This window comes from Rothia sp. HMSC065G12 (assembly GCF_001811455.1).
In the GTDB taxonomy this organism is placed as follows: domain Bacteria; phylum Actinomycetota; class Actinomycetes; order Actinomycetales; family Micrococcaceae; genus Rothia; species Rothia dentocariosa.
In genome coordinates, this window is record NZ_KV804815.1 from 844,121 (window position 1) to 901,791 (window position 57,671).

The 57,671-nt window shown below is 56.6% G+C and carries 42 protein-coding genes and 1 tRNA gene; 19 read left to right on the forward strand and 24 right to left on the reverse strand.

The window, feature by feature from the left end; translation table 11 throughout:
• Nucleotides 1–418 precede the first annotated feature (418 nt).
• The 3 genes from HMPREF2804_RS08790 to HMPREF2804_RS08800 form a co-directional block, all read right to left on the reverse strand.
• Nucleotides 419–492, reverse strand: a tRNA-Met gene (locus HMPREF2804_RS08790).
• 215 nt (nt 493–707) lie between these two features.
• The gene (locus tag HMPREF2804_RS08795) at nt 708–3,890 is read right to left on the reverse strand and encodes a UPF0182 family membrane protein (RefSeq protein ID WP_070627966.1); all 3,183 of its coding nucleotides are present in this window, start codon (nt 3,888–3,890) and stop codon (nt 708–710) included.
• A gap of 153 nt (nt 3,891–4,043) precedes the next feature.
• Entirely contained in the window at nt 4,044–5,237 is a 1,194-nt protein-coding gene (locus tag HMPREF2804_RS08800; protein ID WP_070627968.1) for a YlbL family protein, read from the reverse strand.
• A gap of 214 nt (nt 5,238–5,451) precedes the next feature.
• Between HMPREF2804_RS08800 and HMPREF2804_RS08805 the strand changes: the two genes are divergently transcribed.
• Nucleotides 5,452–6,894, forward strand: coding sequence for a zinc-dependent metalloprotease (locus HMPREF2804_RS08805; protein ID WP_048752951.1), 1,443 nt, complete (start codon nt 5,452–5,454; stop codon nt 6,892–6,894).
• Between the two features lie 154 nt (nt 6,895–7,048).
• Here HMPREF2804_RS08805 and HMPREF2804_RS08810 read toward each other — a convergent pair whose 3' ends face one another.
• A complete protein-coding gene (locus HMPREF2804_RS08810; RefSeq protein WP_070450416.1) occupies nt 7,049–7,639 on the reverse strand; it encodes a M48 metallopeptidase family protein in 591 nt (196 codons plus the stop codon).
• 67 nt (nt 7,640–7,706) lie between these two features.
• Nucleotides 7,707–9,653 carry an ATP-dependent helicase gene (locus HMPREF2804_RS08815; RefSeq protein WP_070627970.1) on the reverse strand — a complete coding sequence of 649 codons (1,947 nt, stop codon included), beginning with the start codon at nt 9,651–9,653 and terminating at the stop codon, nt 7,707–7,709.
• A 229-nt stretch (nt 9,654–9,882) separates the two neighbouring features.
• Here HMPREF2804_RS08815 and HMPREF2804_RS08820 point away from each other — a divergent pair, with 229 nt between their 5' ends.
• Entirely contained in the window at nt 9,883–10,878 is a 996-nt protein-coding gene (locus HMPREF2804_RS08820; RefSeq protein ID WP_070450422.1) for a macrolide 2'-phosphotransferase, read from the forward strand.
• A gap of 128 nt (nt 10,879–11,006) precedes the next feature.
• Here HMPREF2804_RS08820 and HMPREF2804_RS08825 read toward each other — a convergent pair whose 3' ends face one another.
• Both HMPREF2804_RS08825 and HMPREF2804_RS08830 read right to left on the reverse strand, forming a co-directional pair.
• On the reverse strand, nt 11,007–15,341 hold the full coding sequence (locus HMPREF2804_RS08825; RefSeq protein ID WP_246822655.1) for an ATP-dependent DNA helicase: 4,335 nt from the start codon (nt 15,339–15,341) through the stop codon (nt 11,007–11,009).
• Nucleotides 15,342–15,548: 207 nt separating this feature from the next.
• A complete protein-coding gene (locus tag HMPREF2804_RS08830) occupies nt 15,549–19,067 on the reverse strand; it encodes an ATP-dependent helicase (RefSeq protein ID WP_070450427.1) in 3,519 nt (1,172 codons plus the stop codon).
• Nucleotides 19,068–19,173: 106 nt separating this feature from the next.
• Between HMPREF2804_RS08830 and HMPREF2804_RS08835 the strand changes: the two genes are divergently transcribed.
• The 3 genes from HMPREF2804_RS08835 to HMPREF2804_RS08845 all read left to right on the forward strand — a co-directional run bounded on the left by HMPREF2804_RS08835 (nt 19,174) and on the right by HMPREF2804_RS08845 (nt 22,319).
• Nucleotides 19,174–19,866, forward strand: a complete 693-nt coding sequence (locus HMPREF2804_RS08835; protein ID WP_070450431.1) for an exonuclease domain-containing protein — start codon at nt 19,174–19,176, stop codon at nt 19,864–19,866.
• Nucleotides 19,867–20,087: 221 nt separating this feature from the next.
• Entirely contained in the window at nt 20,088–21,431 is a 1,344-nt protein-coding gene (locus tag HMPREF2804_RS08840) for a threonine/serine exporter family protein (protein WP_013397450.1), read from the forward strand.
• 225 nt (nt 21,432–21,656) lie between these two features.
• Complete coding sequence (locus HMPREF2804_RS08845; RefSeq protein ID WP_070627972.1) at nt 21,657–22,319, forward strand: hypothetical protein; 663 nt, start codon at nt 21,657–21,659, stop codon at nt 22,317–22,319.
• Nucleotides 22,320–22,423: 104 nt separating this feature from the next.
• Here the strand turns inward: HMPREF2804_RS08845 and HMPREF2804_RS08850 are convergent, their stop codons facing one another.
• The 3 genes from HMPREF2804_RS08850 to HMPREF2804_RS08860 form a co-directional block, all read right to left on the reverse strand.
• Nucleotides 22,424–22,999, reverse strand: a complete 576-nt coding sequence (locus HMPREF2804_RS08850) for a hypothetical protein (protein WP_246822656.1) — start codon at nt 22,997–22,999, stop codon at nt 22,424–22,426.
• 360 nt (nt 23,000–23,359) lie between these two features.
• A complete protein-coding gene (locus tag HMPREF2804_RS08855; RefSeq protein WP_004005085.1) occupies nt 23,360–24,076 on the reverse strand; it encodes a hypothetical protein in 717 nt (238 codons plus the stop codon).
• 199 nt (nt 24,077–24,275) lie between these two features.
• Complete coding sequence (locus HMPREF2804_RS08860; RefSeq protein ID WP_013397454.1) at nt 24,276–24,722, reverse strand: MarR family winged helix-turn-helix transcriptional regulator; 447 nt, start codon at nt 24,720–24,722, stop codon at nt 24,276–24,278.
• Nucleotides 24,723–24,844: 122 nt separating this feature from the next.
• On the opposite strand from HMPREF2804_RS08860, the gene HMPREF2804_RS08865 reads away from it, so the two are divergent.
• The 5 genes from HMPREF2804_RS08865 (at nt 24,845) to HMPREF2804_RS08885 (ending at nt 30,068) form a co-directional block, all read left to right on the forward strand.
• Nucleotides 24,845–25,264, forward strand: coding sequence for an EVE domain-containing protein (locus tag HMPREF2804_RS08865; protein ID WP_070450440.1), 420 nt, complete (start codon nt 24,845–24,847; stop codon nt 25,262–25,264).
• Nucleotides 25,265–25,477: 213 nt separating this feature from the next.
• Nucleotides 25,478–26,827, forward strand: a complete 1,350-nt coding sequence (gene hemL, locus HMPREF2804_RS08870; RefSeq protein WP_070450442.1) for a glutamate-1-semialdehyde 2,1-aminomutase — start codon at nt 25,478–25,480, stop codon at nt 26,825–26,827.
• Nucleotides 26,828–26,986: 159 nt separating this feature from the next.
• The gene (locus HMPREF2804_RS08875; RefSeq protein WP_070450446.1) at nt 26,987–27,988 is read left to right on the forward strand and encodes a hypothetical protein; all 1,002 of its coding nucleotides are present in this window, start codon (nt 26,987–26,989) and stop codon (nt 27,986–27,988) included.
• Nucleotides 27,989–28,587: 599 nt separating this feature from the next.
• A complete protein-coding gene (locus HMPREF2804_RS08880; RefSeq protein ID WP_070450449.1) occupies nt 28,588–29,316 on the forward strand; it encodes a DUF6318 family protein in 729 nt (242 codons plus the stop codon).
• Between the two features lie 116 nt (nt 29,317–29,432).
• A complete protein-coding gene (locus HMPREF2804_RS08885; RefSeq protein WP_004005092.1) occupies nt 29,433–30,068 on the forward strand; it encodes a DUF1643 domain-containing protein in 636 nt (211 codons plus the stop codon).
• A gap of 13 nt (nt 30,069–30,081) precedes the next feature.
• Here HMPREF2804_RS08885 and hemB read toward each other — a convergent pair whose 3' ends face one another.
• From hemB to hemE, 7 genes are all read right to left on the reverse strand, one after another.
• The gene (hemB, locus tag HMPREF2804_RS08890; RefSeq protein WP_070450531.1) at nt 30,082–31,077 is read right to left on the reverse strand and encodes a porphobilinogen synthase; all 996 of its coding nucleotides are present in this window, start codon (nt 31,075–31,077) and stop codon (nt 30,082–30,084) included.
• Between the two features lie 44 nt (nt 31,078–31,121).
• Nucleotides 31,122–32,024, reverse strand: a complete 903-nt coding sequence (locus tag HMPREF2804_RS08895; RefSeq protein ID WP_070450452.1) for a uroporphyrinogen-III synthase — start codon at nt 32,022–32,024, stop codon at nt 31,122–31,124.
• Between the two features lie 4 nt (nt 32,025–32,028).
• Nucleotides 32,029–33,144, reverse strand: coding sequence for a hydroxymethylbilane synthase (hemC, locus tag HMPREF2804_RS08900; protein ID WP_070450455.1), 1,116 nt, complete (start codon nt 33,142–33,144; stop codon nt 32,029–32,031).
• A gap of 79 nt (nt 33,145–33,223) precedes the next feature.
• On the reverse strand, nt 33,224–34,588 hold the full coding sequence (locus HMPREF2804_RS08905; RefSeq protein WP_070450458.1) for a ferrochelatase: 1,365 nt from the start codon (nt 34,586–34,588) through the stop codon (nt 33,224–33,226).
• Complete coding sequence (gene hemQ / locus HMPREF2804_RS08910) at nt 34,585–35,376, reverse strand: hydrogen peroxide-dependent heme synthase (RefSeq protein WP_083297372.1); 792 nt, start codon at nt 35,374–35,376, stop codon at nt 34,585–34,587. The genes HMPREF2804_RS08905 and hemQ overlap by 4 nt, the downstream gene beginning before the upstream one ends.
• Nucleotides 35,377–35,556: 180 nt before the next feature.
• The gene (hemG, locus tag HMPREF2804_RS08915; protein ID WP_048754187.1) at nt 35,557–37,020 is read right to left on the reverse strand and encodes a protoporphyrinogen oxidase; all 1,464 of its coding nucleotides are present in this window, start codon (nt 37,018–37,020) and stop codon (nt 35,557–35,559) included.
• A gap of 47 nt (nt 37,021–37,067) precedes the next feature.
• On the reverse strand, nt 37,068–38,255 hold the full coding sequence (gene hemE, locus HMPREF2804_RS08920) for a uroporphyrinogen decarboxylase (protein ID WP_048754186.1): 1,188 nt from the start codon (nt 38,253–38,255) through the stop codon (nt 37,068–37,070).
• Between the two features lie 276 nt (nt 38,256–38,531).
• Between hemE and HMPREF2804_RS08925 the strand changes: the two genes are divergently transcribed.
• From HMPREF2804_RS08925 to HMPREF2804_RS08940, 4 genes are all read left to right on the forward strand, one after another.
• Nucleotides 38,532–39,779 carry a glutamyl-tRNA reductase gene (locus HMPREF2804_RS08925; protein ID WP_048754185.1) on the forward strand — a complete coding sequence of 416 codons (1,248 nt, stop codon included), beginning with the start codon at nt 38,532–38,534 and terminating at the stop codon, nt 39,777–39,779.
• Nucleotides 39,780–39,927: 148 nt separating this feature from the next.
• Nucleotides 39,928–40,155, forward strand: a complete 228-nt coding sequence (locus HMPREF2804_RS08930; RefSeq protein ID WP_004005102.1) for a DUF3107 domain-containing protein — start codon at nt 39,928–39,930, stop codon at nt 40,153–40,155.
• Nucleotides 40,156–40,575: 420 nt separating this feature from the next.
• A complete protein-coding gene (locus tag HMPREF2804_RS08935; RefSeq protein ID WP_048754184.1) occupies nt 40,576–42,321 on the forward strand; it encodes a DEAD/DEAH box helicase in 1,746 nt (581 codons plus the stop codon).
• A 40-nt stretch (nt 42,322–42,361) separates the two neighbouring features.
• Nucleotides 42,362–43,570: a DNA-methyltransferase gene (locus HMPREF2804_RS08940; RefSeq protein WP_048754214.1), complete on the forward strand. Its 1,209-nt coding sequence runs from the start codon at nt 42,362–42,364 to the stop codon at nt 43,568–43,570.
• 114 nt (nt 43,571–43,684) lie between these two features.
• On the opposite strand, the gene HMPREF2804_RS08945 is transcribed toward HMPREF2804_RS08940, so the two are convergent.
• Nucleotides 43,685–44,548 (reverse strand): PHP domain-containing protein, encoded by an 864-nt coding sequence (locus tag HMPREF2804_RS08945; protein WP_070627974.1) that lies wholly within the window; start codon nt 44,546–44,548, stop codon nt 43,685–43,687.
• Between the two features lie 126 nt (nt 44,549–44,674).
• Here HMPREF2804_RS08945 and HMPREF2804_RS08950 point away from each other — a divergent pair, with 126 nt between their 5' ends.
• Entirely contained in the window at nt 44,675–46,204 is a 1,530-nt protein-coding gene (locus tag HMPREF2804_RS08950; protein ID WP_070627977.1) for an aminopeptidase P family protein, read from the forward strand.
• A 94-nt stretch (nt 46,205–46,298) separates the two neighbouring features.
• Here HMPREF2804_RS08950 and HMPREF2804_RS08955 read toward each other — a convergent pair whose 3' ends face one another.
• A complete protein-coding gene (locus HMPREF2804_RS08955; protein WP_070627979.1) occupies nt 46,299–47,306 on the reverse strand; it encodes a hypothetical protein in 1,008 nt (335 codons plus the stop codon).
• A 184-nt stretch (nt 47,307–47,490) separates the two neighbouring features.
• On the opposite strand from HMPREF2804_RS08955, the gene HMPREF2804_RS08960 reads away from it, so the two are divergent.
• From HMPREF2804_RS08960 to HMPREF2804_RS08970, 3 genes are all read left to right on the forward strand, one after another.
• Nucleotides 47,491–48,819 (forward strand): magnesium transporter MgtE N-terminal domain-containing protein, encoded by a 1,329-nt coding sequence (locus tag HMPREF2804_RS08960; protein WP_004005110.1) that lies wholly within the window; start codon nt 47,491–47,493, stop codon nt 48,817–48,819.
• Nucleotides 48,812–49,615: a DUF1003 domain-containing protein gene (locus HMPREF2804_RS08965; protein WP_070627981.1), complete on the forward strand. Its 804-nt coding sequence runs from the start codon at nt 48,812–48,814 to the stop codon at nt 49,613–49,615. Before HMPREF2804_RS08960 ends, HMPREF2804_RS08965 begins: the two co-directional genes overlap by 8 nt.
• A 183-nt stretch (nt 49,616–49,798) precedes the next feature.
• Nucleotides 49,799–51,055, forward strand: a complete 1,257-nt coding sequence (locus tag HMPREF2804_RS08970) for a P-loop NTPase (protein WP_070627983.1) — start codon at nt 49,799–49,801, stop codon at nt 51,053–51,055.
• A gap of 165 nt (nt 51,056–51,220) precedes the next feature.
• Here the strand turns inward: HMPREF2804_RS08970 and HMPREF2804_RS08975 are convergent, their stop codons facing one another.
• The 5 genes from HMPREF2804_RS08975 to dapE form a co-directional block, all read right to left on the reverse strand.
• Nucleotides 51,221–52,699 carry a hypothetical protein gene (locus HMPREF2804_RS08975; protein ID WP_070627985.1) on the reverse strand — a complete coding sequence of 493 codons (1,479 nt, stop codon included), beginning with the start codon at nt 52,697–52,699 and terminating at the stop codon, nt 51,221–51,223.
• A gap of 164 nt (nt 52,700–52,863) precedes the next feature.
• The gene (locus HMPREF2804_RS08980) at nt 52,864–53,235 is read right to left on the reverse strand and encodes a twin-arginine translocase TatA/TatE family subunit (RefSeq protein WP_004005117.1); all 372 of its coding nucleotides are present in this window, start codon (nt 53,233–53,235) and stop codon (nt 52,864–52,866) included.
• 154 nt (nt 53,236–53,389) lie between these two features.
• A complete protein-coding gene (locus HMPREF2804_RS08985) occupies nt 53,390–54,892 on the reverse strand; it encodes a hypothetical protein (RefSeq protein ID WP_070627987.1) in 1,503 nt (500 codons plus the stop codon).
• Complete coding sequence (locus tag HMPREF2804_RS08990) at nt 54,889–55,110, reverse strand: hypothetical protein (RefSeq protein WP_070450482.1); 222 nt, start codon at nt 55,108–55,110, stop codon at nt 54,889–54,891. The genes HMPREF2804_RS08985 and HMPREF2804_RS08990 overlap by 4 nt, the downstream gene beginning before the upstream one ends.
• 254 nt (nt 55,111–55,364) lie before the next feature.
• The gene (dapE, locus tag HMPREF2804_RS08995; protein ID WP_070627989.1) at nt 55,365–56,498 is read right to left on the reverse strand and encodes a succinyl-diaminopimelate desuccinylase; all 1,134 of its coding nucleotides are present in this window, start codon (nt 56,496–56,498) and stop codon (nt 55,365–55,367) included.
• A gap of 107 nt (nt 56,499–56,605) precedes the next feature.
• Between dapE and dapD the strand changes: the two genes are divergently transcribed.
• The gene (dapD, locus tag HMPREF2804_RS09000; protein WP_013397486.1) at nt 56,606–57,580 is read left to right on the forward strand and encodes a 2,3,4,5-tetrahydropyridine-2,6-dicarboxylate N-succinyltransferase; all 975 of its coding nucleotides are present in this window, start codon (nt 56,606–56,608) and stop codon (nt 57,578–57,580) included.
• The last annotated feature ends 91 nt before the right edge of the window (nt 57,581–57,671 follow it).

Sequence of the window (57,671 nt, forward strand, 5' to 3'; positions counted from 1 at the left end):
GGATAAAATACGGAAACACGATTCGCCCGTACACACTCCTACTGGCTTATGTATTTCAGGTTTCCAACGGCGGAACCTCAGAGTAAGCCCTGAGTGAGAGTGGCGGGAATTTATCGCTTAGTAGCTACTCTACGATGATTCAAAATATTTAGCGATTCACCCGCGACATATATAACCATTTATTAATAAATAACCTCGGCATGTTTACCTTATGCGATTAAAGAAAGCAGAGTATCAGCTTTACCTTTAAACAGCATCCGCCTACGTTTTAGACAAACCCAGATATAGGATTATCCTATTCTGTTTAGTTTGCACGTTTCTTCTGGCAGCTACAGATATAACTAGGCACAGCACATTAAATCAGCAATACAAAAATAAAAACTCCCGAAGTCATAGTTATGACTTCGGGAGTATTCCGTTGCGGGGGCAGGATTTGAACCTGCGACCTCCGGGTTATGAGCCCGGCGAGCTACCGAACTGCTCCACCCCGCGGCGACTCATACAACTATACATACCGCTCTGCAACATCTCAACTTGAAGCTGTCTGCTGAGATAAACACCACAGAAAAACCCAAAACTGGATGTCTGAACGCCCCTTATTGCTCTCATAGACAGCCCGAATCAATAATTTAAGATGACGAAGCGGGGCGCCACCCGAATGTGATGGCACCCCGCTATGACCGTCAGACCGCAAGCACTACTACATCTTATTTAGAGGTAGCTTCCCCAGAAGGACTCTGCGATGCTGAGGATGAACCGCTCGGCTGCTGCTCACTTCCCTGCTGATCGCCGCCCTGTTTCTGATCCTGCTGTTGTTTATTTTCGGCTTCAATAGCCTTCTGCAAAGAATCGTTCAGACGCTTCTGAGCCTCACCATATGCTGCCCAATCGCCCTTCTTGAGAGCGGCATCCGAATCCTGCATGGCCTTGGAAGCATCCGCCAGATGCTGTTTCAGGCTAGCGGACTGGTCTGAGCCAGAGGCTCCAGAAGAGCTGGACGAAGATCCAGAGGTCTTCTCCCCATTGCCTTCAGTGCCGGCTCCTGACGGTCCCGACTGAGCATCTATCTTGGCACCGGAAGAACCGTTGAAGACCTGGTTGAGGGCTTCCTCCAGTGTGGGGGCAAACCCGACCTTGTCACCGAAGCTGACTAGCACTCGCTGCAAACGCGGGTACCGTGCATCGCCGCTAGACTGCACATAGACTGGCTGAACATACAGAATGCCGCCAGCCACCGGCAGAGTAAGCATATTGCCGTTAATGACCTCGGAGGACCCGCGCCGCAGGAGGTTCAGCTGGTTCGAGACCTCAGCATCAGAGTTGAAGATATTCTGTGCCTGGCCAGGTCCCGGAACCACCGATGAACGCGGCAGTTCGAGCAGTCGCAGCTTACCGTAATCCGCGCTGCGTTCGCCGTCCTTGCCGGTACCGGCGTCACCATTTGCAGCGAGGAATCCGTACATCACGTTACGCGAGTTTGAATCACTCTGCTGAGGAATAAAGGTCGACGTCAGCGAGAAATGAGCCTTCCTATCCCCAGGCATCTGGAGCGAGAGGTAATAAGGCGGAATCTGGCGACCGCTATCATTCGTAGGGTCGTTTGGAATCGACCAGACGTCATCGCCCGCGTAGAGGCTGTTCGAGTTCGTCACATGATACTTATTCAGCATCGAGCGCTGAATAGTAAACATATCCGAGGGGTAGCGCACATGGTTAAGAAGCTCGGCGCTCATCTCTTTATAGCTCTTCACGGTTCCGGGGAATACGCCCTGCCATGCCTTCAAAATAGGATCATTTTCATCCCATGCATAAAGGGTGACCGAACCGTCGTAGGCATCCACGGTGGCTTTCACCGAGTTGCGAATGTAGTTCATCGAATTCGTGCGCGGATTCTGATTATTCTCCTGGCTTACACCCTGCGCATATGGGAACTGGTTTGTGGTCGTATAAGCATCCACAATCCACTGCACCCGATTATTGATAATAGCGGGGTACGCTTTGGAATCCACCTTCAAATACGGCGCAGCCTTCTGAACGCGATCTACCGGGTTACGTTCGTACAGGATCTGCGAACCATCACGAACCGCATCCGAAAGCAAAATATCGGATGACTGGAACTTAATCGCATAAGAGAGACGGTTCAGCGTGGAATCCAACCGGGGACCGCCGTTGCCGTTAAATGTGTATTTTGCATCCGAAGAATTCGTTTCATCGGCGGACTGCGGACGGTCGAGCTCCAGCTGATCACCGTTGCCGCCCACAATGGAATACTGCGGAGAGCTCATACCGAAGTAAATACGAGGCTCATAGTTTTCAGAAATAACGCCATTCGCCTTGATACCGGACTGCATGAACTTGGGGTTACCCGCACCGTCAACCTGGTTACCGTAAGCTGCAATCACGCCGTACCCGTGGGTGTACACCACGTGGCGGTTATACCAGGAATCATCCGAAGTCTGGGAAGGATTCAGCTCACGGGCGGCAATCACCGTGTCCTGAGTCTTATTGTCTACGGAATAGCGGTCCACCGAGAGATTCGAGTCGAACCGATAGTATGGACGGAACTGCTGCATCTGCGCGAATGCTGAGCTTACCACGTTCGGGTCCAAAAGACGGATGTTCGCAATAGTCTCACTAGAGTTCCCCAAAGCGCCTTGACGAGTATCGATCGTGGCATCATAAGGAGTAGTCTCTACCTTATCGAGGCCGTAGGCGTACCGTGTTGCGTCGATATTGCGTTGGATAAACTGCGACTGTGCAGCCTGTTCATTCGGCACAACCTGGAAACGCTGTACGATCCAGGGGTACAGCCCGCCAGCGACGAGAGCTACAACCACCAGCATCGCGGTTCCCACTAGAGGCAAACGCCAACGATGCGCGGAAGCCGTAGCCAAGAACAACACAGCCACCAGAACTGCGGAAATCGCCAAAATAGAACGTACGGGAATAATAGCGTTCGTATCGGTGTACATAGCACCGGCCCAGCGCCCCGACTGCTGCTGAACTGCGGTGTACCGTTCCAGCCAGAACGCAGCACCGCGCACCAGAAGGAAGGCGCATGCCAAAACCGCAGCATGACGGCGGAACGCGGCGGAAGTTCCTACACCGCCTGGGCGAACCTTAATACCACCGTAGAAGTAGTGCATAATAGCACCGCCAATAGCGCAGAGCACGATAACAGCGGTCAAAAGATTAACCACCAGATTGAGGAACGGAAGAGTGAAAACGAAGAATCCAACATCCAACCCAAATTCGGGGTCTTGAACGCCGAAGTCCTGGCGGTTCAAGAAAAGCGCCACGGTTTGCCACTGGCTAATTCCGGCACTCCCAATAAAGAACCCTAAAGCAATTGGAAGAATCACCAAGAGAATCTTGCGGATGCGCTCCATACCCCGACGGTACCGCGCCATACTATCGGTGAAATCACGCCCGCCAAACATGTCACGCAGAAGGTCTTCGGCTTCCGTATGCTCATGCTCGGTCGTATGGCGCTCATGTGGACCGGATTTAGAGGTCTCGTGATGCGCCTGCTCCTCGGATTTATCCGCGTTTTTGGCGTCTTTCTTCGCCTGAGAATCATCGTGGTCAGCATGTTTGATGGCATAAGACATCGAAGCCCAGAACGGCACCGCTACAACGAGTGCGGTTACCACAAAGATAGAGCTCTGAAGCAAGATTTCGGTGGTGAAGACACTGCCAAAACCAAGCTGATTGAACCATAGCCAATCCGTATACACCTGTGTGGCATATACAAACGCCATAATCAAGACTATGACAACCGCGATGGTAATACCCAAAGGACCCGGATAGCGCCGCTTTTTCTTTTTCTGGTCTGCTCCCGCGCGACGGGGAGGCTGAGGAGGTTGATGTTCGTTATCAGATGCCGTCACGGATTCCTCACTTCGTTGGTGGCTGGAACATAGTTAATAAACATTATCTCAAATGTGGCGCTCTGACACAGACAGGAGCGTAGGCAAACACGCGGAGAAATACCGTATGTTTGCCTATAACCTGATGTGCACGCCTAGATTGCCGAAAACCTTTTACCCGCAGGTGGGGAACTGATCGGGGGCGGCTCCGTTCTTAATCTTGGTGAGGGCATCCACGGCCTCATCAACGTTATCGACCGGGATTACCTGCATATCACCTGCCGGTGTTTCCCCACGATAGTATTTGAAAACATTGGGGTCGGTTCTGCGGATTTCTTGAAGATCGTCACAGTTTTCGCGCGGTGCCAAAAAGTAGTGGGCACCGTGGCGTCCGGAAGCGATAATCTTATATTTAATGCCGCCGATGGCACCGACTTTACCGCTGGCATCTATGGTTCCGGTACCGGCTACATAGCTTCGGGCTGAATCTTCGTTTCCTGCGCCTTCGGGGGCAAGCAGGCTTTGCTCGGTGAGCTTATCGATGGTACCGAGAGTGAGCATGAGACCCGCGCTGGGGCCGCCAACACCGTCAAGGTTGTAGGTTGCCTCAAAGGGAAGATCAAAGTCCTGTTTAAGCACAATTCCAACAAGCCAGCGCCCCGATTTATCGTCACGCCGCGGCGTGAGAGTAACGTTCTTGTTATCGCCATTCCGGCTGATTTCGAAGGTGACGGGACGTCCTTCTGAAGCTTGCACAGTTTCGGTGACATCTTTGAGAGTATTGATCTGTTTATCCCCCACTTTGAGGATGCGGTCCCCACCCTGCACCTGCCCCTCAGCGGGTGAGCCGGAGGCGGTTTGGAGAACGCTGATCCTCTCGGTCACCGGCAGTTTAAGGTAACGCGCCGCAGCAACTTTCGCCTGGGTTTGAGAATCCGCCATTTGTGCGCTGCTGACCTGGTTAGCTTGCTGGTGGGTAACGTGCGGATAAGTAATTTCGGAGGGAACCACAAGGTAACGGTTGCCGTCCGCAGCCAGCCAACTGTAGAACGCATCCGCTCCGGGGAGAATGGTGTAGGGTCCGCCGGAGACAGATACCGTGGTCATATTCAACTTCCCAGTGGTGGGATAGGTTTGCGTGCCGTTGATCTGGATAATATCTTGATCCTGGTACTGCCCGAGAATATCGAAGAGAGGTCCGGGCCCTTCTTTGCTATATGAGCTGGGCAGCACAAAAGCACCGAGCATCAGCAAACAGGTTGCGGAAGCAGTTAGAAAGCGCAGATTCAGGGGACGTCGTTCTGATAGTGGAGGAGATTCATCGCTCTGCTGATGGGACTTTCTCAAGAAAAATGCACGCTTAGCCATGCTTCTTAGAGTACCCGATATTTTTGTTGGGAACACCACATGATGAGCCGGGGTACACCGCGGCGTCAGCATTGTACGCCGCCAAGGTCATAAGATGGGCTGTGCCTAGAGCGAATACCGCGAAATCACGGCAAACTCACAGGTTTACCAGGTACCCTTTACTAGACGGGTAGGGGCAGACTGTGCCCGCCCTCAATACTGAAAGGTATGTGACATGGCTGAGAACCCCACCAACGATAATTCAAATGACCGAGATCCCCTTGAGGAGTTCCTGAAAAAAATGCAGGAACAGGGCTTTGATCCTAACGCCGAGCAGAACGGCAACGGCACAGCGGATAACCCGTTTGCTTTTCTGAACGGAAATATAAACCCTGAAGATATGAACGCTATGGGTATGTCTTTTGATCCCTCTATGCTCCAGGGTATTTTTGCGCAGGTGCAATCAATGTTTACTGCTGGGGCTAGTGAAAACGGGATTAACTGGCAGGGTGTGAAAGACCAGGCTCGTCAGCTCTTAGCGACCACTGGGGAGGATCCTGCCATCACCGAGTCCTTGAGGGCGGCCACGCGCGATGCCTCTAACCTCGCCGATCTGTGGTTAGACAGCGTCACCATTTTTGAGCGTCACAATATTCCTGTTGAGGCCTGGTCCAAGGCTGAATGGCTCGATTCTTCCTTCGAATCTTGGCGTGATATGGTACAACCCGTAGCGGCTGAGGTAACTCAGGCGATGGTGCTCCCCTCCACCGAAGATGTTCCCGAAGAGCTGGCTCAACTTTTGGGCGGCACCGGATTCTTGAACAATATTGGTTCCATGATTTTTGGGGCTCAGATGGCGCAGGCGCTGACCGAGCTTGCCGGTGAGGTATATTCTTCTACCGATATTGGATTCCCCCTCGCGCCAGGGCGCAGTGCACTTTTGCCCGCCGGTTACACTCAGCTTGCTGAAGATATTGAAGTGCCCGCGCAGGAAATTCTGCTGTACCTGGCGGTGCGTGAGGCAGCGCTGATTCGTCTGCACCGCACAAACCCGTGGCTGCGTGAAGATATTTTGGAGCTGGTAAGCCGTTATGCTCGTGGTATCCGTGTGGATATGAATCGTATTCAGGATGCCGCATCCCAGGTAGATTTGAGCAACCCCGAGGCCGTACAGGATGCCTTCGACGGCGGCTTGTTCAACCCGCAGCGCACCGAAGACCAAGAACTTGCAGTTGAGCGTCTGGAAGCTATTCTTGCCCTAGTAGAGGGCTGGGTATCGTTGGTAGCTGAGCAGGCAACCCAAAACCTGCCTACAGCCCCGCAGCTGGCGGAAACTCTGGTACGTCGCCGTATCGAAGGCGGCCCGACCGAGCGCGTGTTCGAGACTCTGGTCGGCTTGGAGATTCGCCCTCGCTTGGTGCGTGAGGCACAGAATTTTTGGCGCACCTATGAGGAGAAGCACGGATATGAGGCCCGCGATGAACTGTGGGCAGCGCCGGAGACTCTGCCGACCGCCGCTGAGCTTGAAGACCCCGATGCCTATGAAGCACGCCAAAATGAGTTCAAGGTTGAGGATATTGACTTTGACACCGAGCTGCAGAAACTTCTGGACGGTGGTTTTGATGAAGGCGAGTCCGACGGCGGTGAATCTTCCACCGGCGACGAACCTAATACATAACACGCACCACGCTTCGTAATCATGCATTAGACGCTGTGGGCGATTGGGGGATACGCACCGCATCTCATGCGTGATACCAGCCGATGAAATGCTCTGTGGGTTCCGAAGGTTTTCTGCCTTCGGGACCCACATTTGTTGTGGATCATCGCGGTTCTTAGTTGGTGGCTTGCGCGCGTATAAATTCCATACCCGCCAAGAATGCCCGTGCCTTATCAAGGTCAGGGAACCGGGCTTCTAGAGTGCGAAAACGGGCGTTATGGTGAAGTTCCACGAAGTGACAAAGTTCGTGGTAGACCACGGAGTCAACCACGTATTCGGGGGCTCCCTGAAGATCATCGGAAATACGGATGGTGCCCTGAGTCGGTGTGGCGGATCCCCACCGTTTACGCTGGTTCGAGACCCAACGGATAGAATTGGGAAATTTCTCGGGCACGAGCTCGGACAGATACCTTGCAGCCAGAGCACGAGCACGCTCCGTCAAGTAATCATCAGACGCAAAAATGCGGCGCCGCCGAGAAGTCTCCCGCTGTTTCCTTTGCACGCGGGGAATCAGGTTTTCCAGATATTCGCGAATTTGCGCATCCGTACTCGCCCCGGGTACCAACAGGCGAATACTTCCATCTTCCTGCGGTTGGGCGCTGACGGTTCTGCGGCGGCGAGACGAACGCACCACCAGGATTTCCGGGGTGGATGCGGTCGCCGGAATAACTTCGTGGTGCTGTCGGACTTTCTGTCGTGCCATCATATGTTGCCCTATCTGAGCGTTAGGTACGGTGTCTTATGAATGTAACTCTCCGCGAGTGCGCAGGTATTTAGCTGTGTCGGGCGGATTGACGGGACGGGTCAATATCATCCAGGAAGCGGGAACGACGGCGTTTTCCCCGCCCACCGGCGGTCCGTGAATCCGACCATGTGAACCACAGGTATTTGCGGGCACGTGTAATCCCCACATAAAGCAGGCGGCGTTCTTCATCAATTTCGTCGGAGGTTTGAGCGAAGGTAATGGGCATAAGTCCCTCGTTTAAACCGCAGAGAAAGACCGCATCCCATTCCAAGCCCTTCGCAGAGTGCAAAGAGGCTAACGTGACGCCTTCCATGACGGGAGCGTCCTGGGTAGCAAGTCGGTGCGCAAGCGTTGCAACGACATCGTGTACGGTAAGCCGATGCGGAACCGGAGCCCCTGCGGCCTCCGCTTGAGCGATGTCTTCGATGCGGATAGCTTCCAGATGATCAACCATTGAGACGATCGCGGCAAGAGACTCCCATTTTTGGCGTACAGCTCCAGCGGACTGGGGCGCTTTTTCGGTGTATCCCAAAGGTTCCAGCACTTCACGCACATAACGGGGCACGTTCTCGGAACCGTCCGTTGATTTTGCCGACGCTCGCAGGGCAAGCATCGCTTGCTTGATCTCGGGACGATCGAAGAATTGCTCAGCTCCGCGTAACTGATACGGAATACCGCGATCGGCGAGCGCCGCCTCCAGAAGCCCGGACTGCCCGTTAGTGCGGAAAAGCACCGCAATTTCTGATGGCAGAACTCCGTCTTTTTCAAGGAGATCCTGGATTTTTTCGGCAATGCCTTCGGCTTCACGTTCGTCATCCGTATATCCGAACCATTGGCTTTCGGCTCCCGGTCCGCGCTGGGAAATGAGTTTGAGCGGGGGTGCCCAGGAGAATTCGGTGGAGTCTGGGCGTGGACGCCGTGCCGCTAGGAGTCGGTTTGCCAGTTCGACCACTTGGCTGTGCGAGCGGTAGTCTCGGGTGAGCCGTACTGTGTGTGCGCCCCGGTACCGTCGCGGAAATTCCAGGAGGTGCCGACTGGTGGCGCCGGTAAACGAGTATATGGTCTGCGAGGCATCGCCCACGACGCATAAATCATCGCGCTCCCCCAGCCAGGCGTCGAGAAGGCGCTGTTGGAGGGGTGAGACATCCTGATATTCGTCTACCACGAAATGTCGGTATTGTTCGCGGATGGTGGCAGCGAGCGCATCGTCATCTTCGATAATGCCGACGGTCAGAAGCAGAACGTCCTCAAAGTCGATGAGGTTCCTTTCGTCTTTGAGATCTTCGTAGGCGCGGAAGAGCCGCACCATGTTCTGCGGGGTTATTCCGGAGGGCAGGTTGCGCTGGTGCAGGTGCGGCGTGAGGGTGTCGGGGGTGAACAGGCTGACTTTTGCCCACTCGATTTCTGCCGCAATGTCGCGTACAAGTGCCCGGTCGACGCTCATGCGTAGACGCTGGGCGGCTTCGGTGATTAAACCGGCTTTATGTTTGACGATATCGGGGAATGAACCGCCGATAGCGCTGGGCCAAAAATACCTGAGTTGGCGCAGCGCTGCGGAGTGAAAGGTTCGGGTTTGGACTCCTACGGCGCCGAGGGATCGCAGTCGAAGGCGCATTTCTTCTGCCGCGCGGGTGGTGAAGGTGAGAGCCATAACGCGTTGGGGAACGTATTTTCCGCAGGCGATTCCGTAGGCGATGCGGTGGGTGATAGCGCGGGTTTTGCCGGTTCCGGCGCCTGCGAGTACGCGCATCGCGCCGTTGAGTTCGGAGGCGACCCGGCGTTGGTCTTCGTCGAGACCCGCGAGGATGTCTTCGGGGGAAAGCTGGGGCGCAGCGTGATTTTGTTGCGGAGCGGCTGGTGAAGGGACCGGTCGTGCCGGTGCCTGTGGGGTCCGGGTGTGAGCCGGGGACGATTTTTGGGCGGGTATGCCGAAGAGAGCTTGCTGTTTGGATGCTCCGGCGCCCTGTGCTGGCATAACGCCCCTCTCCTGGTGCTCTGCGGGTGTTCAGACGCTGGTTACTATTGTACCTTTACCTTAGATGGGGTCTGTCTGCGGCGGTTAGTATAATCAAGCCCAAGGTAGGAGTATCTTTATTCCGTGTTTATTGCTGCGTGACCCGAGTTTTCAAGGGATCGCACGCGAGAATGTGTGCGAGGGGCGAACGTGCCGAACCTCATGAGGACTCATTTGATACCCTAAGAGGGTGACTTTAACGCCTCTTCAGCTTGCCGCCATTGTGTCAGCGGGTGTGCCGGGAATTTACCCTGTGGGCGCATCCGCCGTTCTTGACGACACCGCCGATTTTGACTCAGCTATTATTGTGGATTCGACCAATCGTCGCTGGCGTGTACGTGCTCCTCGTCGCCCCGATGCCAGCATGCGGCTTGAGGCGGAGCACCTTATTCTTCAGTCTTTTACCCCCGGTCTGCGTGCTCGCCTGCCTTTCCAGGTGCCGACTGTGGTGGGTACTGTGCCTTATCAGGACGGCAGCGTTTTCATTTACACGCATATTCCCGGTACCTCTTATGAGGTTGATGATCTTGCGGCGCAGAACGGGCATATGGCAGATGGTCAAGAGGACCTGGCCGTTTCTCTCGGTAAAATTTTGGCGACTCTGCACACGATGCCGCACGATCTGGTGTTTGAGGCGGGTCTGCCCTCGTATAATTCTGAGGAGATTCGCCGCCGCCGCAGTGTTGAGCTTGAGCGTGTGGCGCAAACCGGCAAGATTCCTGCGGATCTGTTAGCACATTGGCGTTCGGTGCTCTCCCCCGGTTCCACATGGCAGTTCCAGACTCACGTGATCCATGGTGACATGAACTCCGATAACTTGGTGCTTGATGGCGCGAAGATTGTTGAGGTGACCGGTTGGTCTGATGTTCAGGTGGGAGATCCTGCCCAAGATTTTGCGTGGCTGTTCTCTTGTTCCGATCAGGGTTTTACTGACAGTGTATTGGATGCTTACCAGCGGCAGATGCGCCCCGAACCGGATGAGCATTTGATTCAGCGGGCGCACTTCTATGCGGAATTTGCGATTGCTCAGTGGTTGGCGCACGGTGCTGAGATCGGCGATGACGATATTGTGCAGCATGCCGTTGCCATGCTTTTGGATGTGCAGGATGGTCTGCGCGCGACCGGTGGGTTACTCGGGCAAGAAGAGGAAGAAGATATTCCGCAGGTTATTGACGACGAAGACTAGAGTAGAAAACGATAGGTTTAAAGGCTGAGACGCCACCCATCAAGGTGGCGTCTCAGCCTTTATTCCGTTGCGACTAAAGGATATGTTCCGGTTGCGCTATCTACCTCTACCATGATGCATGGGCCAGGCTACCGCGGCCGCCCCGGAAGTTCTTCGCCCCATCCGGCACGGGAGATAATGCGTTCAAGCTGCTGTTCGTTCTGCAGACCACCGGCAATATCGGTGTCCCACACGGTCTGGTCAGAGCCAACATAGTAGAACGCCGCGTGCACACGTTCAGGGTCTATCCCCTGTATCTTAGCGAAGGCAAGCCGATACAATGCCAGCTGGATGCGTTTATGCCGCATCGCGTGTGCGGAGGGTTTACGCCCGGTTTTCCAGTCCACGAGATCCCAGTGTTCCTGCTCCTGGAGGGTGCCGTCGGCGTTAGTGATCTGTTCGGTGCGGCGGAAGACCGCATCAATACGCCCGCGGATGTTCACGCCCGCCACGTGAGTTTCTACCGGATATTCGGCGCGCCATATGGTACGGGAAGCCCATTCACTCTCAAGAAATGTCGCGCGCAGTTTATCAAGGTCGAAACTGCCGTCAAGATCATCATCGCTATAAAGTTCGTCCTGTATATCGAGCATAGGTTCGTCCCCGAAGTACTCCTCAACCCAGGCGTGGAAAAGTGTACCCTGCCGCGCCGCCGCAGATGGCTGCATCGGTACCGGACGCACCAGGCGACTCAGAACCGTCTCTTTATCCTCCGACAAAGCAATGAGGGTGGATGCCGACATATGCTCGGGTTTCGCAGGAACCGCTGGGGTAACGGCGCGCTGTGCCAAGGCAAGAAGCAGATCGACCTCATGCTCCCAATCTTGAATCTGCTGAGATTCCGCTTCGGTAGGGTTGGCAAGTTTATCGAGATCGTCAAGGCTTAACGACCCGCGTGCCACGTTAAGAGCGGCACGCTCCACCCGTGCACGCCGCTGACCGGGTACCGCAATAATGTCACGATTCTCGGTGCGTTCGGCGAGGTCTTTCTCGGATGCCCAGCGGATCACCTGAGCGCCGTCAAAGGGGTCAAAAGGCCAGTCGGCGGTCAGCACGGAGCCCTGCTGCGGGTTATCTTTCACCCACGCCGCCGGTTCCAAGAAACGGTGCACAATCTGCGGTCGAACCCCCGGCTGCTCAGGGCCACGTTTCCCTTCCGCAAGCTGCGCTAAAGGTTCGCGGGCGTAGTGGAAATTCTCGACCGCATCCAGCCCGTAACGCTTTTTGAGCTGTTCCAGATTTTCATCGTATGCCCCTTTGGACTCCTGCGGATCGGGCAGGCCGGGCTCCTGCACGCCGCCCATCAGCGCCTGCTTCACCCGGTGCACCTCAGGCAGATTCAGTACCTCGGCATTTGTGATCGGGTTTCCACCGTCATGCACAAGCGCACGCGCGATCTGCTCATAGACCTCGCTTGTATAGCACTGAGAAGCCGCCGTATCTTCGGGGTCATTAGGAGCGGGAATAACCGGTACAGACGTACCATTTTCTAGGCGTATGCCCTGGGGAATACTGTAATTCTCAAGCCACAAGCAGCGCCCAAAAAGTACCTCAATGCTGGCGTCACGATGCTCAATCGCCCACCCAGAGGTGTAAAAACCGGTGCCCAGATAGCTCGGGTAAAGCCAGGGTGCCACCTGAATACCTTCGTAAGGTTCCTCAGCATCGCCCTGCGCGAATTGCACCAGCTCGTTCCAATAGGGCTCGGGCTGATAGGGGTTTACGTTCGGGCCCACCCATCGGCAATTACTGATGTGCAGCAGCGAGCGGGCGCGGGTCATGGCCACATAAACCAGCCTCCGTCCCTCAAAGCCCACATAGTCATTCGCCATATCTTCGCCGTCTTCAAGACGCGCATTGAGCTCTTTATAGTTCTCTAGGGCGCTCACCTCTTCAGCCCGTTCCAAAGCGGACGGCAGATAGTCGCGGTCACCTCGTAGAGGCCAGGGCAGGCTTCCAGGTTCCAGGCGGTGCCAGGTGTGTGGGCGAGTGGGATATTTATCGCACATGCGTGGCAGATACACGTGATCCCATTCCAGACCTTTCGACGCGTGCATCGTAAGGATTTGCACCGCATCGCGCCGGGGTTCCTCTTCGGCGGGGGTTAGCCCCCGCTCGTGGTTTTGGGCCTGTTCCAGCCAGGAGAGAAAACCCAGCAGATAGCTAATACCGTTGGCAGAGAGCACAAACCGCCGGGCGGTGGGGGCGTCCTCATCGACCTCGGTTCCGTCTGCGCCAGCATAGAGCATCGCGTTGATGCGCGGTGAACTCGCAGCGTAACTTGCGGCGACCTCATGAAAAGCATCCAGATGCGCGCGCGATCCGTAGGCGTCCCCGCCGGGGCGGGCGGCAAGCTCGATATCCAGGAGCATCACACGCTCAATCTCATAGAGCAGGGTGCCAATATCCTCGGTGGTGAACTGACGCAGATACTCAACCTCGGCGGTGAAAGCGTGCAGACGGCGCAAACCTTCAACGCTCAGACGGCGCCGGGATTCGGGGTAATCCGCAGGGTAGATAGGGTTACCGGCCTCATCTGCTGCGGGAAGATGCTCGATCGCTTCAATAAGCGAACCGTATTCGGCGAGGTCTTCCACAGCGTTTTTACGAGCCCGCTCAAATTCTTCGTGGGCGGAACGCAGATTGGCATCGGTATCAGTTTGAGGGCTCGAAGGTACATCTCCGCTCGTCTCCTCAGAGGGCTGCTCGCCAAAGGTTCGTCCCATATTTTTCTCGCGCGTGGTCGTTAGGTAATTCGACCAATCCCCTAGCGCAAGCAGATCCGCTGTGCCCAGCCGCCAACGTGCGCCAGCGAGCAGACGCATCAGGGCGTCTGAACGGTTCGGGTCTGCTAAGACCCGCAGCATCGAGACCATATCAATAATTTCGGGGCGTTCCAGAAGCCCACCCAAACCAACCACCTGCACGGGAACACCCAGGCTCTCACAAGCCTGGCGAATGGGTTCCATCTGCGCCCGGGTACGGGTAAGCACCGCCATCGTGGGCATCTGCGCCGGAGTATCGGCGTAGCGGGCGCGTTCCTGCACGATACGTTCGGCAATGCCCTGTGCTTCCTCGGTCTCGGACCCGTAGCGTGCCAACTGCACTGAACCGAGCATAGCGCGGTAACCTGATTCATCGGGATTGAGGATCACCGAGCGAGGCCGCAGATCGGGCACGTGAGGCGGAGCAGGGGCACGCACCCAATCGGGAATATTCTTGAGTTTAGCGGCGATCAGGTTTGCGGCATCCAAAATAGCGACGTCATTACGCCACGCAACTGTCAAATAAAGAGGCGTTTCATCGCGTGTTGGGAAGTATTGATAAAAACTAAACAGCTGACCGTCGGAGGCACCGCGGAACCCGTAAATAGACTGTTTCGGGTCCCCCACCGCCATTACCGGATGCTCAGGCTGACCGGGACGCCCATCATGCCCGTCGCTAGCGCCATATAAATCGGCGAAGAGTCGCAGTTGGGCGTGCGATGTATCCTGAAATTCGTCAAGAAGCACAACTTTATAGCGTTCCCGCTCCAACTGTGCGGCGGCTGGCACCTCACGGGCGATCCGCGCCGCCAACGCGATCAAGTCGCCGTAATCGAGCACCTGCATACGCGCTTTCACTCGCGCATACCGCTGCACAAGCTTCGCCAAAATAATTTTGGCTTTCAGCCTCTCTATGACCTTTTTCGCGTTGGCACTGGGACCGGGCGAACTGAGTGATTCGTACGCCGCCAGGTGTGCGGAACAAAATTCGATAACCTGCTGCGGGCTTACCAGATGTTCGGCGCACTCCCCCGACAGCTGCAAAAGGCTCTGCACGATCGTACTTTTTGAGGCGACTCCCGAGGCTGAGCTGGCGGCGGGTAGGTCGCCGTCCCAGTACTGCACGATCTGCGCGGCGAGCTGCCAGGCTTGAGCATCGCCAAGCATTTGTGCATCCTGCTCAACGCCCAGGCGCAGACCGTATTCTTTGACAAGATTATTCGCGTATGAGTGGTAGGTAGAGACGGTGGGCTCGGAAGAGCCTGCAAGAAGTTCTTCTTCGCTCAGCTCAATCAGGTTACGTTCGCGCAGAATATTTAGGCGGGTGCGCATGCGATCGCGCAGCTCTCCTGCGGCCTTGCGGGTAAAGGTAACGCCCAGAACTTCATCGGCGCGCACGATTTTATTGGCCACAAGCCACACCACACGATCGACCATCGTCGCGGTCTTTCCCGAGCCCGCGCCAGCGATCACAAGCCGCGGTTCAAGCGGCGACTCAATGATGCGAACCTGTTCATCGGTGGGCGGATTCAACCCCAGCGCGCGCGCGATCTCGTGGGCGCTAAGTCGAGCAGGTTGGTGTGTTGTTCCCCCGGATACTCCGGATGCGCCACGGTCGCCGTCATGCTTGTGCGGCTGAGCCGGTTCAGAGGTAGTCATACGGTACGTATCCATTCCTGACGGGGTGATAGTGTCAGCTGTATCAGATGTGATACAGCCACAGGATGCAGTTTACCACCGACGCAATTCAGAATAGAGGCCGCACGTCACCCTCTAGGCACCACTAACTAGTGTCCTGTGGGAGCCTGTCGTTTCTGCCGGGGTTGTCTGCTCGGCACACCGGCAAGCAAAGGTGCAGTTGCCGAGCTAATCCTGAGTGACCTGGCGTCCCTGCGGGCATAGAGGGCAAATTTCGGGCAGGCGGCAGGTTTCCCCGGGCCGATGCCGCGTCTGCATAACGGCACCGGCGATCAGCTCCGCCGCACGCTGAACCAGCTGAACCGCCCAGATACCGGTTTCCGGGTCGAGCGCATCCTGCTCTTGGGGACGATTCCGGGAAGACGCTGCGGTGCCGTCGCCCAGCTGCACAAGCGCGGCTCCCCCGGATTTGCGCGTGAAAACCTCGAAACGCTGGGGTGCCACTTCGCGGTGCTCAAGCCCGGCAGGAATATTAAGACCGTCAGGCTCAACGCCGAAATCACGGCTCATGGCATCCCCGGCGCCCGCCTCTACCGCTACCTGATAGGCAGCAAGCTGGGCGTGTTCGGCGATCTGGTTTTTATTGGGTTTGGTTTTACCCGTTTTTAAATCGACGATGACGTATCGTCCGTCCTCGGTTTTCTCCAGCCTATCGACTCGCCCAGAAATCTGGGCGTTCACAGTATCGCCAGGAACCAAAACCCGGAAGGCCCCCTCAACACCCACGAGTTCGCGGTGATCACCCGGCATAATCTCGTTGATATACACCGCGAGTTTATCCACCATTTTCTCTGCACGTTCACGTATCTGCTGTCCCTCCCAAGTATCAGGCAGCGCGAGCGTGCTCAGGCGTTCCTCAAGCTGACCGCGCAGGGTCATATAGTCGGCATCCGGGTATTCTTCTGCGATCGCGTGAATGAGCGTTCCCAGCGAGCGTGATGTATCGGTCTGCGCCTCGGCACGAGCCGCCGATACGAACCAGTCCAGGGGCGATTTATGAATCGTCTCGATACGCGAGGGCGATACCGGAACTGTGAGTTTTTCGGGGTCACCAGAGTCAGTCGACAAGCCGTCGCGATACGGATGCGATATAAACGCATTCTGCTCGGTGGAGAGAGGCAGAAGTCCCCACCACTGTTCCGGGGCTGCCCCGGGTGTCCCCGCCTGCGCCAGCCTGTTGAGCTGTGCTGCCGCAGCATTTGCCAGGGCGGGGTCTGTGTCTTGGGCCTGCGCATACCGCCTTAGTTCCGCGACGAGGGCGCGCAGGGTCATGGGGCGGCGCACGTGGGTGATGTCGGCGGTGCGCGCATCCGGCACGAGAATATCGAAAAATTCGCTGGGTGCGTCTTCCGTTGAGCTCACGGCGGTGACAACGAGCCTTTCGTTCGCCCGCGATATTGCCGTGGAGAACATGCGTAATTCGTCGTGCCGCACCGCCCGCACACGGTCGCTCATGCGCACCTGCTGAGCTGCGGCAATACCCATATCGCAGATGTCGGTCAGCTCACCAGCTTTGAGGAGCGAGCCGCGCACCGTCGTATTCGGCCAGGTTCCATCCTGTAGCCCGCAAACGTAGACGGTCTGCCAGTGCCTGCCCGCCGCGAGTGCCGGGGTGAGGATTTCAACCGCATCGTAGCGTTTGCCGCGCGCCGCGAGAGTATCCATGGGAAGGTCTTGGGCATCGATATAGTCGAGGAACAGCTCAGCGGAGGAACCGGGCATCTGGTCGACGAAACGAGTAGCCGCTTCAAAAAGCCCTATCATGGCGTCAAGATTTCGATGCGCCCGCTCGGCTTCCGGCCCGGTCTGCGCGCTTTCGGTCACCCAAATTTTTTCGAGTCCGCTTGCCTGCCACAGCGCCCAAAGTACGGTTTCGGCGTTGGCGCCGCGTTCGGTGAGAGCCTTATGCCCGGCGGCAAGTACACGTGCCACGCGGCGTACCGCCGCACCGATACCTTGCGCCGGAAGTGCCTGCGGGTTCAAGAGGGCGCCCAGCAGAAGATCGTCGCTACAACGGTGCCCGCCCGCTCGCAGTTCTGCGGCGCGAAGCTGCTGACGTAGACGGCGCACTTCCATGCTGGATGCGCCCCCAAGCCGCGAAGTCAGCAAGGTAATCGCGTTGTGAGCGCCGCTGCCGGGGTTTGTGCGATTTTCTTCGGCGAGAACATCGGCTAGGCTTTGCCGTGCGAGTTTTTCGGCCTCGTCATCGGCAGAACGTGTGCCCGCCTCCGTGACAGCTTCGGGGGTTATATTCTCCGTGAGGCTCCCGTCGAAATCGTTATGATCCGGCAGTTTCAGGTAGTCGGCGCTTTGCTGACGGGCATAAACCAGCAGAGAAAGCGCATCCAGGAAAGGGCGTACAGCGGGTTCATCACGCACCGGAACCAGCGCTGCACCCGTCACGGTGGGGATGCCGGATGCCGCCAAGACACGCCGGAACCGCGAAACTTCGGTGCCGCTTCGCACGATAATCGCCGAACGCGCATACGCCGCTCCCCGGTACAGATAGTCCTCAAGAAGGAGTTGTGCTACCTGGTTCGCCTCGTCCTGAGGAGAACCCAGAAGGTACCCGAAAACTCCCTCGGGAAGTTCATCAGAGTGCCGCGGGTCAAGCAGGTCACCATCATCGCTGAGGCGCAGGAGCGCAGATTCCTCATATTTACTCGGTGCGGTCTGCGGTTCGCGCGGCGTAGGTACATTCGCAATCACGGGGAGCCGACGCGCGATATTCTGCCAAGCCAGGGTGATGGGCGCATTCATGCAGTACGAAGTCTTCAGTTCTTCTCGCTGCAATTCCGGGAAAATCTGGGGTAAAGTCGCCGCTAGGTCGGGGCGCGCACCGCGGAACCCCTGCACCACGGTTTCAGTGCAGCAGGTCATCAGTACCCGTGCGGACGGCGCAAATGCAGCCTCCACTGCCTCGCGCTGATCGCCCGTGTATGTGGCAAGAACCTGCCCCGGCTCACGCCCTACTAGGATGCGCATCAGCCGGTACACGGAGGGGCTAAGTTCCTGTGCATCGTCAATCAGGATCAGGTCGAAGCGCGCGCGTTCTTCCCGCAAATATTCGGGGTTTGCCAGCAGGAAGGCGCACGCTTCATGGATTAACGCGGCGGGATCGTAAGCGTTTGGGGCACGCAGACGACGAATCTGCTGGTACTCGGTATAGAGCTGCGCCACCGAATGCCAGGCCGGGCGGTCCAGGGTTTGCGCCAGGTTTTCAAGTTCTTCGGCGGTCAGCGCATATTCGGCAATACGGTCAAAAAAGTCACGAATCTCCTGGCGGAAACCGCGAGTACCTAGAGCCTCATGCAAATCGGCGGGCCAACGCACCGCCGCGCCCTTGCCTTCGCGGTGCCCCGCCAGGATTTCGCCGATCATCACATCCTGCTCGGGCCCGGAAAGCAGCTTCGGAGAGAACTCCACTCCGGGCAAAAGTCCCGACACATGCGCGCGACGCAACAGATCGAAGGCATACGCAGCCCACGCGCGAGTGGGCGCGGTAGACATGCTGCGGTCGATACGCCGTGCCAGCTCATCGCGCACACGAGTAGCACCCGCGCGGGTAGGGGTCAGCACCAAAAGCCGCGCGGGATCGCCCCCGGCGTTCAGAAAATCTACCGCCGCCGTAATCACGCGCTCAGTCTTGCCCGTACCGGGCGCCCCCAGGATGAGTGTAGCCGTCATGGCTTTAAGTTTATCGGGGTTTCTCAGCGCTACGCAGATGTGTCCTCTGCCTGAGAACGTCACGAAGCATCGGGCATTTACACGCGAACTCCGCTAGGCTTGAGCTATGAGCTGGATAGATGCCCCTCGCGCAACCTTCGATTTAGAGACCACCGGTGTCGATGTGACAACCGCCCGCATCGTGACCGCTTCGCTGCTTCTGCTGAACCCGGATGGGAGCGTGCAGCGAGCTGGCGAGTGGCTGGCTAACCCCGGCATTGAGATTCCCGAAGGTGCCGCATCCGTGCACGGTATCACAACCGAATATGCGCGCTCCCACGGGCAACCTGCCCAACAGGTGATCTGGGAGGTCGCGGGTGCGATCGGTTCGCTCTTCCTAGATGGCATACCCGTCATCGCGTTTAACGCCGCCTACGATTTTTCGGTGCTTCACCATGAGATGCTCCGCTATAACATCGCCCACGGCGAGCTGCCCGCCGGGAACATTCTTGACCCGTACGTGATTCATAAGCACGTTATTCCCCGCAAACGTGGCAACCGCAAGCTCGAAACCCTCACCGCCGAACACGGTGTGGTTCTAGAGAACGCCCACACATCTAAGGCGGATGCGCTCGCCGCCGAGCGGCTACTCGTTAAGCTCGCCGAGCGTTTCCCCGAGGTCGCCACGGATGCCGCTGCCCTCCACACGCATCAGGTTCAGTGGTCGCTTGATCAGGCGCGCGATTTCCAGGACTGGCTGCGCACCAAGCCGGGTAAAGAGAACGAGGTTATCGACGGTCGGTGGCCAATACGCCGTTAATTCTCTATCAGCCTCGTTGATTTCGTCACGTTGAACAGACTCTGTTGAGGCTGCTTAACTCCCCTATTCACTATGTATCGCGAAGGTTATCTCGCCGGTTTGCAAAGCGTTCGGCACTATACCTGCGCGCCGCTAACCCCTATGCTAAAGAGGTAGGGCTTCTCGCCCCAAGGTGCAGTGCAGCGCGCCGGTTATGTATCACATCAGCATTCAGAATTGTCATGGAATATCAAGACACCAACACGTACAGTATCTACCTCGGTTCCTCCCGCGAACAGCACAAATATATCGTGTCGCAATCGCAGGTGGTCCTCAAGCTTGGCAGAATCCTCATGAAATCGGGGGCAAGCGCCTACCGTATCAAGGCATCAATGGCGCGTTTAGCGAAGGCCGTGGGGCTACAGGAACATCATGCGCAAGTGACCTTCACAGAGATCGCCACCTCATCATATGCAGACGGTAATTTCCGTACTGAAGTTGCCGAGCAGCGCACGATGGGCATTAACTCCTACAAGATTGACCTGCTGGGTAAGTTCATTTCTGAACTTCCCGATCGCATATCTCCATCTGAGGCTGATGCCGAGATTACCCGCATCGATTCCATGCCGCATCTCTACAAACGCTGGATGCTCTCCCTCGCCTCCGCCATAGCCTGCACCGGGTTCGCCTTCCTCAACAGGGGCGGTCTGGTGGAGTGCCTTGTCGTATTTATTGCCGCTGGCGCCGGTCAATTTTTGCGTTCTACCCTGATGAAGCGCGGTACAAGCCATATGGCGATTTGGATGGCGTGCGGATTTCTTGGGGCAGGAACCTATATTGGAATTATTAGGCTTCTGGTGGCTCTAAACCTCGTGGGAAGCGACCATATGGTGGGGTTCATCTCCTCAATTCTGTTCTTGGTGCCAGGATTCCCTATGGTGACCGGCATGCTCGATATTTCCCGTATGGATTTCCTGGCCGGTGTTTCACGCCTGACCTATGTGGCGGTGCTTTTGGTGAGCGGGTCTTTCGCGGTGTGGGTTCTTGCCTCGCTCTTCGAGATTCCGCTTCTGCAAAATATTCGCCCGGATATTCCGGTGGGGTTATATATCCTACTGCAGGTTATCTCATCGGGAGTTGCTGCCGCCGGGTTTGCCATGCTCTTTGCCGCATCTCCCGTGGCGTGCGTATGGGGCGGCGTTATTGCCGCTATCGCTAACCCGGCGCGTATTTGGCTTGTGGAGGCGGGCTGGGCTCCCCATATGGCGGCGACGGTCGCGGTGTTCGGGGTCGGCATTATGGCGGAGATCGTGGCGCCGCTGCACGGGCGTAAATATTCGCGTATCTCCCTGTCGGTGCCTGCCGTAGTGACGATGGTTCCGGGTGTGCCGTTTTATCTGTCAATGTCGTATTTTTCGGGCGGGAATATGTACGCGGCTACCAATGGTTTCGTGCAGTCGCTCCTCACCTTCTTGGCCCTGGGGCTGGGGCTGGCGTTTGTGCGCCTTCTTTTCGATAAGAACTGGCTCTTCGATCAGGATACTCAGGTGATGAAAAAACTCGATAGCGCCTCACATATGCGGTAGATCTTCTGCAATGAATGCGTGACGGCTCGTCGTTTAGGTGGCCGGTTCTGTAAGCTTTCGTGACGAGTCAGCAACCCTGTGCCCTATCTCGTGTGCTACGTTTGTATTGTTTCAGGGGTTTTGTGCCGCTCACACTCACCAACCAAGCGACTGCTCTTCCGGTGTCGCTCGTTTGCACGGCATATTTTCCTCTCAACCAATTACCGAACGAGAAAGATCACCGTCATGCTACACCGTATTATCCAGCGCCCTCTGAATACTGCCTTTGATAAACTTTATGCACGCCGTGCCGCCAAGTTCCCTATAAATCCAGATGGTGTTTTGCGCGTCAGACATCCGGCCTTGATCCTTATTTCGGTCTTCATCTCGGCTCTGGTGGGCACTCTGCTCACAGCTCTTATCGTGTATATGGTGCTGCATCCAAACACAACGCAAACGCCCCAACAATCACTCTCAATCCTGGGATCTTTTATCCTGTGTGTTGTTATCTTTTATGCCTTAGCCGTTTGGGCGTACCTCAACTATAGAAATATCTACGTTGAGACAGCGCACGACTATGTAGAGCAACGAAATGCTTTCGGCCGGATCACCCGCATCTATTACAGCGAGGTAAGCGCTTACAGCTATTGGTATGAGTACAACAACAAAATGCTGACGCTGTTCTCCTCTGACGGCCGTCAAGTTTCTTTCCGCCCCAAAATATACCGTGGGGAACGTGTGCTCGCGGTTTTGGCGTTTAGGATGTATAACTCCCGCTGGCCTGACCCGCGAAACAGCAGCGATCAGCACATTGTCGAAACTCAAGCAGCAAACGGTATCGCCGAAAAAGCCCTCTGGAATGAGCATCCGGTCGGTAAGAACCTGTTGATGCCGCAGGACATTCAGTAATTCCGCAATAAACGGTGGGAGCAGAAATTATTTGGCTGTTTCTGCTCCCACCGTTTATTGTCAGGGGCTATATTCCGGGTGAAATTATCTGAGGCTTGCAGATTTTACGATGCGCTCCCCTGCGGTGGGTTTTGATTCTGCTGATAGTTGTGGGGCTGCTGCAGGTATCCATAGGGGTTCATCTGCTGGTTCGAGGGCTGCTGACCTGAATTCAGATAGCCCTCTTGAGGATACGCGTTCTGCGGGTATTGTGGCGGCATTGGTTGTTGTGGGACAGCAGTCTGTTCGGGCGTTATAAATCCATTTACTTGAGGGTATTCCATCAAGAAATCGGTTACTTCATATTTGGAGTCTGCTAGTTTCATGATCACAAGTTCATCTTCAGGGTTCTCAAGGTCAGGCCAACGACCAGAACGTGCCCGCGCATAGAGCAAGGCGCCAAAGATTCTTTCTTGAGGTTTGGCCGGAATACACGAGAAAACTGTGTTTCCCCAGGGATCTATCAGATAAAGATCATCGCTAAGGTCTTGAGTAATTTTCCAGTGCTGCCCATTTAAGGTTTGACGTTTCCTTTTGGGACTGTATATATACCCGTCAATAGCTGCAAAGGGAGTAAATTTTTCTTTCCCGAAGACGGTCTGAGTCAGGAACCCTTCAGAGGTTATATCGATATAACTCATATCATGCTGAGCAACGAGGAAAAATAAACCTAATATCAGGATGGGTCCACCATATGCAAAGATTGTTATCTTAATGGTATGCGACCCATCATATTCTCCTGAAAATATGAGTGGAGCAAAATACAGATATCCAATAACTAAAATATAGAGAATATAGTTAGCTCCATGAAAGCGCCGTACGCGGTACGGATGTTTTTTAGACTCCACCCAAGATTGTACCAGCGAGAAAATAAGGTGAATAGAACATAGCGCTGCCACGGCAATCCAGGCAAAAACCATTATAGAAACTCCATATCATCGGTGATATTTCCCTACCAGGATACCCTGAGAGGTACCCAGGTCTCATGCACAGTTCCTCCCTTAAAAATCCTGTCGCCATCGATTAACGGTTAGATACCTGACAACCACATCTTTCGTGTACTCCGCCAGAATTTTTTCATCCTCTGAGTACCCCAGCTGAGGCCATCGTTCCTGCATACCGCGAAACATCAAGCACTGTCCCACATAATCCGGCATGGCCGAATGACGTACCTGTGTCTGAAGAATTTTTTTACCTTCGTGATTGATCACGCGGAGCCTATCGCCGCGGGAAGTATTCACAGCGTGTCGATCTCCCATGGACACGCGAAGGGTTCCTTCGAAATCAAATCGAGCTGGGCGATAATCGTACCCTTTGATATCAGAAAAAGGAATATTATGCACTCGCCCAAAACCACTACGAAAGACAAACCCCGAAGGAACAAGCTCGATATACCGAATCGTGAGACCACGTATAAGGAGAATAATAAAAATAAAGAATGCGAATATTAGGCACATCGGTACAGCAAAAAGTACGATGACTATAGGAGTCCCTGCGCTTGGCGTCAGAATGACAGAAAGAACAAATGCAAAGAAACTGCCAAAGCCCACCAGAAAAATATCAACAATCACTAGAATCCACCACGGGTATCGTGCCCGCCGAAGCATTGCTTCGCTCTCACGTTTAGCTCTCATCCCCAAATAGGTAATATGTAACGCTGCACAGGTAAGCAACACACCACCAGCAATACCTGCACTCACAAAAACTGATGTATTCACAGGTGTACATCCTCCCACGGTCCTTGACGTTCTATAGATTATTTAAATAATTCTTTGGTGAGTGTCTAAATATTCTGATTCTTGCAACTGGTGCTAGAGTCCCCCATTCTGTTCTTTATTGGCATTTCAAGGCTAGCATTACATCTCCTCCAATACGGGATATTTAAGTCTTAGAGGGAAGATTTTGCTCCTCCTTGCATCAGGTCTTTGATCCTCCAGCGTGCAGCCCTTCAATACAGATCGTCAGCAAATCCCATAATTCTTGCCGTTTCGCATCGCTGAGTCCACCCACCATGTGCTGCTCAACATCGCGGATGCGCCCGGTCGCCTGATCGAGCACACGCTCCCCTTCCGCTGTGAGTATGGTCGGTAGCGCGCGACCTCGGGGGGCTTGCTCTGCTCGCTCGATCAAACTGCGTTCTTGAAGCCCTCGCAAAAGCGTATTCATCGTTTGGCGGGTTACGAAAGCCTGCCGCGCCAGCTCAGCATTAGAAGCACCCGGGGTAGATTTTAGAATTTCCAGGCACACGTATTGCGCAACGGTAATCCCAAGCGGGCGCAGAACCTCTTCCATGCGTGAGCGCAGCAGCGATTGCACTTCTTTGAGTCGATATCCAATAAGTTGGTTAAATTCCTCTTGCCTCATGTCAATATTCTGACATATGCTGTTAATGTCAGTGTACTGACATAGAATGACCTTGTAGTTCGGGGCTGTTAGTACTGTTAACCCCGGACTCTTGGCACTCTTCACAGCTTTAGGAGGTTCTTATGCGCTACTGGGTTGGAGTAGCCTCACGCGAGCATGTTTTACTCGGCGTTGCGGGCGGATTCTGCCAGGTTTGCCACGGCAAACAGGCACCGCTGGCACGTATGAAACAGGGCGATTGGATTCTGTATTACAGCCCTAAAACCGGCATGAACTCTGGTGAGAAAGTTCAGGCTTTTACCGCCGTAGGGCAGATAGTGGACGACCGAGTCTACCAGTTCCGCATGGCAGAAAATTTTGAGCCATTCAGGCGTGACGTTGTGTTTCAGGATGCGCCGCATCCGTGTCCGATTGAGGTAGCACGCGAGCACTCCGAATGGCGGAGTTATGCGAAACAGCTGCGGTACGGGCATTTCGAAGTCTCGCACGATTTCTTCGAGCACATTTACCGTTACATGATGGCGAGCAAGCACGAGATATAACCCACGATAGGTGTTAGGCAGCATGCAGAGTTTTACTGTATTGAAGCAAGGTGTGGCGGTCGAACACCTAAAAACTACGCTACTCGGACCTTTATAGTCGAGCGGCAGCTCGCCCAAACTCGTAGGTATTAAGGCAGCGTCTCTGTCCGATAACCGATAACCGCCTATCATGGGATAAGAGACTTTCAGGCGCCCACACACGAAAGGTTACCCATGACCGTATCAACCGAACACCACCTCACACACCAGCACAGCGAAGAGCTTTTTGAACGCTCCCGTTCCGTAATCCCCGGCGGGGTAAACTCCCCCGTGCGCGCTTTCAACTCCGTGGGCGGCACGCCCGCCTTTGTGACCCGTGCATCCGGCCCCTACATCTATGATGCTGACGGCAACGAATACGTAGACCTCGTCTGTTCGTGGGGTCCGGCGATTCTTGGGCACGCGCATCCGCAGGTTGTTGCGGCGGTTCAAGAGGCTGCCTCACGCGGACTGTCGTTCGGCGCTGCGTCCGCACCCGAAGCAGAACTCGCAGAGCTTGTGGTCGATCGCATCAACACCGCGATCCCCGGCGCAATCGAGCAGGTACGTATGGTATCTACCGGCACCGAAGCCACCATGACTGCTATTCGCCTGGCACGCGGCATCACCGGGCGCGATAAAATTATCAAATTCTCGGGCTGCTATCACGGGCATGTGGATGCGCTGCTCTCTGAAGCAGGCTCCGGCGTGGCGACTCTTGCCCTACCCGGCTCGGCGGGAGTGACCGCGGCGACCGCATCCGAAACTATCGTGCTCCCCTACAACGATCTTGACGCCGTGCGCGAGGCTTTCGCCGCGCATCCGGGAGAAATTGCCGCCGTCATTACCGAAGCTGCCCCCTGCAATATGGGCGTGGTGACTCCCGAACCGGGCTTTAACCGCGGTCTGCGCGAAATTACGCAGAGCAATAATGCCCTGTTGATTTTTGATGAGGTGCTGACTGGTTTCCGCGTCTCGTCCGCCGGGTACTGGGGTAAATTTGCTCCCGAAGATAACGATTGGGTTCCCGATATTTTCACTTTCGGTAAAGTGATCGGCGGCGGTATGCCGATCGCCGCACTCGCCGGTAAACGTGAGGTGATGGAGCATCTGGCACCGACCGGTCCCGTCTACCAGGCGGGCACGCTCTCGGGTAATCCGCTCTCGGTGGCATCCGGCATTATGACCCTCAAACTTGCCGATAATACCCTCTACCGCACGCTCGATACACGTTCGGAACAGCTGCAGGCTGCGCTGACGCAGGCACTTACCGATGCCGGGGTGGATCATTCGATTCAGACGGCGGGCAACCTATTCTCGGTTGCCTTTGGTACCGGCGAGCACGGCGTGCACAACTACGCCGATATTAAGGGTTCTGCTACCGCCAAATACACGGCGTTTTTCCACGCCATGCTTGATGCCAGCGTATATCTTCCCCCGAGTGCTTTTGAGGCGTGGTTCCTCTCCGGAGCGCACGACGATACCGCGATGGAACGCATCATTGAAGCGCTCCCGGGCGCGGCACGTGCGGCGGCTAAGGCGTAGCACATCCTCTGCCCCAGCGCTTTCCCACAAAATCTCGTTATAAATTCTGAACTCTGCCCGCCGCCAGCAGCAGCTTCTCAGCTTTGCTGGCGGCGGTATTTTCTGAGATGTTCATCCATACTGTGAGCATCGCAAAAGCGAACAACGTAGAATGCTGTTATGGACTTTCGGGATATTTGGCTTATAGCATTCATCGTGTATTTGGGGCTATGCCTGCTCATTGAGGCGGTCTATCCGGTGCGGGTACGTAAAAAGTATGCGCTCAAAACCGAGCACGCTAAGTGGTTTTGGTCGTATAAACACTTTTTCCTGTACCTTTGGGCATGGATTGTTAACGCGTCCCTTTTCATGCTGTTCTGGGAGTTTAATGAAATACTCCGCCCCATAGCCCTATCTCTCCCGTTCCTGATGGTATATGCAGCGGCACGTATTGGGCGGCGCAACTACCGCATCTTCCACGGCGCTTCTCCAGACGACCGTGCTGTGGGTATGCCCAAAATCTACAGCGCTACCCTGGGTAAGCTCAGCAAGCCCCTACGTACGACGGGTCATCAATCTGGACTAACGCTAGATCATGACCTGAGCACTACCGCGCTGATAAGCAGCCTTATCTTTTTCGCGTCCACTGCCCTGTTTTTGCTTCGGCTGACCGATATCGATTTTGAATACGCGCCGCCGGTTCCCTATAACGCTATTATTCTGGGAATCGGATATATTGCCGGTATCGTCGCGCTCGTCTCGTATACGAACTCGTACCTTGTCTCCACCCCAACTCTTCTGCAGGTTGGCCGGGGACCTTTCCGCAACCCGCGCGATATTCCATACCGCCAGCTGAGGAGTTACCGCGTGGTGCCTCAAGACCCAGATGCCACTGACCCTGATACCAAAGATTTATCGCAGTGGAATCTGGAATTTAAGGTACCTCGGGCCAACAAATATACGAAAGAGCTACGCGACCCCAATCTTGAGTATTTGGTTCGGCAGATTGCCTTCCGCGTGGAGCAAGAACGCTGGGCTGACGATAACTCCCCTGCCGACCGAGAACGGCTCGAAGAATATGGCCGGGATGCGCGCCTCGTGTGCATCACTAAGGGCTATATTCCGGCCGGTAAACACGCGCAGGAGGCGGCAGATCGCGCATCCTTCAAGCAGACACATTAGAGTTTTCCTCACTCTGCTGCACAGGCACAAAGATGGGTTCTCTAATGTCGTGACGCTATCGCAGAAATGCTGGTTTCACGTTTTATGGAGAGCCTATCTTTGAATATTCTTCGCTTTTTGACGATATCTTCTCAACCCAACACTAAAAGTTATGACAGTAAAGTAAATCTTCTACATTTCTTCAACGGTTTTCTGAGAATATTCTATTAAATTAAATATTTTTTACGTAAACTTTGTGATTGGTTCGCACAAAACGTTTATTCGTCGTACAGTTGCACTAGAGGCACTCTTTTGAGGATCTTCTGCCCTGTATTGTGCGTACCGTTTTGCGCATCCGCACCATGAAATGCGGATATAAGACGCGGCTCTCGCAAGGTACTCGGCGAATCCTCAAAGATTGCCTTGACCTTCCCTAAAGAAGATCACAACGTTCTGCGGCTGGGCGCGAACCTTCCGGATCGGCTAATTCAGGCCGGGAGTATGCGTCACACCATCGTCGGTTAGCTCGCCTGCTGTGCAGCGCTGAGGTTCTTCTGTGGGGGGTACATATCACTTCCGATTATTCACCAACCACTACAACTCAGAAAGCCAATTCACCGATGAGCATCAGCAATAACTTCACCACCTGTACACGCCGAGCCGCGTTCGGTTTTCTAGGAGCTTCGTCTCTGGTAGCGCTCTTGACCGCCTGCGACGACGAGGACAAGCCCGGGGCACGGCCCAGCACGACAACCAGCAGCGCTGCCGCGCCTGATACCGAGCCTCCAGAACCTGCCGATTCACCCAGTGCCGCGCCCAGCTCATCCGGCCCCAAGTATTCCGGCAAGTCTAAAGCTCCTGCGGGAGAGTTCCGGGCGGCCGATATTTACGGTCCGGCACAGAATGTTCCTAAACCCACAAATCCACCTGGCTACACCGAACCCACCCTTGACGGCATGATGAAAAGCATGAAGGCATGGACGCAATGGCGCAATTACGGCATGCAGACAGGTGATTACACCGAGGCATATAAGTTTGTGTCTAAAAACCTCGTCGAAGAGATTAATGCTTACAACGCAGATGCAAAACTGTACCACGACGGTGGCTGGATTATCGGCGGTGAGCAGCGCTCTTATGATTTCAGAAATGACCCCGTTCATCAGGGTAACGGCGTGTATTCCTGGGATTTCTTCGTGGGATGGTCCTATATCATCACCGTAGGCGCAGACGGGCGGCACAAGCGCAGCAGGAATACCAACTATGCCGATAATCTTTACACGCTTACCGTTCATTATGAAGAAACAGGTTGGATTATCGACAGCATTACCCGCAAGCAAGCCCAGAAATAACTCTTAGATTTTGCTTTCCTAGCCGTGTTAATCCCCGCCAGTACATTCATGATGAATGCGCTTGCGGGGATTTACCGAAACTGTAGGCTAATACATATACCTAAAAAAGGAACTCGATGGAAATCTCCAAATTGTTGCGCCAGGGCATTTTAGAAGACGGTATTACCTGGAGTTCCGAGCTACTTATAGAAAGATTCCATAGATACCGCTATAGAATTGACAACACTCACGGAACCGGTGAACCCGCTATTTTCATTGGGTTAAACCCAAGTTTAGCCGGAAGCTTTAGAGCCTCCGATCCTACGGTAAAAGCTCTAACTCAGGCTATGCTGGGAACCTGTCGTTTTCTCGATCCCGCGCATTCTGCACCATTGCTGCACGCCCGTACAGTGCTACTTATTAATCTATTTACCTTCGTAGAACCAAATGCACACAATATAGATTATTCCCTAGACCAGCATGCGGTTGCCGAATTAGAGACAGTACTTACCGAATTCCCGCACGCGCCAATTGTCTGTGGCTGGGGCAAAGAGAATAATTCACCTGAGAGCCGGGAAGTGTGGCATCAGCAGATAAGCGAGTTTATCCGGCGGCTCGCAGATCGTGCCTGCTACCGTCTGGAGCTACCATATTCCCATGTTCCTGATGGTTCATTGGATGCGCGTTCCTGGTCACCGCGAGGTATCAACAGTGCCCTCAGGAACTTGCCGTCTGGTACCCGCATGGTCCTTGCCCGGTTTACTCCCCAATAAAGTATCCCTAGGGTTAGCCTTCACGCAGCCAGCGGGCGGCTTCGGCTGCGTAGTAGGTAAGAATCATGTCTGCACCCGCGCGGTGAATCGACCGCAGAGCCTCCAACGCCACGGCACGGCGGTCAATCCAGCCGTTTGCTGCAGCGGCCTCAATCATGGCGTACTCCCCCGACACCTGGTACGCCGCCACCGGGACAGGTGAAAACTCGGCGACCTCACGCACAATATCGAGATAGCTTCCGGCAGGCTTGACCATCACCATATCGGCGCCCTCGTCAATATCGGTCTGCACCTCTAGGAGAGATTCGCGGCGGTTCGCCGGATCCTGCTGATACGTTTTGCGGTTCCCAGTAAAGCTAGACTCCACCGCATCGCGGAACGGACCAAAGAACGCGGAGGCATACTTCGCCGAATACGCCATGATAGAGACGTTCTGGAACCCGGCCTCGTCCAGCGCGGCGCGCATTGCGGCAATCTGTCCGTCCATCATGCCTGAAGGGGACACCGTGTGTGCCCCGGCGCGTGCCTGAGACACTGCCATCTTGCAGTACAGTTCCACGGTTGCATCGTTATCGACAATCATGGTGCCGTAACCGTCATCGACAAGCACGCCGCAGTGCCCGTGAGAGGTGAACTCATCCAGGCAGGTATCAGCCATAATAACAACCTCGTCGCCAAACTCTGCCCGGCAGGCAGCAATAGCGCGGTTCAAAATACCGTTGTCGTCCCAGGCCGCCGAACCTACCTCGTCCTTATCATCGTCAAGCGGAACCCCGAAGAGGTCGATGCATTTAATGCCCGCCTCCACAGCCTGGCGCACGACGGGAATCAGAGATTCCAGAGTGTGCTGGTACTGGCCGGGCATTGAGGAAATTGGCTGTGGTTCGCTAATGCCGCCGCGCACGAAAAACACCTGAATAAGCTGCTCGGGACGCAGCGCGGTCTCGGCGGTGAGGGCGCGCATCGCGGCGGTGGTGCGCAGTCGGCGGGGTCGTCGGGTAAGATTCATCGACATAGCCTTTCTAAAATACTTCTATGTTTAGCGAGATACATCTAGGCTGAATGCAGCAGTTCAATGGCTGCTAGAGCCAGGGCCTCCGGAGTGGGAGAATCGGCAGTCCTATGGCGCAGCCCTAGCTCCTCGCACGTGCGGGCGGTCGTACGGCCAATAGCTGCCACCGGCGGGGTTCGTTCAGGGTTTGGGTTCTCCCCCACCAGTTCTTTGAGCCTTGACGGAGCGGTGGCAATAATAACGTCTACCGCGGCGGAATTTGAGCCAATACCACCGGCAATAAGCTCACGCGCGTTCATACAGGAGATCTCTCCCGCCTCAAGTACGGAGGCGGTCGCCGGCACCATCTCGTAAACCACCGCACGCACAGCACGGAAGCCTAACCTCACTAGCCCTTCACGCAGAGTTGGGCGGGCGTTTGCCCCTTCAAAGACGAGTACATTCGCCTGAGCAGAAAGCATATCGTCCCAGCCCAATGCGGCAGATTCCGGGGTATTCTGCGGCTTACGCAGGCTCTCAGGAATGCCCAGCTCGGGGTTGGCGCCCTCGGTAGGGAATTCTGCGAGCATGCCCAGAGCATCCTGTTTTTCAGGCGTGAAGTGGGGTTCCAAACCGATCTCACGTAGTGCACGTGCCGTTGCAGACCCCACACAAGCGATCCGGGTTCCGCCATCACGCAGCGCCCACGCAAAGGATGTGCCAAAAAGCTCGGCGCAGGAACGCACTGCATTCGCGCTCGTGAAAGTAGCCCAAAGAAAGGCTCCCTCCGCCGCTAAGCTTACCAAGGAAAACAGCGAATACTCAGGCGCAACTGTACGGGGCAGCTGCATGGGCGCAAAATCCACCTGAATCTTCGGAATGCCTCGCTCCGCAGCCAGATCGTTCAAAGCACGCTCAAAAGGCGCGCCTTGAGCCGCCGTGCGGGTCAGCAGAACACGAGCCACGACCCTATTTCACCTCAAGACCGGCAAGGGCTGCGGCACCCATCTGAAGCAGGTCTTCGGCAACGCGAATACCCAGTCGTTCAGCACCGGGAACATCAAGCTCACCGGTGGCGGACGTGTGGCGCAAGCTTTCGGTACCGTCAGGCGATGCGACAACTGCTGTGAGCACAAGATCGCCGTCTTTGACGGTGGCATAGGCACCGATAGGAGCGGCGCATCCGGCCTCAAGACGGCGCAGAAGACGACGTTCGGCAGTGACCTCAAGGTGGGTTTCAAAGTGGTCGGCAGCAATAAGCGCTTCCCCCAGGGTGCGCACAGGCTGGGAAATTTCAGAGTCGAATAAAGTCGCGGTATCGGGGTTAACAAATTCTGTTTCGCGCACTTCAATAGCGAGCGCACCCTGCCCGGGGGCCGGGAGCATGCGGGAGGGGTCAAGGTATTCGGTAATAACGGATTCTTTGCCGAGACGTTTGAGCCCCGAAACGGCGAGGATGACGGCATCGCAATCACCGGTGTTTTCGGTACCGATTCCACGGTGTGCAGCTTCGTCGGTTTCGGCGCTGTCACGCACGACGACTTGGCGGTTTCCGTGTTCTTCGAGCCCTTTCACACGGGCTATGCGAGTGCCCACGTTGCCGCGAATATCGACGATTTCAAGGTCGGGGCGCAGGGTATGTACCTGTGCGGCGCGGCGCGGTGATCCGGTACCGACGCGAGCGCCCGTAGGCAGGGTATCGAGGGTGAGGTTATCGCGCGCTACCAGGGCATCGCGCGGGTCTTCACGTTCAAGAATTGCCGCGATGACGAGCCCGGGGCACGGTTCGGCAGGTAAGTCTTTGAGCGAGTGCACCGCAACATCGACTCCACCGGGGGTATCACCGTCGAGAAGGCGTTGGCGCAGTGCGGCGGCGAAGACTCCGGTGCCGCCGAGGGTTGCGAGCGGTCCGGTGAGCACATCCCCGTCGGTTTTGACGGTGGTGATGTCAAAGGATAGGGTGCGTTCGGCGCCGTGTTCGCGGGAGTGAGTGTTGAACACCTGAACGATGTGTTCGGCGGCAAGGGTGCTCTGGGTGAGCGCTAAGGCTGAGCCTCGGGTGCCGAGAATATAGGGGTCGCTCATGGTTCTCCTCAGGTTTTATGGGTGCCGTATGTGCGGACTCATCAATACGGTTGGGATGAACCCGCACATACGGCAGCGCTTATACGCGCTCATTGCAGCAGGCGCAGTCTTCCTTAGGGGTGTACTCCGCAATTACAGGTTTTTCCTGACCGCGCAGGGGTTTACAGCAGTCAGGGTCGCATTCGTCGAACCAACCGAGTTCGCCGGATATGGACTCCCCGAAAACGCTTTCGCGCCTGTCGTGATCGGATTCTGCGGGCTCGGCCATACGCTCGACAATCAGGCGGCGCAGCGATTCCACATAGGCGGGGTGCACGCCGGGAGTGGGGGTGCGCACCGCCACGATACCGTGGTTACGGCAGGTTTCCATCGCCTCGGTATCGAGGTCCCAGAGGACTTCCATATGGTCAGAGACGAATCCCAGCGGAACCATAATGATGCCGTCTACGTCACCGGCAATTTTATCGATGGCATCGTTAACATCGGGCTCTAGCCAGGGTGTGGAGGGTGAGCCGGAACGCGATTGATAGACGAGCTCCCAGTCGATGTTATCCAGAAGGCTCTCGTCCTGTTCGCGGATCTTTGCAAGAATAGCGCGCGCCACCTGCAGGTGTTTCTCCACATAGGCGGAACCACCCTCGTAGTCGATTCCGCGCGGGCCCGCCTCATTAGCGGCAGAGGTCGGCACCGAGTGGGTGCAGAACATAATGCGAATGCGCCCATTCCCGGCAGCCGCCGTTCCGTCAGCAATGCGCTCCGCTACGGTATTGCGAACCTGTTTCAGCCCGTTCTCTAAGCCCTCAGTAAAGGCCTCAACGAACCCGGGCGCATCGAAAAATTGGCGGATCTTATCAATGCGCATGCGGTCTTGAAGACCGAGTTTCTCCAGCGCCACGCCGTAGTCTTCGCGGTATTGGCGGCAGCTGGAGTACCCGGGGTAGGCACTGGTGGCGAGCACCAGAATATTGCGGTGCCCTTCCTCATAAGCCTGCTGTACTACGTCGGTCACATAGGGTTTCCAGTTGCGGTTTGCCCACACGATCGGAATATGCGGCCCGCGTTCCTGCATGGCTTCTCGAAGTGCTACCAAAAGCGCACGGTTCTGCTCGTTAATGGGCGAGATACCACCGTTTGCGCGGTAGTGGGTGGCGACTTCCTCCAGACGTTCATCGGGTATGCCGCGCCCCGCCGTAACGTTGCGCAGGAAGGGAATCACGTCTTCCTGTCCTTCGGGCCCGCCGAAGGAAGAAAGAATCACCAGGTCATAGGGGGCGGGCACGGCGGTGCGAGAGCGTGTAATACCGCACTCCCCCCGGTACGACTTTAGCGTCTCGGGGGTGAGCACTGCTGGTCCGTTGGAGGCGGTATTTGCGGGGTCTGTAGCGTTCGGGCAAACATCGTCCGGGACGTTCCCGCAGCACCCTGCGTGTACGGTCTCACTCACGCGAGCACCTCGGCGACATCGGCGGCATTGACACGACGACCGGTGTAGAAGGGAATTTCTTCACGCACGTGCAGGCGTGCCTCGGTATTGCGGAAGTGGCGCATCATATCGACCAGATCGACAAGTTCGGGAGCCTCAAGGGCGAGTACCCATTCGTAGTCGTTCAGGCCGAAAGTTGCCACAGTGTTCGCGAGCACCTGCGGGAAGTCGATAGCCTTCATGCCGTGGTTCTTGAGCATTTCGGCGCGGCGTTCGGGATTCATGTAGTACCAGTCGTAGGAACGCACGAAGGGGTACACGCATACCCATGCCTCGGGTGCCTTCTGGCGCGCATAGGCGGGTGCATGGTTGCGGGTGAATTCTGCCTCGCGGTGCACGCCCATAGTCGACCAGACAATGGTGGTCGCGCTGAAGAGCGCGGTACGGCGGATCTTACGCACGGCTGCCTGCAGCTTTTCGGGGGTCGGCCCGTGGGTCCACACCATAACGTCTGCGTTATCGCGCATAGCGGAAACATCGTAGAGCCCGCGCAGCGTTACGCCGTCCGCTTTGAGCTCTTCGATGAGCTGCTCGAACTCTGCAATAGCTTCCGCCGAGGATGCGCTCTCGGGACGCTGCCCGGCACGGGCGAAGACGGTGTACAGGGTATAGTGCAGGGTTTCGCCTTCTTCACGACCGCGTTTGTTCTCATCAGCTGGGGAATGCTGCACGGCATATCCTTTGGGCGCGCCCCCGTACCCGCTTCCATGAGAGCCGTGAGCCGCATTCTGATGTTCTTCGTGAGACATTTTCTTCCTTTCGGTGAAAACCGCCCAAGATTCGCCGGATACGTCGTATTCACCTGCGAGTCTTGACCAGACAAACCTTAGTATGTCTGCGGTTTATGCTCCTCACTCGTGAGGTTTTGTCTTCTGTTTTCTTTGGTTAACACGGTGCCTGCACTGCGCGGGCAGCCGCAAGTATCTTCGTCACTTCGAGGCGCGTTTTTGTGTTATGTGTGCAATGAATTGATCCAGCTGCTCCTGAGTATCGCGCACCACGGCGGCGAGTCCGGACCCTGCGGCCCACGAACCAACCGTGCAGACGGTATCGAGTTCTGCCGCGCGTTCACGGAAAAGCTGCACCCGCTCGCGGTACCCGGGCGTTGAGAGAGGCAGCACGCCGTTCCAGCGAACCACATCTGCATCCACAAGATTTTGGGCGGTAATGGGTACATCGAGCAATTTCGAGGCGTCGCGCAAGGCGAGGGTGATCAGCTGGTCTTCGTCAAGAGAAACGTCGGAGAAGGTACTCTGTTCTCCCCCGCGGCCGTAGGAAAGCCGCACCACGTGGCGGTTCTTGCCCGCCTCTTCGGCTACCCACGCCCATTTAGCAGTGGCATGGGTGAGCGCTTTGGCGCGCACATTCGTCACAGCTTCGGAAACCAGCAGACCCGTACCACGCGGGTTCGAGTTAAGCGCGGGCTGATCGACAACGAGCGTTACGAGAGCAACCTCGGGGCCGGGGTCAATATTAGGCAGAGAACTTCCCTTAATATGCGGTCCGAGCAGACGCGCAGCAGTGGAACCATCGGTCGCAATCACCAAATAATCGGCACCCACCGAGGCAGCTTTCTCACCGTCGCTGCGGCGGCGAATTACCACCCATTCATTGGTGATGGGGTCACGATCCACCGCGATCACGCCGCATTCGGGAATGTACCGCACAGGTGCGGGCATCTTCTCGATAAGCTGTTCGATCAGCAAGTGCATGCCCCCAGAAAGTCCGGCGACTTGCGAACCCGCGGGTGCTTGAGCGCGTATCGCGGCGGAGGCGGCAGCTAGGGACTTATGTTTTTTCAGCCCTTCGCGTAAGCCGGGGATAACGGCATCAATATCGAGCATATCCGGGTGGGTCGAGTACACCCCGGAGACCACGGGCGCAACCAAGTTATCGAGTACTTTTTTACCCATACGGGCACGTACTAGTTCACCCAGCGTCTTTGCGTTGGCTCCAACCGAAGCAGGCAGAACCTTATCCATACGGGCGCGGCGCAAACCGCTTTTACCGAGCACACCGGCCAAAGATTTATCAGAAAGATCACCAGGAATGCCCATAATTCCAGTGCTCGGGGTCTTTCGGGCACCCTGAGGCAGATACAGCCATGAACCGTGGGAGTTAGGATGCACAATCTGGTCACCTAGACCAAGCTCTTTGACGAGGTTTGTCACGGTTGGGGTTCGGGTCGCATAGGATTCCGCACCGGAATCTAGCACCAAACCGGCGACCTTATGCGCGCCGAGAGCGCCTCCCAGATAATCATTCTGGTCTAGGACGGTTACGTTCACTCCGGCATCGGTAAGACGACGCGCCGCCAACAACCCAGAAATGCCGCCGCCGACTACGATGGCGCTCGGTGCATGATGATTCTTGTGCTGATGTACCATATTCATCCCCGTTAATGTTTCGGTTCTAACTGCCTCTCTTAAGAGTATCCGTTTTATGGGCGTCGGGTGCGTTCGTGAAGATATGTCACTAGGTCGGTGAGCACCTGCGGGTCCGTTGTGGGCGGCACCCCGTGCCCCAGGTTCACGATATGGGCGGGGGCGCTCGCCCCGGCGGCGAGTACCTCATCCGCGTGAGCATATAGAGTCTCACGCCCTGCAGCTAAAAGCGCGGGATCGATATTCCCCTGAAGCGGCACCGCGCCGTTGAGCCTGCGGTTCGCTTCGTCAAGAGGCAGGCGGTAGTCCACCCCGATCACATCGGCGCCGGCCTCATGCATGGCGGGCAGCAGCTCGGCGGTTCCGGTACCAAAGTGGATGCGGGGCACCCCAAATTCTTCGACCATGCTCAAGGCGGTGGCAGAGTGTTCCTGCACATACCGGCGGTAGTCTGCTTCCCCTAAAGAGCCTGCCCAAGAGTCGAAGAGCTGCACGGCGGATGCACCCGCCTCAATCTGTGCCCGCAAAAACTGTCCCGAGGTGCGCGCGGCCCACTGCGCTAACTCGCGCCAGGCAACGGGGTCGGCATGCATCATGGTGCGGGGGCGTAGGTGATCGCGGGAGGGACCGCCCTCAACCATATAGGCGGCAACGGTGAAAGGAGCACCCGCAAAACCAATAAGCGGGGTGGAACCGAGCATGTCGACGGTTGCTGCGACTGCCTCACGAATAGGGTCAAGTGCCGCATCAGTCAGTTCGGGCAGGGAACGCACCTCATCGAGTGTGCGCACGGGATGTTCGAGTACGGGACCGCGGCCGGGCACAATATCGACATTCACGCCCGCGAGCTTCATGGGGATAACGATATCCGAGAAGAAAATACCGGCATCGACTTTGTGACGGCGTACCGGCTGCACGGTAATCTCGGCGGCAAGTTTGGGTGTCAAACAGGCGTCCAGCATGGGAATTCCCTCGCGCGCCTTACGATACTCGGGCAGCGAACGCCCCGCTTGGCGCATAAACCAGACCGGACGATACTCAGATGCGCGCCCGGTGAGCGCCTGCAGCATCGGCGAATCGGCGGTTTGAGCGGCACGCAGCGGGTGAGATGCGCTCAGGCGCGACAGCTGCGCCTCGGTCAGCAAATCACGCTGACGATCTCTCGGGTGAGCACCCACTATAGAGCGCGACTGCTGAGAATCTGCACCATTGGCGGCTCGCTGGGGCTGCTGGATTTCGGTCATACCCTCTAGTCTGACAGGTTTTCGCGCCTGTTTTTATGACACGGTGTCATAAAGTACCCCTTCGTAACCTTTATAAATTTTGGTGTAGGGTTACCTTATTTTTAAAGCTGTTTTAGCTATCTCAAAATTTATTTACCCTAAGTTTTTATACACCGGTCCTTTGCTGGGCCTTGTTGGGCACAGTTCGGGAGCTTTTCACACAAACTCACACTATTGGGAGCCAGCTCACGTTAGGTTACACTCACCGACTAAAAATGTGTTTATGATTATTGTCTAGTGGCTACGTATTCATTTGTTGCATCACACAGGATCATCGATCTCACCACCGTCGCTCTACTGAGCAACGGTGCAGCTAGCATACCCGAGCTTTTTCGTACCGAAACCGCGCAAAACTTGGGCGTTACCGGCACTATTGTGCTGGCAACCTGCAACCGCCTCGAAATTTATGTGCAGCTCTCGGTGGCCGAGCATTTAGGCCCCGTAAGCGATATGCTCTACGCCGAGATTGCGCAAAAATCTGAACTCGATGCAGAGCTTATTGCAGACAGTTTTGAAATCTACGAAAACCTCGAAGCTGCCAAACATCTCTTTACAGTGGCATCCGGGTTAGAGTCCGCCGTGGTCGGCGAGCGCGAAATCGCCGGGCAAGTGCGCCGTGCCCTTGCCTCCGCCCAAGAAGAAGGGACGGTTCCCGGGGAGCTTGTACAGCTTTTCGAGCATGCGGCACACACCGCCCGTCAGGTTGGGCAACACACCACTATCGGGTCACAGGGGCGTTCCATCGTCTCGGTCGCCCTGGATTTGGCGGATGCGGTCGCCGAGAAAGACTGGAAAACCCGCCGTGCTCTCGTCTTTGGAACGGGTGCCTACGCGGGTGCTACTATTGCAGCCCTGCGTGAACGCGGATGCGAAGACATTTGGGTTAACTCCCGTTCGGGCCGTGCCCCGGAGTTTGCCGCAAAACGCGATGTTCGCGCGGTTCCCAAAGGTGAAACGTATAAGGCCATGGAACAGGCGGATGTGATTGTTGGCTGCTCGGGCGGGTCTGACCCGCTCTCCCCCGCCGAAATTCCACCGGGGCATCATACGATCCTTGATTTGGCGCTCTCCCGAGATTTTGACCCCGCTATTGCGGATCTGCCGCAGGTGGAGCTTATTACCTTAGAGTCAGTGCGCTTGGCAGCCCCCGAAGAAACTGAGGAGGCGGTCGCCACCGCCGAGCGCATCGTCGAGTCTGAGACTCAGGCCTTTGCTGCACGGCAAAAGACCCGCAATATTGATTCGGCGATCGTGGCGCTTCGTTCTCATACTATGGAGGTGCTGGACGAAGAGCTCGATAAGGTACGCAGCCAATTCGGTTGTACCGCCGCCACCGAGCAGCTCGAACTTGCAATGCGCCGCATGGTGAAGTCCCTTTTGCACACCCCCACGATACGCGCGAAACAGCTCGCAACCCAGGGGCGAACCTCCGACTACATTGTGGCGCTCGAAACGCTCTACGGAATCACTATCGACGACCGCTAATTGCGGGATAATCTTCTGCACGCTGCGCTTTATTCCACCGCAGCCCTAAGCCACAGGCGAATCATGCGCGCATCCTTACGGCATCCGTCTGGCAGGCACGGTACACTAAATCCAGAAGAAAACACCGCTGACGGCTTGAAGGGTCATCATGGAAATCAAAATTGGTATTCGTCACATTAGCCGCGAAGTTACGCTCGAAACCAAGGAAAGCGTAGAGACTATCCGCACCAAGGTAGCCGACGCCATTACGAACGGTTCCCTCCTTGAAATCACCGACGATAAGGGAGCAACCACCCTCGTACCCGGTGAGCAGATCGGTTATGTTGAGCTCGGCTCCGAAGAGAAGCGCCGCGTTGGGTTCGGCGTCGGCGCCTAACAGCAGGGATACACCCAATAATTTTTACGAAGCCCGCATTCACGGTTTTACCGTATGAATGCGGGCTTCGAGCGTTCCTATGGCAGTACGCATACTCGACATATCGACCTGTAAGGGTGCATCTGACGCCAAGACGGGTTAAGATTTAAGGGTTAAGTGGATGCCCGGTCGTTCTTGATATACCAGACACCGCGTCTTTCCGGGAGCCTGAGTTCTTTTACAGCAAGTACATCTTCAAGAGCTCGACTTCGGAACATGAATTTCCCGCGATCGGCTTCCTTCACCTCGCGCCAGCCCGGCGTTGTGAATACACCGTGCTCCCCGCAGTACTCGGGCAGCTACACGGCATAACACCTGTGCACACTCACGCACAGGTACGGGTGCGGCGCAAACCGCCCGATCAGGGCAGGAAGATATGAGATGACCGACGCTCAAAACGCGACGACCGATGAGGCCCAGCCTTCCTCAACACCACAGTCTTCCCCCAAGTCCTTTGCCGATTTTGGGGTTCGCCAAGATATTAGCGATGCACTCGCCGCTGTGGGCATTGTGAGCCCCTTCCCCATCCAGGAAATGACCCTGCCGGTCGCACTCGCCGGGCATGACATTATTGGGCAGGCAAAAACCGGTACCGGTAAAACCCTCGGGTTCGGTCTCCCCACGATTCAGCGTGTGGTGGGCCGTGACGACGATCAGTGGGGTTCACTGCAGAAGCCGGGGGCGCCTCAGGCACTTATCTTGGTACCCACCCGCGAGCTTGCAATTCAGGTGGGTAACGATTTAGCGGTAGCCTCTAAACTGCGCAACGCCCGCGTGGCAACCCTGTACGGCGGTGTTCCCTACGAGCCTCAGGTTGAGCAGCTCACCAAGGGGCTGGAAGTTGTGGTCGGCACTCCCGGGCGCCTGATCGACCTGTACCAGCATGGTGCGCTCACCCTCACCCAGGTTAAGACGGTGGTGTTGGATGAGGCCGATGAGATGCTTGACCTAGGCTTTTTGCCTTCCGTCGAAAAAATTATGGGGTACCTACCCACCGACCGCCAGACCATGCTGTTCTCCGCGACGATGCCCGGCCCGGTGATCACGATGGCGCGCAAATACATGACTAAGCCCATGCATATTAGCGCGGCAGACCCGGAAGATCACGCCAAGACCAAGGCCTCGATTCGTCAGGTGGTTTACCGCGTGCACCATATGGATAAGGACGAAATGCTCGGCCGCATCCTGCGTGCTCATGGACGCGGACGCACCGTGATCTTTACGAAGACCAAGCGCGATGCCGCGCGCGTTGCCGATGAGCTTATCGCGCGCGGATTCGCCGCCGCTCCCCTGCACGGCGACCTCAACCAGGGCGCTCGCGAGCAGGCTTTGCGTGCTTTCCGCAACGGCAAGGTGGATATTCTGGTGGCGACCGATGTTGCGGCTCGCGGTATTGATGTGGAAGACGTGACCCATGTGATTAACCACCGCGTGCCCGAAGACGAGAAAACCTATCTGCACCGCACCGGGCGTACCGGTCGTGCGGGCCACGAGGGTACCGCCGTAACCTTCGTGGATTGGGAGGATATTGCCCGGTGGCGCCTCATTAACGATGCGCTCGATCTGGGCGTTTCCGATCCTGTGGAAACTTATTCTTCTTCTGAGCATCTGTTCTACGACCTGGATATTCCGCCGGGCACCAAGGGTCGCCTGCCGCGTTCCGAGCAGACCCTCGAAGGTTTGGATGCGGAGCACCTTGATGATTATGGCGAATCGCGCTCTTCACGGGGTAGCTCCCGTTCCTCTCGGGGTTCGCGTTCAGGTTCGCGCGGTTCTAAATCCCGCGGCTCCCGCAGCGGTTCTCGCAAGGCAAAGTCCGAAAAGCGCGGGGAGGATTCACCCTCGAAGGATACTGCGCCGAAACGTGAACGCCGCCCGCGCCGCCGCACCCGACGCGTTGAGGGTGAAGCCGTTGAGACGCGTACCGAGAAAACCGCGGAGAAATCCGCCGAGAAAAAATCGGCTAAGAAATCCGGCTCTGCCAAGGATAGCTCGGTTGAGAAAACAGATTCTCAAGGCTCGTCGCGCCGCAGCCGTCGCCGTTCCGGGAATAAGGGCAAGGCAGACTCGACTGCAGCTAAGAAAGCGGGTCGAAAAAAGTCTGATACCGCATCGGGTGAGGAGTAAATAGCGAGTGAGCGAAGCAGTATCCTCCGCCGATACATCTGTGCCCAAACGGTCGGGCACCGGCGATGTTCCAGTTTTCGATCCGAATGGTTCATCGCTGGTGGTTCAGGCCGATAATCTGGCGTATCTGAGCGAGCTTCCAAGTGCCTCGTTCACTGTGATCTACATTGATCCGCCGTTTAACACCGGCAAAACTCAGACCCGGCGTACCCTCAAAACCGCCCCCGCTGCAGACGGCGAAGAACAGGGTAAAGGCAACGGTAATCGTACCGGATTTCAGGGCAAAAGCTACACGAGTGCCCTGCAAACCCTTGCGAGTTATCACGATGCTTTTGAGGACTACTGGGCGTTCTTAGAGCCGCGTATTAGGCAGGCTCACCGTCTGCTCACAGAGGATGGCACCCTCTACCTGCACCTCGATTGGCGTGAAGTTCACTACGCCAAAGTTATGTGCGACATGATTTTTGGGCGCGACTGTTTTATCAACGAGATTATTTGGGCCTACGACTACGGCGCAAAATCGACAAAGCGCTGGCCCACTAAACACGACAATATCTTGATGTATGTCAAGAACCCGCAGGAATACTATTTCAATGCGGATGCGGTAGACCGCGAACCCTATATGGCACCCGGTCTGGTGACCGAAGAGAAAGCGGCACGCGGAAAACTCCCCACCGATGTGTGGTGGCATACGATCGTTTCGCCCACGGGTAAGGAAAAGACCGGGTACCCCACGCAAAAGCCGCTGGGTCTGCTCAAGCGGATGATTGCTGCTTCATCACGCCCGGGCGACTGGGTGCTGGATTTCTTCGCTGGTTCCGGTACCACCGGTGCGGCTGCGGCGGCATTGGGGCGCAGGTTCGTGTGCGTGGATCAGAACCCGCCCGCGATTGAGGTCATGGCGAAACGCCTGAACGTGGAGGAGCACTCATTTGCCGCGTACCGGGGTGTGCCGCGCGGTGCGGCGGTGCTGTTCACACCGCAGCGCAGTGTGGGCGTGCGCGGGGGAACCTCGCGGGACGCGCTCACGGCGGCCTCACGGCGCGCACTGGCGGAACAGAGCGAGAAGATTCGGGAGCGTGTGAAGCCTATTGACGGGGCGCACAGCCAGTTTGTGCGGCATCCTTCGACCGATATTTTGGAACGCGAGCTGCGCATCCAGGCCCGCGAAAAACTGCGTAAAGACCGCAAACGCCACGAGCTGACGAAGAAGCGGAAGCAGGTCAAGGAGACGGCGGCGTCTTCATAGCGGACTGACCCGGCGTATGCCGTACACTTTGCTGCATCTTCGTAGGGTTTAACCGTACGATATGCGGCAAAGTGTACGGGTTACAGTGATTACTTTAGTTGTCGGCGGCGAGCTTTAGCTGCGAATCTGGGCGCGGATCGCCTCAACAGTTTCGCGGGCAGTGGTATTCTCCCCCAGCTGGTTTGGTTTGCCCGCGCCGTGATAGTCGCTGGAACCTGTCACCAAAAGCTCGCGATCGCGCGCAAATTCCAGCAGACGCGCACGGTTCGGCTCAGAGTTTTCGCGATGGTATACCTCCACCCCGGCGAGGCCCGCATCTGCCATCTGCCCCAGGTACTCAAGCGGCAACGCAGGACCACGATTTTCACTCATCGGATGCGCCACCACCGGCACGCCGCCCGCCGCGCGCACCAGCCGGGTCGCCTCCAGCGGGTCCATGCTCTCTTGCGGCACATAGTAGGGTGAGCCCGCATAGAGAATACGACCGAACGCTTCCTCACGGCTGGCGACGATTCCGGCGGCGATGAGCGCATCTGCAATATGGGGTCGCCCCACCGATGCGTTCTCTTCACCCGTCTGTTCCTGCACATGTTCCCAGGTGAGCGGGTAGTCGGCGGATAGCAGCTCAACGATGCGCCGCGCCCGCCCCGCACGCGAGCGCCGAATTTCCTCAACCCGCCGCGCCAACTCGGAGGATCGCGGGTCATACCCGTAGGCCAGCAGATGCACGCTCTTAGTGCGCTCTCGTCCCTGCTCATCGCAGTACGTGTACCGGCACGAAAACTCGGCACCGGGCAGAAAATCCAGCCCGTACTCCCCCGCCAGCTCGGCCGCCTGCGACCATCCGCACGCGGTGTCATGGTCGGTAAGCGCGAATCCTGTCAGTCCCGCCTTACGAATAAGCGGAATTAATTCGGTGAGCGGCTGAGTACCATCGGAAATTGCAGAGTGAATATGCAGATCGTAACGTTCGGTCATAGTTCTAACTCTAACGCACCCCGCGTCTGCCCCACCCGCGATAGCGCCTCACTCAAGGCGATTTCCCGCGGAAAATAGCGGCGGTATACCGGCGATTTCTCGCGGCGCGTGGGATAGAATACAACTATGACTGAAAATACGAAGAAGAGCACCGGAGCTCCAACAACAGATCACCGCGATACCCCCAAAGCATCAGCTTTTCAGGAGTTCATCGCATCTAACTGGGAGCCCGCTGCTGATGATGGCTATACCCGCGAACGCGTCGCCGATTTTGCGGCGCAACGTCGTAAGAAGATTTCCCAAAAGTTCCCGGGTGAGCGTCTGGTTCTGCCTGCTGGACCACTGAAGGTTCGCTCGAACGATTGCGATTACCGTTTCCGCCCGCATTCGGCGTTTGCACACCAGACCGGGTTGGGTGTTGATCATGAGCCGGATGCCGTGCTGGTCTTTGAACCCGTAGATGAGGGCACCGGCGATAACGGCTCGAACCATGAGGTTACCCTGTATTTCCGCCCGTTAGCTGGCCGTGATACCACGCAGTTTTATGCGGATGCGCGCTACGGCGAGTTCTGGGTTGGTCCGCGCCCCACGCTCAAGGAGTTTTCGGAGCGTTACGGTGTGCGTACGAAGGACCTTTCGGAGCTTGAAGTTGCGATTACGAAGAACGCCGGAGCTCAGGCGTTGGGCGGGGTGCGTATCCGACTAGTGCGTGAGGTTGATCCTTCCATTGATGCGCTGGTTGATACCTCCCGGTACAACACGGGCGTTGCGCTGGAGGAATCCGATAAGCTCGATTCCGAGCTGACGGTGGCGCTCTCTGAGGCCCGCCTGATTAAGGATGAAATCGAGGTTGAGAACCTGCAGCGTTCGGTTGATATGACGGTGAAGGGCTTCGAAGAGGTCGTGCGTGAGCTTCCGAAGGCGGTGGCACATCATCGTGGTGAGCGCGTGGTGGAGACAGCGTTTTTCTCGGTAGCACGTACCGACGGCAACGACCTGGGCTATGACACGATTGCGGCGTGCGGGAATAACGCGACGATTCTGCACTGGATTCGCAATAACGGCACCGTGGATGAGGGCAAGCTGCTGCTGCTGGATGCCGGTGTTGAAGACGATACCCTGTACACCGCCGATGTAACCCGCACGTTCCCGGTGAACGGTAAGTTTACCGAGGTTCAGGCGAAGGTCTATAACGCGGTGCTGGATGCTGCGGATGCGGCGTTCAAGGTCGCTGTGCCGGGTCGTAAGTTCCATGAGATTCACGATGCCGCGATGGAGGTGCTGGCTCACCGCCTAGAGGAGTGGGGACTGCTGCCCGTTTCGGCTGAGGTTTCTTTGACGGTTGAGGGTGGTCAGCATCGCCGGTGGATGCCGCACGGCACCAGCCACCATTTGGGTTTGGATGTGCACGACTGCGCGCAGGCGAAGGCGGAGCTGTACACCGGCGCAACTTTGGAGCCGGGTATGGTCTTCACGATTGAACCCGCACTATATTTCAAGGATGAGGATTTGTCTGTTCCTGAGGAGTACCGCGGTATCGGTATTCGCTTGGAGGATGACGTGCTGTGCACCGAGGACGGCAATGTAAACCTCTCAGCGGCACTGCCCCGCACGGTTGAAGAGATTGAGGCGTGGATGGCGAAGCTCGCCCAGTAGTCTCCTAGTTTCGCAGACGAAAGTCCCCGCAGCCAGGACTGTCCTGGCTGCGGGGATTTTTTCGTTGTGTCAGATGCCTCTGTGGCGTTGGAAGCTAGTCTTCCTTGACGCCTTTAGGTTTGGGGGTCTCACGAGTTGGGGCCTGCCGGATAGTTTTGGCGTATTCCTCCGGGTCGTCAATGCGCAGACCGAACCGCGGTGCTGCTGGTGCCTGAGACTTGTGATTGCGGGCGTCGGCGGCGGACGAAGACTGCTCAGGAGAGTCGTCGGGCTGGGTTTGCGGCGCGGCAGGCGGTGATGCAGCGGTCTGTGGCGCTTGGGAGACCCCACCGGCTGGGCTTTGCCACGGAATCTCCTGTGCCGCACTGCTCTGTTGTCCGCCCGCATCCGCTTGCTCGGGATTCGGGTTCTTGGCAGCGCTATCGCGGTTTTCGGTGTAGCCACCTTGCTGATCCGTCACAGCCGACGGGGTGCTCGGAGCCTGCGAAGATTCACCGGCAGACGTTGGTGTATAAGAGACATAGGGGCTGGCGGCATGGGGCAAGCCGGTACCTGCACTCGGCGTTCCCGAGGATGCCGAAGCTACCGCCTTCTGAAACAGCGGGTTTGCCGAGAGGATGCGCCGCGCCTCCGAAGAATAATCACTCAGGGCGTAGACTATGGTACGTTCCGGGACTGCCTCACCGCGCATCGGATAGCGACCGGAACCGCCCCGGCGAAGCTCAAAAATTTTCCAGACCACGAAGACCGCAACGGCAATCGGCACGGCGGACGAGGCGGCAGCCCAGAAGTTCGTGCCTGCGGTGGAAACCAGCGCCGAATAGAATAGACCTGCAAGAATACCCTGGATAAGAGCAACCAGAAGCGGACGGCCGTACCCCTGCTGGGTGGGGTATTCGACCTGTTTGAGTCCTTCGTTCACCAGGTAAAGCGCGGTGATGGGGTAGTTTGCGGCGGCAAGCACATCAAAAGCGGCAAAGGCTTCTTCACGGCGGCTGAAGGCTGCCACGGGTTCGCCCTGAGGCATAAGCTGTCCGTTAGCCTGCGCCAGGCGAGACGCTAAATAAGAAGATGGGGGCATATTGGGAGGCATCTGAGTCATGCCCTATATTTTACCGGGAGAGAACTCGCAGGCGGCGGGATATTTGCGATGGGCTTAGTTCCCTACGCATAGAAAAATTTTGCGCATCGGTTAGGGCCTGCAGCCCCACACCGGTCATGACTCGCAGCGTGCCTAAAGCACTGGTGAAGTGCGTATTCGGGGTTCACAGCGTACCCTAGATAGAGTGAGCAATACTAAATTCAGCGCCCCCAGCAAAATTTATATCGCCCGCCTGCTCGGTCTTGATGTCTTCGACCCCTTCGGTGACCGCCTCGGTCGCCTGCGTGATGTGGTCGTACTCAAGCGCGGTTTTGGCGCGGCGCTGGCGGCTGGTGCTCACCTGCGCAAAGGCAGCGAACCCGTGGTCGTGGGCATCATTATTGAGGTGCTCGGCAAAAAGCGTGTCTTCATGCCAATGACTCGTGTGCGCAGCATCGACGCCTCCCAGATTATTTCAACCGGGCTCGTGAATCTGCGCCGCTTTGAACAGCGCAACTCCGAGACTCTGGTTGTGGGCGAACTTTTCGACCGCCGTGTGCGCCTGCTCGACGGCAGCGGGGATGCCGTCATTGAAGACGTCGCCATTGAACAGCGCCGCAACGGTGATTGGGGTGTGACCGAACTTTTCGTATCCCGCGTGAGTAGTTCCAGCGGGTGGCGCCGCCGCTCCAAAGAAACCCTGGTGGTGGACTGGGACCAGGCGATGCTCTCCACCGAGCTGGAGCCGCAGGCTGCGACCGCGTTCGTGGCGAACCACGAAAATTCTAAACCTGCCGACCTTGCCGATGCGATCCATGAGATGAACGATAAACGCATGGTCGAAATCGCGGCGGAACTGCAGGATGAGCGCCTGGCGGACGTGCTTCAAGAGCTACCCGAAGAGGACCAGGTACAAATTCTTTCCTACCTAGCAGACGAACGCGCCGCGCAGGTGCTCGAAGAGATGGAACCGGATGACGCCGCCGACCTGCTGATTGAGCTCGACGACGTGCAGCGTGAAAAGCTGCTGGAACTCATGGAACCGGATGAGGCAGACGATGTGCGCCGCCTGCTCGAATATGACGAGGGCACCGCCGGTTCGCTCATGAACCCGGTACCGATTATCCTCTCCCCCGAAGCCACAGTTGCCGAGGCGCTGGCACATATCCGCGCCGAAGAAATCTCGCCCGCAATGGCCGCCGCAGTCTTGGTAGCCCGGCCGCCCCTCGAAACGCCGACCGGCAAATATTTGGGGCTGGTGCATATGCAGCAGCTTTTGCGGGTGCCGCCGAGCGAATCGATTGGCCACATTCTAGACACAGACACCGAACCGGTCTCTGACCAGGCAAGTCTTGCGGAATTAGCGCGCGTACTCGCCGCCTACGACTTGACCATTATCCCCATCGTGAACGAATCTCACCGACTGGTCGGTGCGGTCACGATTGACGACGTACTCGATGCGCTCCTGCCCGAAGACTGGCGCACATTCGACGACGGAACCCCCGTACGAAAGGTAGGGCGACGCTTTGTCTGATCAGAACCGCCGCAACGAAAACCTGAAGCACGAGGAAAATCCGAGGATCGATAAAGCGCGCATCCTCAAAGACCGTCTCGAAAAGAAATACGCCGAACGCAGCCGCGACACCCGGGAAAACAGCAGGAGCGGTAACCGCGCTGAGTCTCAACTGAGCACCCCGGCAGAGCGCAAGAACAAGCTTTTTGCGTACAACCCGAACCCGGACGCTTTCGGACGTATGACTGAGGCGTTCGCCCGGTACATGGGTACACCTCAATTTCTGCTGTGGATGACCGTCTTCTGTGGCGTGTGGCTGGGCTGGAATACGCTCGCCCCCGAAGAGCTGCAGTTCGACCCGCGAAGCCTCAACTTCACTCTGCTCACCCTGATGCTCTCATTGCAGGCATCCTACGCCGCTCCCCTGCTGCTGTTGGCGCAGAACCGGCAGGATGACCGCGACCGCGTGGTCGCCTCCGAAGACCGCAAACGCGATCAGCAAAACCTTGAAGAGACACAGTATTTGACGCGCGAGATCGCTTCGCTGCGCATCGCCCTGCGCGAGGTTGCCACCCGCGACTTCGTGCGCAGCGAGCTTCGGGATATTTTGGAAGAGCTGAAATCTATTCAAGAGGAGCAGGAACGCCAAGCCGAACAGCTGCAGGATATTGGCGACGATATCGAAGAGCTTGAAGACTTGGACGGGGAAGAAAACACCGAGGCTGACCCCGAAACTGAGAAGCACGCCACCGCTATTGAAGACTCTCCCAACGCCAAGGCATCAACGGCGCATAAAGGCGAACGACCCACATCCTAAAGTGTGTTCCGCAGCCCGGTTAAGCTCTTAAGCTCGCAGAACACCAGCCTAGACAAATAATGCGCAAACGCGCATGATAGTAGCACCGCAGCCAACCATCTAAGCGGCGGTGTTTTTATCGCCCGGTGCGGCATCGTCACCGCGACGATACATACCCTCTTATGAACGCGCTGAGGAGATACCATGAGTAGCCCTAACGCCACACCGCACGATCGTTCCCGCGAGAACGAACCGGCGCCCGATAATCCCCTGGAGGATGCGCTCTGGGCGGCGCTCGCGCGCGTGGAAGACCCCGAGCTGCGCCGTCCTATCACCGAACTTGGCATGGTGGAATATGCCCGGGTTCTCGCCGAAGAAGACGACCCGCAGCGGCGTTATGCCCAGGTGAAAGTTCTGCTGACCATTGAGGGTTGCCCGCTCAAGAACACAATCGACGCCCAAGTGCGCGAGGCGGCTGCTGCCGTCACCGGCATCGATCGCGTGCAGCTTGAGCTTGGTGCCATGAACTCCGAACAGCGCGGCGCCCTCAAATCCCGGCTCAAGCCCGAACGTACCAATCCTTTTACCGTGCCCGGTTCGCTCACCCGCATCTTCGGGGTGGTTTCCGGTAAGGGAGGTGTGGGAAAATCCTCCATGACCGCAAATCTCGCGGCGGCATTTGCCTCGCGAGGTCTTGCCGTCGGCATTATCGACGCGGATGTGCACGGCTTCTCGATCCCGGGACTCATGGGCATTACGGAAGCCCCCACCCGACTGGATGACCTCATTATTCCCCCGACCGTAGACATTCCCGCCTCGGTACGAGGTAAAGACGATACGGGCGGGCAAGAGTCGGCGACTGGCGCATCCGGCGGTTTTGTGAAAGTTATTTCAATTGGCATGTTTCTCAAGGATAATCAGCCCGTCGCCTGGCGCGGGCCGATGCTGCACCGGGCGCTTGAACAGTTCATTCTTGACGTTCACTTTGGCGCGCTCGATGTTCTGCTGCTTGATCTTCCCCCGGGTACCGGCGATATTGCGATCTCAATGGCACAGCTGCTTCCCAACGCCGAGTTGATTCTGGTCTCCACCCCGCAGCATGCGGCGGTGGATGTCGCCGAACGTGCCGGTACCCTCAGCCTGCAGACACAGCAAAAGGTGGTGGGCGTGATCGAGAATATGGCGGCGATGACTCTACCCGACGGTACTGTGTTAGAGATGTTCGGTTCAGGCGGCGGCGAGCATCTGGCAAAACGTCTGACCGAGGCGCTGGACTATCCGGTGCCGCTGCTCGGTTCGGTTCCTCTTGATGTTGCCCTGCGTACCGGCGGTGATGAGGGTATACCCGTGGTGTGGGGCCACCCGGAGTCAGCAACTTCTGTAGAAATTAAGAATATTGCTGCACAACTCTTGCACCGCAAGGATTCCCTGGCGGGCAAGCCGCTGTCGCTAATCGTATAGAGTTTCTCGGATAGCTCGCAGAAGAGCTCACAAGAATATAAGTATGCTGGGCATCGAGATTCGTATTCTCGATGCCCAGCATACTTATGCGCAACCGAACGCCTCAGGGTTTAGGACAAGAGCATCCCGGGGACCACCCACCCGAACGCTCAAAGGGCACAATCATTAGGGTATATTCAAGTCCCCCGGACCGTGACTATGCCACAGCCAACCTACCCATATCAGCTGTAAAACAAGCCCGAAGAACACCAAAAGCCAGCGGTACGCCCTTGAGTCTTTTCCATAGTTTATGAGCACGAGCGCAAGTGGGAAAAGAGGCAGCAGAATACGGAATGTTGAGGTCTGCGGAAGCCAGAAGACCCCCAGATAAACCATATAGGCAGCACACCAGATCAGCATGACGGGATGCAGCAGAGAACGGGTGCTACGCGAAAAAATCCAGCAAAAATAAGCGAAGAACCCTACGGCAACCAGCAGGGCAACAGCCCACATGTTCCACTGCGGCAAATAGGTATTCAGGTTGGTAACCCATTGCACCACATAGTGCTGCCCGTCATCGACGGTACGCCCGCTCCAGCCTATTTCAGTGGCAAGATAAGCGTCTATTCGCCCAGTCGCAATTGCTGCGTGAAGCGCATGCCCCAGCGCGAAGAAACACACGATCAAGGCACTGATAAGGTGCAGGGATCGTGCCGCGAACGCACTCATCAAGGCTTGCCCGGTGCTGAGGGCCGAAGGCCCATCAGTCGCGCGGCGAACACGGTATTCAGAGACCACACAATACAGCCACCATATACCCGCGAGCGCTCCGAGGGGCACGCCGACGGGTCGGGACTGCGTGGCGAGGAAGGCCACCGGTATAGCCCAAAGGTACCGGTCATATGCCAAAAGTAGGATAAACAGGGCGATCGCGAAAATGGTCAGAGACTCCGCATACCCGGTTCCAAAAATAACCGCTGGCCCGCAAAAGCCATAGGCAGCAACCGACCATAGCGCCAGGGAACGATGCGGTGATTCCTGGCTCGCACGAATCTCGAATACTCCGTGCTCACGCCAGTTGAGGCACCCCACGAAGAGCAGATAGATGACCCATGCGAGGGCAAAGCTCACCACTACGCTGAGCATCACGGTGCTGAGGGCAAAAGGAATACCCGTGGTATCGGCTATGAACCCCGCAATAGTAGGTTGTGCAGGAAGGAAAGCCCACGTATTATGCCCAACAACTCCGTTATCGTATACGGGTAGTTGGATGGGGTATCCGTTCTTGTAAATCCGTTCGTACCATTCGGCGTCCCACCACCCTAAATATTCAAGAAGGGTGGGCACATGGCCGTCGCCCTTTTTCTGCTGACCGGCAACCTGCTGCATACCGACGATCCAGAAAACGATAAAACCCCATAGGCGGCTGGGTGCCCAAATACTCAGCACCTGAGCCCAGGCTGGTAACGCAGCAAAACGATGCGCCACCCGGCGCAGAGCAGCAGTCGCGGAAGTACCGAGGGAGTCGAAAAAGGAGAGGCCGCCGGTATGTAAGGTAAAACGAGTGGGATTAAAACGTTCTGCCCTGCGCGGGTTTAGCGGTGAAATGGGGTCCCGTGGTTTTTCCGCCTCACCATACGTGGGGCTATCAAGGCTTTCGCTCATCGGCGTATTCTCCTGGGCGGTGCGGTGTTTCGGAAGTTAGGTGATGTTTTTGCTGAAGATTTATGTTTCTCAAGGCTTTATCTATGTGACTGCCGCTAGAGCTTCGCACATAGTAAATCCCCTGCCGTAGGGCTAGGGGATCTTCCATAGAATCTAAGCCTTGTTTAGGTCGCTTCCGTATCGTAGGGAGCGTAGGCACCGCGCGGCAGCCGGTTTAGATTTGATGCTGCGGGCTTGTTCGCTTCGGAACGTTCTTTAGCTTCACGTGCCCGTTCTGCATCGTCTTCCGCGAAGGCTTCGCGCACAATAACGCGGGGGTCATACTGACGGGGATCATACTGACGCCAGTTGATTTCGTTGAGTGTTGCATCCCCCAGCGTATCTTTAAACTCGTCTCGGGCGTCGAAGGCCATTCGACGAACTGTTTTGATGAGTTCCTTGATTTGGCGCACGTATTCGGGCATGCGTTCGGGGCCGATCACGAAGAACGTGAGAACGGCTAAGACGACGAACTCAGTGCCACTAATACCAAACACAAGATATAGAGTACCAGCATCTTGAGTGCGACGGGAATTGCCACGAAGGCTTTTATGAGGTGTTTCGCACTGAGCTACACGGTTTTATCGTCTATATGTGATGCGCATCCCGCCGAAGAGTCTCGCCGGGATGCGCCTGGGTATACCGTTCGGCTTAGGGCGGGTAGTCCCCGCCGCCCGGTAGTTGCTTCCAATGCCACAGCCAGCCCACCCAGACAAGCTGCAGAAGGGCCCCGGACCCAATCAGCAGCCACCGGTAGGCCCGCGAAGAGGATATCGCCACGATGGGAAGCATGAGTGGAAAGAGGGGTAGAAGCAGCCGGAAAGTTGAAGACTGTGGGTTGAGGAAAATCAGTAGATAGGCGCCATAACATGCGCACCAGAGGATGATGGGACTTGCGAGAACCCGTTTCACGAGCGGGCTTGCCAGAAAGGCTGCATACCCCACGATCAGGAGCGGGAACAGGAGGATCGTGAAGTACCCGAAGTATGCTATACCCTGAGAAATCCAGGGTGCCACGGGTGCAAGATCGCCCTGGCGCCAGGCGGTTTCGGTGGCGGTGTAAGCATCAATACGACCGGTTATTTGCCAGGCATAGATTGGCCAGATGAGCGCGCAGAAGCAGATGAAAAGGGCACTGCCGAGCTGCGGCAGGCTGCGTAAGAAAACGCTCTCGAACCTTTCTTGGTCTTCGCCACGCTGACGGCGCTGCTGCTGTGCCTTAGCCTCTGTAATCAGGCAAGCGAACCACCATAGCCCGGCGGTGGCACCCAAGGGCACCCCAACCGGGCGAGACAAGCATGCCAGGAGCGCGACGGGCATCATGAGCAGATACTGCTTGCGCATCATCAACAGCAGAGCCCAAACGAGGAATACGAGGTTTAAGGATTCGGCATAGGGCACTTGCAGCACCGGGGCAACCGGCAGAAACGCTACCGCCGCAACCGCCCAGAGCGCCAGATTGTGCCGTGAGGTTTTTACATCCTTCGGGTCTTCGGTGCTCGACGCTGCCTCAGATACATTTTCGCCATGCGATTGGTCTCGGTAACCCACAATATTCAGGCTCGTGGTGAAGAGCAGGTAGATAACCCATGCGGCAGCGAACCCAGCCAAGAGTGCCACGGTAGCCGCTACCGGATAGTAACCGATCCCTGTGATCCGGTTAATACCGCCAGCGATCAGGGGGAATAGTGGGTAAAATGCCCAGGGATTTTGCGCCACCGCTCCGGTGGAATCATAGGGCAGCTTACTCGGGTACCCGGATTGCGCTATCTGCCCGTACCAGCTGGAATCCCAGGTGCTAATGAAGGGAAGGTACCCCAGATGCTGACCCCAGGGACCAAGCAGCTGTTGGTTGCCAACCACAGAAAAAATAATGAATCCCCAGACGCGGCTGAAAGCGTAAACGAGCATGACTTGCAGCCAAGCGGGAAGTCTTAGAAAGGCATCGCCCATGCGGCGCAAACGCTCCCCCGATGCTATATACAACCATGTGATATCGGCATTGAGGGTAGAGGTTTTCGAGGGGTTTTTATCCTCATCTCGGCTGGATGCGCTGGCAGGCTTAGTCTGTGACGCCGGTTTGTTCGCTGAGCTCCAGGGAATAGAGGGCACGGTGGTGTGCTGCTGGGGAGTTTTATCAGAGGGATTGTTCATCGGGAATGTTGAGGTAGAACCGGTGATGAGGTCAAGGTGCTTTCGTCGCTTACGGACTCCCGAGGTGCCGTTTTACCCGCAAACACGTCTAGTCCATCCCGAGCGATATAGGCCGCTAACTTCTTGCCGGGGTATAGTCGCTGGCTGGTAAGACCAAAAGTTCCCAGCAGGGTGAGGATCAGAACCACCACCGCCAGAAGCGTGATCAGGATGTTCATGGGATACCTTTTCGGTTCAGGTTCGGTTCACGGGTCCTATGAGCCCTTAGATACGCCTGCCCTAGAAAACACGCACGTTCCTTAAGGCGTACCCAAAGTAGCTGCTGATCGCCGTTGCCTGCATACAATAACGCATCCAGCGGGTGAGCGGCGCATCGCGGCTCATAGATTTACTCTATCTGTTCAGTCTAGCCTACCTGCCCGTCTGGCACAGATATTAAAGCGCGTATTTGCATCGGTGCAGGGTTTATCGGCTAGTCTTCGTCGACTTCGGTATGCAGCCAAAAAAGCAGATCGGTATAGCAGCGGGTAAGCGTGCTGAAGCTCACGTGCTCATTGTCGGTGTGAGCGAGGAGCGCATCGCCGGGACCAAAATTCACCGCGGGAATACCGATCTCACTGAGCCGTGCCACGTCTGTCCACCCGTATTTGGGTTTGGGTTCCTGCCCGACAGCCGCGATAAGTGATGCCGCCAGCGGGGTATCTAATCCGGGCCGCGCCGCCGGAGAAAGGTCTACGAAGTCGAGTTCATAGCCGTCGAAAAGCTCAGTAACGTGCGCTTTTGCCTCATCCAGGGTCTTATTCGGGGCAAACCGGTAGTTAATGTGCAGGGCGGCAGCATCGGGAATAACGTTCCCGGCGACTCCCCCGGAAACCTGCACGGCATTGAGTCCTTCACGGTACGCAAGCCCCTCAACCTCGTAGGTTTGCGGTTCGTAATCTTCCAGAACACGCAGCGCCCCAGCGAGCTTGTGGATCGCGTTTTCACCCTTCCAGGCACGCCCGGAGTGCGCCGCGAGCCCGGCGGTACGCAGGTAGAAGCGCATCGTACCGTTGCATCCGCCCTCAATAGTGCCGTCGGTGGGTTCCAAGAGAACACCAAAATCAGCGTCGGTCAGAAGCTCACCGTGGTTGCGAATGAGCCGCGCCATGCCGGAAAGTTCGCTGGCGACTTCCTCATGGTCGTAGAACACGTAGGTGAGGTTGTAGTCGGTATCGTGCTCACCCAGTTCTGCCGCCAATTTGAGCTGCACCGCGACGCCGCCCTTCATATCGGTGGCACCGCGCCCATAGAGAATCCAGTCCCCGTTATCTTCAACGATGCTTGCGGGTACGGTTCCGAGCGATCCCGCAACCGTGGGCAGAGGTACGGTATCCAGGTGACCAGCCAGCAGAATGCGCGTGCGTTCCTCACCATTGCGGGGGCCAAATTCGGTACGGGCTATCATAGCGTCACCATCGCGGGTGAGATGCAGATGCGGATATGCACTGAGAGCCTCATAAACGGCGTCTGCAATAGTTTTTTCTTCCCCGGAGACCGAATAAATATCAAGGAGCGTGCGGGTGAGTTCGGGCATCGAAACGTTCAGATCAAGCGAAGTGGTCATCAAGGGGTCTTCCGTGGTTGCGCAATAGTCTTCGTGTTCAACCCTAGCATTTCAACCCGTGGGAGGCCGCGCGTTTTCCCTATACGGCGACCGATAGCGCATCTATAATGGTGGGCATGTCTGAAAACCTATCTTCCGAATCCCGTTATGCTTCCGGCGTCGCGCTGGTGAATGTCGTGGCCGCCGGGAATGAGGCTGGAACCGTACTCGATGCCTGGTTCCCCGCTCCCGCGCTAACCCAGACCCCCGACCTTTCTCTCGCCGATGAGCTGGATGCGCTCGTCGCCGACCACCCCGAACGTAACGCCCGTACTGAGGTGCGCACTGCCTCCATCAACCTGGATGAGGCCCCCGAGGATGCGGTCGATGCTTACCTGCGCCTGCACTTACTTTCGCATACGCTGGTACGCCCGAACAGCATCAATCTGGACGGACTGTTCGGCAAACTGGCAAACGTGGCATGGACGAATCACGGGCCGGTGCTCGCCAGCGAGTTTCAGAAACTTGCGCTGGGGCTTCGTAAGCTCGGGCACCTGAGCGTGAGCCATATCGATAAGTTCCCGCGCCTGGTGGATTATGTGGTTCCCGCCGGGGTGCGTGTGGGCGACGGCGACCGCCTGCGTCTGGGTGCGCATCTGAGCCCCGGCACCACGGTCATGCACGAGGGTTTCGTGAATTTCAATGCGGGCACCTTGGGTACATCGATGGTTGAGGGGCGTATTTCCCAGGGCGTTGTGGTGGGCGACGGCTCCGATGTGGGCGGCGGTGCTTCTACCATGGGCACGCTCTCCGGCGGCGGCACGCAGCGCGTCTCGATTGGTGAACGTTCCCTGCTGGGTGCGGAGTCGGGTATCGGCATCGCGCTCGGCGACGACTGTGTGGTGGAAGCCGGTCTGTATGTGACCGCCGGTTCGCGCGTGAGCGTGCTTATTCCGGGCGAGGAACCGCGCGTGGTCAAGGCCGCCGAGCTTTCGGGGGTCTCAAACCTGCTGTTCCGCCGCAATTCGGTCTCGGGTGCAATCGAGGTTCTGCCGCGTGCCAAGAACACCGTGGAACTCAACGATGCGCTGCACCTGAACTAATGCCGCTCCCCTAAATTTTTCACACGAAAAGTCGCCTATTGGTCTCATATATTCGACCGGTGGGCGGCTTTTCGGCATAAAAAGTATTCAC

Bases quoted from the DNA above. Each gene is read 5' to 3' on its own strand.
- HMPREF2804_RS08800 (WP_070627968.1), bottom strand. From the start codon at position 5,237: ATGGCTAAGCGTGCATTTTTCTTGAGAAAGTCCCATCAGCAGAGCGAT.
- HMPREF2804_RS08805 (WP_048752951.1), top strand. From the start codon at position 5,452: ATGGCTGAGAACCCCACCAACGATAATTCAAATGACCGAGATCCCCTT.
- HMPREF2804_RS08810 (WP_070450416.1), bottom strand. From the start codon at position 7,639: ATGATGGCACGACAGAAAGTCCGACAGCACCACGAAGTTATTCCGGCG.
- HMPREF2804_RS08815 (WP_070627970.1), bottom strand. From the start codon at position 9,653: ATGCCAGCACAGGGCGCCGGAGCATCCAAACAGCAAGCTCTCTTCGGC.
- HMPREF2804_RS08825 (WP_246822655.1), bottom strand. From the start codon at position 15,341: ATGACTACCTCTGAACCGGCTCAGCCGCACAAGCATGACGGCGACCGT.
- HMPREF2804_RS08830 (WP_070450427.1), bottom strand. From the start codon at position 19,067: ATGACGGCTACACTCATCCTGGGGGCGCCCGGTACGGGCAAGACTGAG.
- HMPREF2804_RS08835 (WP_070450431.1), top strand. From the start codon at position 19,174: ATGAGCTGGATAGATGCCCCTCGCGCAACCTTCGATTTAGAGACCACC.
- HMPREF2804_RS08840 (WP_013397450.1), top strand. From the start codon at position 20,088: ATGGAATATCAAGACACCAACACGTACAGTATCTACCTCGGTTCCTCC.
- HMPREF2804_RS08845 (WP_070627972.1), top strand. From the start codon at position 21,657: ATGCTACACCGTATTATCCAGCGCCCTCTGAATACTGCCTTTGATAAA.
- HMPREF2804_RS08850 (WP_246822656.1), bottom strand. From the start codon at position 22,999: ATGAGTTATATCGATATAACCTCTGAAGGGTTCCTGACTCAGACCGTC.
- HMPREF2804_RS08860 (WP_013397454.1), bottom strand. From the start codon at position 24,722: ATGAGGCAAGAGGAATTTAACCAACTTATTGGATATCGACTCAAAGAA.
- HMPREF2804_RS08865 (WP_070450440.1), top strand. From the start codon at position 24,845: ATGCGCTACTGGGTTGGAGTAGCCTCACGCGAGCATGTTTTACTCGGC.
- hemL (WP_070450442.1), top strand. From the start codon at position 25,478: ATGACCGTATCAACCGAACACCACCTCACACACCAGCACAGCGAAGAG.
- HMPREF2804_RS08875 (WP_070450446.1), top strand. From the start codon at position 26,987: ATGGACTTTCGGGATATTTGGCTTATAGCATTCATCGTGTATTTGGGG.
- HMPREF2804_RS08880 (WP_070450449.1), top strand. From the start codon at position 28,588: ATGAGCATCAGCAATAACTTCACCACCTGTACACGCCGAGCCGCGTTC.
- HMPREF2804_RS08885 (WP_004005092.1), top strand. From the start codon at position 29,433: ATGGAAATCTCCAAATTGTTGCGCCAGGGCATTTTAGAAGACGGTATT.
- hemB (WP_070450531.1), bottom strand. From the start codon at position 31,077: ATGAATCTTACCCGACGACCCCGCCGACTGCGCACCACCGCCGCGATG.
- hemC (WP_070450455.1), bottom strand. From the start codon at position 33,144: ATGAGCGACCCCTATATTCTCGGCACCCGAGGCTCAGCCTTAGCGCTC.
- hemQ (WP_083297372.1), bottom strand. From the start codon at position 35,376: ATGTCTCACGAAGAACATCAGAATGCGGCTCACGGCTCTCATGGAAGC.
- hemG (WP_048754187.1), bottom strand. From the start codon at position 37,020: ATGAATATGGTACATCAGCACAAGAATCATCATGCACCGAGCGCCATC.
- hemE (WP_048754186.1), bottom strand. From the start codon at position 38,255: ATGACCGAAATCCAGCAGCCCCAGCGAGCCGCCAATGGTGCAGATTCT.
- HMPREF2804_RS08930 (WP_004005102.1), top strand. From the start codon at position 39,928: ATGGAAATCAAAATTGGTATTCGTCACATTAGCCGCGAAGTTACGCTC.
- HMPREF2804_RS08935 (WP_048754184.1), top strand. From the start codon at position 40,576: ATGACCGACGCTCAAAACGCGACGACCGATGAGGCCCAGCCTTCCTCA.
- HMPREF2804_RS08945 (WP_070627974.1), bottom strand. From the start codon at position 44,548: ATGACCGAACGTTACGATCTGCATATTCACTCTGCAATTTCCGATGGT.
- HMPREF2804_RS08950 (WP_070627977.1), top strand. From the start codon at position 44,675: ATGACTGAAAATACGAAGAAGAGCACCGGAGCTCCAACAACAGATCAC.
- HMPREF2804_RS08955 (WP_070627979.1), bottom strand. From the start codon at position 47,306: ATGACTCAGATGCCTCCCAATATGCCCCCATCTTCTTATTTAGCGTCT.
- HMPREF2804_RS08970 (WP_070627983.1), top strand. From the start codon at position 49,799: ATGAGTAGCCCTAACGCCACACCGCACGATCGTTCCCGCGAGAACGAA.
- HMPREF2804_RS08975 (WP_070627985.1), bottom strand. From the start codon at position 52,699: ATGAGCGAAAGCCTTGATAGCCCCACGTATGGTGAGGCGGAAAAACCA.
- HMPREF2804_RS08985 (WP_070627987.1), bottom strand. From the start codon at position 54,892: ATGAACAATCCCTCTGATAAAACTCCCCAGCAGCACACCACCGTGCCC.
- HMPREF2804_RS08990 (WP_070450482.1), bottom strand. From the start codon at position 55,110: ATGAACATCCTGATCACGCTTCTGGCGGTGGTGGTTCTGATCCTCACC.
- dapE (WP_070627989.1), bottom strand. From the start codon at position 56,498: ATGACCACTTCGCTTGATCTGAACGTTTCGATGCCCGAACTCACCCGC.
- dapD (WP_013397486.1), top strand. From the start codon at position 56,606: ATGGTGGGCATGTCTGAAAACCTATCTTCCGAATCCCGTTATGCTTCC.